This is a genomic window from Algoriphagus aquaeductus (assembly GCF_003253485.1).
GTDB classification, from domain to species: Bacteria; Bacteroidota; Bacteroidia; order Cytophagales; family Cyclobacteriaceae; genus Algoriphagus; species Algoriphagus aquaeductus.
Window position 1 is genome coordinate 173,015 of sequence record NZ_QKTX01000001.1, and the last position, 57,671, is coordinate 230,685.

At 43.6% G+C, this 57,671-nt stretch carries 54 protein-coding genes and 1 tRNA gene (2 of these 55 running past the window's edge); 39 read left to right on the forward strand and 16 right to left on the reverse strand.

Going from position 1 to position 57,671, the window contains the following annotated elements; all coding sequences use genetic code 11:
- Both CLV31_RS00755 and CLV31_RS00760 read left to right on the forward strand, forming a co-directional pair.
- Positions 1-2,462, forward strand: the 3' portion of a protein-coding gene (locus tag CLV31_RS00755) for a DEAD/DEAH box helicase (protein WP_111390968.1). Its footprint begins 148 nt before the window's first position; 2,462 of the gene's 2,610 nt are visible here — the last part of the coding sequence; its start codon lies beyond the left edge, outside the window; it ends in the stop codon at positions 2,460-2,462.
- A 50-nt stretch (positions 2,463-2,512) separates the two neighbouring features.
- The gene (locus CLV31_RS00760; RefSeq protein WP_111390969.1) at positions 2,513-3,487 is read left to right on the forward strand and encodes a lysozyme inhibitor LprI family protein; all 975 of its coding nucleotides are present in this window, start codon (positions 2,513-2,515) and stop codon (positions 3,485-3,487) included.
- 40 nt (positions 3,488-3,527) lie between these two features.
- Here CLV31_RS00760 and CLV31_RS00765 read toward each other — a convergent pair whose 3' ends face one another.
- Genes CLV31_RS00765 through CLV31_RS00775 form a run of 3 tightly spaced genes read right to left on the reverse strand, consistent with a single transcriptional unit; the run spans position 3,528 to position 4,965 of the window.
- Positions 3,528-4,376: a reverse transcriptase family protein gene (locus CLV31_RS00765; protein ID WP_111390970.1), complete on the reverse strand. Its 849-nt coding sequence runs from the start codon at positions 4,374-4,376 to the stop codon at positions 3,528-3,530.
- Entirely contained in the window at positions 4,373-4,678 is a 306-nt protein-coding gene (locus CLV31_RS00770) for a helix-turn-helix domain-containing protein (protein WP_111390971.1), read from the reverse strand. The genes CLV31_RS00765 and CLV31_RS00770 overlap by 4 nt, the downstream gene beginning before the upstream one ends.
- Positions 4,679-4,713: 35 nt before the next feature.
- On the reverse strand, positions 4,714-4,965 hold the full coding sequence (locus CLV31_RS00775) for a hypothetical protein (RefSeq protein WP_111390972.1): 252 nt from the start codon (positions 4,963-4,965) through the stop codon (positions 4,714-4,716).
- Positions 4,966-5,913: 948 nt separating this feature from the next.
- On the opposite strand from CLV31_RS00775, the gene CLV31_RS00785 reads away from it, so the two are divergent.
- The 15 genes from CLV31_RS00785 (at position 5,914) to CLV31_RS00865 (ending at position 22,189) form a co-directional block, all read left to right on the forward strand.
- Positions 5,914-7,098 carry a di-heme oxidoredictase family protein gene (locus CLV31_RS00785; protein WP_111390974.1) on the forward strand — a complete coding sequence of 395 codons (1,185 nt, stop codon included), beginning with the start codon at positions 5,914-5,916 and terminating at the stop codon, positions 7,096-7,098.
- A gap of 12 nt (positions 7,099-7,110) precedes the next feature.
- Complete coding sequence (locus CLV31_RS00790) at positions 7,111-7,551, forward strand: Rieske (2Fe-2S) protein (RefSeq protein WP_103923847.1); 441 nt, start codon at positions 7,111-7,113, stop codon at positions 7,549-7,551.
- Entirely contained in the window at positions 7,548-8,774 is a 1,227-nt protein-coding gene (locus CLV31_RS00795; protein ID WP_103923848.1) for a hypothetical protein, read from the forward strand. The genes CLV31_RS00790 and CLV31_RS00795 overlap by 4 nt, the downstream gene beginning before the upstream one ends.
- Before the next feature lie 98 nt (positions 8,775-8,872).
- On the forward strand, positions 8,873-9,241 hold the full coding sequence (locus CLV31_RS00800) for an ArsR/SmtB family transcription factor (RefSeq protein WP_200820543.1): 369 nt from the start codon (positions 8,873-8,875) through the stop codon (positions 9,239-9,241).
- The gene (merTP, locus tag CLV31_RS00805; RefSeq protein ID WP_077353374.1) at positions 9,238-9,837 is read left to right on the forward strand and encodes a mercuric transport protein MerTP; all 600 of its coding nucleotides are present in this window, start codon (positions 9,238-9,240) and stop codon (positions 9,835-9,837) included. Before CLV31_RS00800 ends, merTP begins: the two co-directional genes overlap by 4 nt.
- Entirely contained in the window at positions 9,838-10,047 is a 210-nt protein-coding gene (locus tag CLV31_RS22005) for a GDCCVxC domain-containing (seleno)protein (RefSeq protein ID WP_103923850.1), read from the forward strand.
- 57 nt (positions 10,048-10,104) lie between these two features.
- Positions 10,105-10,503: a hypothetical protein gene (locus CLV31_RS00815; protein ID WP_111390975.1), complete on the forward strand. Its 399-nt coding sequence runs from the start codon at positions 10,105-10,107 to the stop codon at positions 10,501-10,503.
- A gap of 148 nt (positions 10,504-10,651) precedes the next feature.
- On the forward strand, positions 10,652-15,028 hold the full coding sequence (locus tag CLV31_RS00820; protein ID WP_111390976.1) for a CusA/CzcA family heavy metal efflux RND transporter: 4,377 nt from the start codon (positions 10,652-10,654) through the stop codon (positions 15,026-15,028).
- A gap of 14 nt (positions 15,029-15,042) precedes the next feature.
- A complete protein-coding gene (locus CLV31_RS00825; protein WP_111390977.1) occupies positions 15,043-16,245 on the forward strand; it encodes an efflux RND transporter periplasmic adaptor subunit in 1,203 nt (400 codons plus the stop codon).
- A 14-nt stretch (positions 16,246-16,259) separates the two neighbouring features.
- A complete protein-coding gene (locus tag CLV31_RS00830) occupies positions 16,260-16,676 on the forward strand; it encodes a Fur family transcriptional regulator (RefSeq protein ID WP_111390978.1) in 417 nt (138 codons plus the stop codon).
- A 109-nt stretch (positions 16,677-16,785) separates the two neighbouring features.
- Complete coding sequence (locus tag CLV31_RS00835; RefSeq protein ID WP_111390979.1) at positions 16,786-17,154, forward strand: DUF3703 domain-containing protein; 369 nt, start codon at positions 16,786-16,788, stop codon at positions 17,152-17,154.
- Between the two features lie 14 nt (positions 17,155-17,168).
- Positions 17,169-17,786 carry a hypothetical protein gene (locus CLV31_RS00840; protein ID WP_146250844.1) on the forward strand — a complete coding sequence of 206 codons (618 nt, stop codon included), beginning with the start codon at positions 17,169-17,171 and terminating at the stop codon, positions 17,784-17,786.
- 13 nt (positions 17,787-17,799) lie between these two features.
- Positions 17,800-19,752, forward strand: a complete 1,953-nt coding sequence (locus tag CLV31_RS00845; RefSeq protein ID WP_111390981.1) for a heavy metal translocating P-type ATPase — start codon at positions 17,800-17,802, stop codon at positions 19,750-19,752.
- Positions 19,753-20,578: 826 nt separating this feature from the next.
- The gene (locus CLV31_RS00855) at positions 20,579-21,484 is read left to right on the forward strand and encodes an ArdC family protein (RefSeq protein ID WP_111390983.1); all 906 of its coding nucleotides are present in this window, start codon (positions 20,579-20,581) and stop codon (positions 21,482-21,484) included.
- Positions 21,485-21,937: 453 nt separating this feature from the next.
- Complete coding sequence (locus CLV31_RS00865; protein ID WP_111390985.1) at positions 21,938-22,189, forward strand: hypothetical protein; 252 nt, start codon at positions 21,938-21,940, stop codon at positions 22,187-22,189.
- A 14-nt stretch (positions 22,190-22,203) separates the two neighbouring features.
- Here the strand turns inward: CLV31_RS00865 and CLV31_RS00870 are convergent, their stop codons facing one another.
- Complete coding sequence (locus tag CLV31_RS00870; protein ID WP_111390986.1) at positions 22,204-22,404, reverse strand: hypothetical protein; 201 nt, start codon at positions 22,402-22,404, stop codon at positions 22,204-22,206.
- A 329-nt stretch (positions 22,405-22,733) separates the two neighbouring features.
- Here CLV31_RS00870 and CLV31_RS00880 point away from each other — a divergent pair, with 329 nt between their 5' ends.
- Complete coding sequence (locus CLV31_RS00880) at positions 22,734-23,411, forward strand: metallophosphoesterase (RefSeq protein ID WP_111390988.1); 678 nt, start codon at positions 22,734-22,736, stop codon at positions 23,409-23,411.
- Between the two features lie 704 nt (positions 23,412-24,115).
- Here the strand turns inward: CLV31_RS00880 and CLV31_RS00885 are convergent.
- Positions 24,116-24,204: transfer RNA gene (locus tag CLV31_RS00885), tRNA-Ser, on the reverse strand.
- A 564-nt stretch (positions 24,205-24,768) separates the two neighbouring features.
- Between CLV31_RS00885 and CLV31_RS00895 the strand changes: the two genes are divergently transcribed.
- Both CLV31_RS00895 and CLV31_RS00905 read left to right on the forward strand, forming a co-directional pair.
- Positions 24,769-25,023: a hypothetical protein gene (locus CLV31_RS00895; protein ID WP_111390990.1), complete on the forward strand. Its 255-nt coding sequence runs from the start codon at positions 24,769-24,771 to the stop codon at positions 25,021-25,023.
- Between the two features lie 242 nt (positions 25,024-25,265).
- Positions 25,266-26,567 (forward strand): nitrogen regulation protein NR(II), encoded by a 1,302-nt coding sequence (locus tag CLV31_RS00905; protein WP_111390992.1) that lies wholly within the window; start codon positions 25,266-25,268, stop codon positions 26,565-26,567.
- A 21-nt stretch (positions 26,568-26,588) separates the two neighbouring features.
- Here the strand turns inward: CLV31_RS00905 and CLV31_RS00910 are convergent, their stop codons facing one another.
- The 4 genes from CLV31_RS00910 to recQ all read right to left on the reverse strand — a co-directional run bounded on the left by CLV31_RS00910 (position 26,589) and on the right by recQ (position 32,028).
- Positions 26,589-27,047 carry a gliding motility lipoprotein GldH gene (locus tag CLV31_RS00910; RefSeq protein WP_111390993.1) on the reverse strand — a complete coding sequence of 153 codons (459 nt, stop codon included), beginning with the start codon at positions 27,045-27,047 and terminating at the stop codon, positions 26,589-26,591.
- Positions 27,040-28,413: a regulatory iron-sulfur-containing complex subunit RicT gene (ricT, locus tag CLV31_RS00915; protein WP_111391255.1), complete on the reverse strand. Its 1,374-nt coding sequence runs from the start codon at positions 28,411-28,413 to the stop codon at positions 27,040-27,042. The genes CLV31_RS00910 and ricT overlap by 8 nt, the downstream gene beginning before the upstream one ends.
- A 132-nt stretch (positions 28,414-28,545) precedes the next feature.
- On the reverse strand, positions 28,546-29,835 hold the full coding sequence (gene purD, locus CLV31_RS00920; RefSeq protein WP_111390994.1) for a phosphoribosylamine--glycine ligase: 1,290 nt from the start codon (positions 29,833-29,835) through the stop codon (positions 28,546-28,548).
- A 15-nt stretch (positions 29,836-29,850) separates the two neighbouring features.
- The gene (gene recQ, locus CLV31_RS00925) at positions 29,851-32,028 is read right to left on the reverse strand and encodes a DNA helicase RecQ (RefSeq protein WP_111390995.1); all 2,178 of its coding nucleotides are present in this window, start codon (positions 32,026-32,028) and stop codon (positions 29,851-29,853) included.
- Positions 32,029-32,125: 97 nt separating this feature from the next.
- On the opposite strand from recQ, the gene CLV31_RS00930 reads away from it, so the two are divergent.
- Positions 32,126-33,094: a KpsF/GutQ family sugar-phosphate isomerase gene (locus CLV31_RS00930; RefSeq protein ID WP_111390996.1), complete on the forward strand. Its 969-nt coding sequence runs from the start codon at positions 32,126-32,128 to the stop codon at positions 33,092-33,094.
- A gap of 6 nt (positions 33,095-33,100) precedes the next feature.
- Positions 33,101-34,177, forward strand: coding sequence for a mannose-1-phosphate guanylyltransferase (locus CLV31_RS00935; protein WP_111390997.1), 1,077 nt, complete (start codon positions 33,101-33,103; stop codon positions 34,175-34,177).
- Between the two features lie 123 nt (positions 34,178-34,300).
- Here the strand turns inward: CLV31_RS00935 and rlmB are convergent, their stop codons facing one another.
- Together rlmB and CLV31_RS00945 are read right to left on the reverse strand one after the other, a co-directional pair.
- The gene (gene rlmB / locus CLV31_RS00940; RefSeq protein ID WP_111390998.1) at positions 34,301-35,077 is read right to left on the reverse strand and encodes a 23S rRNA (guanosine(2251)-2'-O)-methyltransferase RlmB; all 777 of its coding nucleotides are present in this window, start codon (positions 35,075-35,077) and stop codon (positions 34,301-34,303) included.
- Positions 35,050-36,285 carry a GWxTD domain-containing protein gene (locus CLV31_RS00945; RefSeq protein ID WP_111390999.1) on the reverse strand — a complete coding sequence of 412 codons (1,236 nt, stop codon included), beginning with the start codon at positions 36,283-36,285 and terminating at the stop codon, positions 35,050-35,052. Before CLV31_RS00945 ends, rlmB begins: the two co-directional genes overlap by 28 nt.
- 60 nt (positions 36,286-36,345) lie before the next feature.
- On the opposite strand from CLV31_RS00945, the gene CLV31_RS00950 reads away from it, so the two are divergent.
- Positions 36,346-37,122 (forward strand): class I SAM-dependent methyltransferase, encoded by a 777-nt coding sequence (locus tag CLV31_RS00950; protein ID WP_111391000.1) that lies wholly within the window; start codon positions 36,346-36,348, stop codon positions 37,120-37,122.
- A gap of 60 nt (positions 37,123-37,182) precedes the next feature.
- Here CLV31_RS00950 and CLV31_RS00955 read toward each other — a convergent pair whose 3' ends face one another.
- Positions 37,183-40,167, reverse strand: a complete 2,985-nt coding sequence (locus CLV31_RS00955) for a glycosyltransferase family 117 protein (RefSeq protein ID WP_111391001.1) — start codon at positions 40,165-40,167, stop codon at positions 37,183-37,185.
- A gap of 171 nt (positions 40,168-40,338) precedes the next feature.
- Between CLV31_RS00955 and trxA the strand changes: the two genes are divergently transcribed.
- From trxA to CLV31_RS01020, 12 genes are all read left to right on the forward strand, one after another.
- Positions 40,339-40,659: a thioredoxin gene (gene trxA / locus CLV31_RS00960; RefSeq protein WP_111391002.1), complete on the forward strand. Its 321-nt coding sequence runs from the start codon at positions 40,339-40,341 to the stop codon at positions 40,657-40,659.
- Positions 40,660-40,748: 89 nt separating this feature from the next.
- Positions 40,749-42,170: an MBL fold metallo-hydrolase gene (locus tag CLV31_RS00965; protein ID WP_111391003.1), complete on the forward strand. Its 1,422-nt coding sequence runs from the start codon at positions 40,749-40,751 to the stop codon at positions 42,168-42,170.
- Between the two features lie 173 nt (positions 42,171-42,343).
- Positions 42,344-42,925 carry a YeeE/YedE family protein gene (locus CLV31_RS00970; protein ID WP_111391004.1) on the forward strand — a complete coding sequence of 194 codons (582 nt, stop codon included), beginning with the start codon at positions 42,344-42,346 and terminating at the stop codon, positions 42,923-42,925.
- A 46-nt stretch (positions 42,926-42,971) separates the two neighbouring features.
- Positions 42,972-43,433 carry a DUF6691 family protein gene (locus CLV31_RS00975; protein WP_111391256.1) on the forward strand — a complete coding sequence of 154 codons (462 nt, stop codon included), beginning with the start codon at positions 42,972-42,974 and terminating at the stop codon, positions 43,431-43,433.
- Between the two features lie 248 nt (positions 43,434-43,681).
- A complete protein-coding gene (locus tag CLV31_RS00980) occupies positions 43,682-44,848 on the forward strand; it encodes an MFS transporter (RefSeq protein WP_111391005.1) in 1,167 nt (388 codons plus the stop codon).
- On the forward strand, positions 44,845-45,561 hold the full coding sequence (locus CLV31_RS00985; RefSeq protein WP_111391006.1) for an acyl-[acyl-carrier-protein] thioesterase: 717 nt from the start codon (positions 44,845-44,847) through the stop codon (positions 45,559-45,561). The genes CLV31_RS00980 and CLV31_RS00985 overlap by 4 nt, the downstream gene beginning before the upstream one ends.
- A 91-nt stretch (positions 45,562-45,652) precedes the next feature.
- Positions 45,653-46,714, forward strand: coding sequence for a c-type cytochrome (locus CLV31_RS00990; protein ID WP_111391007.1), 1,062 nt, complete (start codon positions 45,653-45,655; stop codon positions 46,712-46,714).
- Positions 46,714-48,069: a hypothetical protein gene (locus CLV31_RS00995; protein ID WP_111391008.1), complete on the forward strand. Its 1,356-nt coding sequence runs from the start codon at positions 46,714-46,716 to the stop codon at positions 48,067-48,069. Before CLV31_RS00990 ends, CLV31_RS00995 begins: the two co-directional genes overlap by 1 nt.
- 420 nt (positions 48,070-48,489) lie before the next feature.
- Entirely contained in the window at positions 48,490-49,497 is a 1,008-nt protein-coding gene (locus CLV31_RS01005; protein WP_181452541.1) for a fatty acid desaturase family protein, read from the forward strand.
- The gene (locus CLV31_RS01010; protein WP_111391257.1) at positions 49,487-50,680 is read left to right on the forward strand and encodes a DEAD/DEAH box helicase; all 1,194 of its coding nucleotides are present in this window, start codon (positions 49,487-49,489) and stop codon (positions 50,678-50,680) included. The genes CLV31_RS01005 and CLV31_RS01010 overlap by 11 nt, the downstream gene beginning before the upstream one ends.
- Before the next feature lie 9 nt (positions 50,681-50,689).
- The gene (locus CLV31_RS01015; RefSeq protein ID WP_111391011.1) at positions 50,690-50,929 is read left to right on the forward strand and encodes a cold-shock protein; all 240 of its coding nucleotides are present in this window, start codon (positions 50,690-50,692) and stop codon (positions 50,927-50,929) included.
- A 13-nt stretch (positions 50,930-50,942) separates the two neighbouring features.
- Complete coding sequence (locus CLV31_RS01020; RefSeq protein WP_077348399.1) at positions 50,943-51,137, forward strand: cold-shock protein; 195 nt, start codon at positions 50,943-50,945, stop codon at positions 51,135-51,137.
- Positions 51,138-51,195: 58 nt separating this feature from the next.
- On the opposite strand, the gene CLV31_RS01025 is transcribed toward CLV31_RS01020, so the two are convergent.
- Entirely contained in the window at positions 51,196-52,191 is a 996-nt protein-coding gene (locus CLV31_RS01025; RefSeq protein WP_111391012.1) for a 2-hydroxyacid dehydrogenase, read from the reverse strand.
- Positions 52,192-52,418: 227 nt separating this feature from the next.
- Between CLV31_RS01025 and CLV31_RS01030 the strand changes: the two genes are divergently transcribed.
- Positions 52,419-52,766 carry a Dabb family protein gene (locus tag CLV31_RS01030; protein WP_245943302.1) on the forward strand — a complete coding sequence of 116 codons (348 nt, stop codon included), beginning with the start codon at positions 52,419-52,421 and terminating at the stop codon, positions 52,764-52,766.
- On the opposite strand, the gene CLV31_RS01035 is transcribed toward CLV31_RS01030, so the two are convergent.
- A complete protein-coding gene (locus CLV31_RS01035) occupies positions 52,767-53,171 on the reverse strand; it encodes a hypothetical protein (protein ID WP_111391013.1) in 405 nt (134 codons plus the stop codon). It abuts the gene before it with no gap.
- Between the two features lie 105 nt (positions 53,172-53,276).
- Here CLV31_RS01035 and CLV31_RS01040 point away from each other — a divergent pair, with 105 nt between their 5' ends.
- The gene (locus tag CLV31_RS01040; protein WP_111391014.1) at positions 53,277-53,882 is read left to right on the forward strand and encodes an alpha-ketoglutarate-dependent dioxygenase AlkB family protein; all 606 of its coding nucleotides are present in this window, start codon (positions 53,277-53,279) and stop codon (positions 53,880-53,882) included.
- A 6-nt stretch (positions 53,883-53,888) separates the two neighbouring features.
- On the opposite strand, the gene CLV31_RS01045 is transcribed toward CLV31_RS01040, so the two are convergent.
- On the reverse strand, positions 53,889-54,281 hold the full coding sequence (locus CLV31_RS01045) for a response regulator (protein ID WP_111391015.1): 393 nt from the start codon (positions 54,279-54,281) through the stop codon (positions 53,889-53,891).
- A 309-nt stretch (positions 54,282-54,590) separates the two neighbouring features.
- Positions 54,591-55,667, reverse strand: coding sequence for a peptide-methionine (S)-S-oxide reductase MsrA (msrA, locus tag CLV31_RS01050; RefSeq protein ID WP_111391016.1), 1,077 nt, complete (start codon positions 55,665-55,667; stop codon positions 54,591-54,593).
- A 256-nt stretch (positions 55,668-55,923) separates the two neighbouring features.
- Between msrA and CLV31_RS01055 the strand changes: the two genes are divergently transcribed.
- Both CLV31_RS01055 and CLV31_RS01060 read left to right on the forward strand, forming a co-directional pair.
- On the forward strand, positions 55,924-56,493 hold the full coding sequence (locus tag CLV31_RS01055; protein WP_181452542.1) for an outer membrane beta-barrel protein: 570 nt from the start codon (positions 55,924-55,926) through the stop codon (positions 56,491-56,493).
- 81 nt (positions 56,494-56,574) lie between these two features.
- A protein-coding gene (locus tag CLV31_RS01060; protein WP_111391018.1) for a PQQ-dependent sugar dehydrogenase crosses the window boundary here: on the forward strand, positions 56,575-57,671 show its 5' end (the start). Its footprint extends 1,576 nt past the window's final position; 1,097 of the gene's 2,673 nt are visible here — the first part of the coding sequence; its start codon is at positions 56,575-56,577; its stop codon lies beyond the right edge, outside the window.

Below are 57,671 nucleotides of genomic sequence, written 5' to 3' on the forward strand. Positions count from 1 at the left end.
CCATTGAGCCTTACAAAAACAATGTGCCTCGGGTACCCCATATTTGTCTGAAGGTACCCACAGCAGGAGGAAAGACTTTTATTGCCTGCAATGCCATCAAGACCATTTTTGATGCATTTAACTATGACAAGCCAAAAGCTGTGGTGTGGCTGGTTCCCTCCATTACCATTTTGGAACAGACCATCAAAAATCTTAAAGATCCATCTCACCCCTATAGACAAAAAATCAATTCTCACTTTGGAAACAAAGTTGAGGTTTTTGATAAATCCACCCTGCTTCAGGGTAGCGGATTCAATGCAACCTCGGTGAAGGAGCAATTGAACATCATGGTGTTTAGCTTTGATAGTTTAAAGGCCAAAAACAAAGAAGACAGAAAGGTTTTTCAAGAAAATGGAAACCTCCAATCCTTTGAGAGCTTACTGGATAAGAATGAAGAGATCACGCTGGGGGCGGTAATCAAATACCTGAATCCGGTGGTGGTGGTAGATGAAAGTCACAACGCAGAAAGTGATCTGAGTGTGGATATGCTGAAGGAAATCAATCCTTGCTTTATCCTGGACCTGACTGCTACACCACGAAAAAACAGCAATATCATCAGCTTCATAGATGCACTGGATCTGAAAAAGGAGAACATGGTGAAACTTCCGGTGATTGTGTACAATCACCAGGATAAGACTGAAGTGATCAACTCTTCCTTGCAACTACAAAGGCGACTTGAGAAACAGGCACTTGATGAAGAGAAAAACGGAGGGAAATACATTCGTCCGATTGTGCTTTTTCAAGCCCAACCCCGAAATGCGGATGATAATACAACTTTCGAAAAATTGAAGGAGAAGCTCATCGAGTTAAAAATTCCGGAGGAGCAAATCAAAATCAAGACTGCCAATCTAAATGAATTAAAGAATATCGACTTGATGAGTCGGGACTGTGAAGTACGATTCATCATAACGGTAAATGCACTTAAGGAAGGGTGGGACTGTCCCTTTGCCTATATTTTGGCTTCTCTGGCAGACAAGAGTTCGGCAGTGGACGTGGAGCAGATTTTGGGTCGTGTTTTGAGGCAGCCTTACGTTATGAAGCACAAATTCCCCTTGCTTAATGTAAGCTATGTTTTGACCGCTTCTTCCAGATTTTTAGAGACGCTGGACAACATTGTAAAGGGGCTGAACAAGGCGGGATTCAGTGACAAAGATTATAAGTTGGCTGATTCCACTGCCGTAGAACCTGCTAAACCGGCAGATCCTTTACAAGAGCTTACCTTAATTCCATCTCTGGGTGTGACTCAAAATCAGCCGGAATCAGATGAGGATATCACTTCAGATATTGATGTGTCAAGAATTTTAGTTTCGGACGATTCCCCGGAAGTGGAATCGGTATCTGAAATTGAAAACACGGCGATTGAACAAAACGAAGCTTTTGAAAAAGCAGTCACTGAAATGGAATCCAGTGGTGTTCCAGTATTGCCCAACGAAATCCAAAAATTGGTGAAAAGATATACGATAAAAGAGGTTTTTATAGAGGAGGCGGAGAAAGTAAATCTCCCCCAGTTCTATCTCAAGGTGCCTTCCAACGATTTATTCAGCTTAGGGGTAGAAGAACTTCCTTTAGAAAAGGAAAACTTATTGGAAGGCTTTGCTTTGAGTAAAGCCGATACCAACATCGCTTTTGACACCATCACTTCGGAGCTTTACAAGGTAGATTTGGACGAGACTAAAAAGGAACATACCCCTACTTTTGTTCGCTTAGATGGAGTAGTCAAAGAAAGTGTCATGACTTATCTACTTGATCCAGCCAGAAAAGAGAGTAGGATTAAGAATTTTACAAGGAGGATCATGGATTTGATTGGGAACATGTATCCTATCGCTGATAGGGAAATAGAGAAATACATCAATCGGATCTTAGAGGACTTCACTGATGAGCAGTTTTCTGCTTTCGCAAACAACGAATACACCTATAAGGATAAGATAAAGCAAAAAATTACCGCGCTTTCTGAATCTTACGCTGAACAAAAGTTCAAAGACTTTTTGGATACGGATAAGGTCTTCATCAAATCATCCTACTCACTGCCCAAAAGCATTTCCCCTGGGGATACGGCTAAGGACATCACCAAATCCCTTTATGAGAAAGAAGGGAAGATGAATGGATTTGAAGAGCAGGTAATTAATGAAATCGGGAACATGAGTAATATCGCATTTTGGTCACGCAATATTGACAGAAAAGGCTTCCGGATTAATGGCTTTATAAACCACTATCCTGATTTTATCATCCAAACGAAGAGCGGTAAGACTGTCCTTTTGGAGACAAAAGGAGACCATTTGGATGCTGAGCAAAAGATCCGATTGGGTGCGTTTTGGGCAAGTAAAGCGGGAAATAATTTCCGGTATTTTATGGTGTATGAAAGACGTACGGTAGATGGGGCCTACAAGCTTGAGGACTTTTTGAAGATCATTAAGGATATATAGTCTTCGGAAGTACAATTCTCAAAAACAGTCGGTAGCCTAAAATTAAATGCATGAAATCAAAACAGACAGTAAAGGTAGTTGTGACAATAGCAGCGTCTACGCTCGCTATTCTGCATCTTCTTTTTCCAAAGATCAATATTGATCTTATTACGGTTTCATTATTGGCTTTGGCTGTTATTCCATGGGTTGAGACACTTTTCAAATCTGTAGAGTTGCCCGGTGGCTTAAAACTTGAATTTCAAGAATTGCGAAAACTTGAAGAGGAAGCCCAAAAGGTAGGGTTAATTAGTTCTGAAGATGTAAAAAAAGAGCCGGGAGAAGAAGAGGCTGGGAAAAGGCTATTTGTTGAGCTAGCTGAACAAAATCAAGAACTGGCGTTGGTGAGCTTAAGACTTGATATTGAAAAGTGCCTACGAAGTATTGCTTTAAAATATGATCTAAAGACCCAGAAGTTGGGCATAAACAATCTTTTAAGGGAGCTTGCATCCCATCATATTATTCCGATTGAAGAGGAAAGTGTTTTAAGAGACATGATTGGGGTGTTGAATCAAGCTTCGCATGGAGTGGAATATGATCAGAGGACGGCAAAATGGATAATTGAAGTCGGACCCAAAATCATTGAATCTCTTGAGAGTAAAGTCGAACATAGGGGAGGTAATTTTTCCCATTCTAATCCTGAAGCAAAGGAGCACTGGATAGACAAATCATTCCAAGAATGTGAGTGGGTGACTAATGTTGAATGGGGAGAATGCATCAATAAACATCGAGATCTTTGGGAAAAAGAACTGAACAATGTTTTCAATACTTTATTGCGAAAACTAGATCCAAGCAAAAAAGCTATGCTCGAAGATTCTCAGAAACACTGGGAAAGTCAGCTCGAAATTGACAGGAATCTTGTTTTTTCTTTTGATGATTTGCAATTCAAAGTTGGACGCGAAGGAATGTTTATTGCCTCTATTTCTTTTATGAATAGGATTAGACAAAGAGCTTTAGAGCTTGAGGAGATATTGACGGCCTTGGTATAAGTACATTATTTATATAAATACTTCAAAGTAAAGGCCAAATTCAATCTTTTTTCTTGGATACTTTCTTAATATAGGCAATTCTGTTTTTATGGCCTGATCTAGAAGCTTCTGATTTGGTTTTGTCTCTTGAAGAACGATATGCATTGCTCGTTGCACAAATTCCATTGTTTTTGACAATAACTCCAGTTACCTCAGGATTTCTTGTTTTGTAGGAACATTTATCAAAGCTTATTTGAAATCCAGCTTCCCTTAATCCCTCTAGTATTTTAGAAGTTTGATCCTTAAAGTCGACTGGGGAAGAGATTGTAATGTCATCAACATAGACTGTAACCTTATATCCTAGGCCTATGTAGCTCTGAAAAATATTGCTAGATCTGTCTTCTAAAACCATAGCTGCTAAATAAGAAGAAGTCGGGCATCCCTGAGGGATACTTCCTTTTGTAGTGCAAATCCTGGTTATTAGTCTAGCCACATCGGGATAAAAGCCTCTTTTCCTCAAGGCGTTTTCTACCCATGAAAAATGTATGGATGTATAGAATCCTTTAAAATCTGCTTGGAAGAAGAATTTATTTCCCTGATGAAATCTACCATTCTTAACTGCATCCTTTCCTTTTACTCCTCCGAAAAAATAATCTGGTAAAGGGAAGTTTGTACTTAATAACTGCAAAATTTTTGATTGAACATGCTTTAATTTTTCAACAGGAGCATTTATCGGTCTTGTTTGAATCACCCCGCCTTTTATTTTCGGGTTTCCTGATTTGTCTTTTTTTACCTCATTCCATTGCTTGTAAAATCTAGAATCATCTTCCTCTATCGAATCAAATAGAGACTTGAGCTCATTTGGTGGAACTTTTAAGGCAAAGGCGAGATCTTTGATTCTACTTTTCAATTTTTTAAAGGATCAGATAGGAATGCTTTGGATATAACATCTTTCATTGTATCCTCTAAAAAATGGTAGACTTCCTTTTTAGAATCATCAACATCGTTAATATCTAAAGATAAAAAAACAAGAATTGGTGTTGGTATAGATAAATTTTGGGCGATATCCTTTAATAGCCCTAAGGTGGGTTCCTTCTTACCTTTTTCGATTAATGATAGATATGGTTGAGATAGTCCGCATTTATTTGCAAACTCCCCCTGATTAAACCCTTTCCTTAATCGAAGGTCTTTGATTGTTTTTCCAATATTCATAGTAGAATGTGTTAAAAAAGAAATGTGAAGTGGGATTAGAACAATTGATCAATGTCGTCGATTCCAAAGAGTTTCAAAAACCTCATTGCAATAAGGAGAAATTTTAAAGGGGCATCACGGCTATTACCATCAATTTCCCTTTTGGATAACTCCTCAAGTTCATTTAAAATTTCTTCCAAAAGAACTTTGTCTTCATCCGAGAACCCGTACCCGTTCTCATTTAGTAGCGACCTTAACTTTTCGCAAAGCAGGTCATTTTTGCGATTTTTTAATTTTTCTTTTTCCATATGGAGTTTGATTAAATTATTGACGGGATATCCGTCTGCTTAATTCAGACCCGTCAAAGCCATCCCATATTGGATACGGTAATTACACTTCACAATTTCTGCTTAAAGTCAGTAAACTGTTTTTTCTATTCTGTCAATAAGACTACATGTAATTAGACTGTTCTGGACCTATGGCTTTGTACCTGAGTGGCTTTCCGCTTTTCTGGGAAACCTTTCAGTACTGTGCTTTGGAGGAGGAACATGATTTAACTACAAAAACCCGCTGAAGGGTGGAGAGCAAGCTCTCTTCATTTGCCTCGATTATAAGGCACTTGGGATGGCAAATCGCAAACTTTCAAAGAACTACACTCAAATATACGGAGAAATATTACTCAGGGTTAAAAAAAAGTAATAAAAAGCTCATTTATTTTCTTTTACAGTAAAAGGGTGTGTCGATTTTTTTATGTTTTTGAGTCGGGTTTCCTTTTTCTTTAAAGGCAAGGCGGGGCTTTCCTTCGGCCAGACAATCCACTCCCAATCTTTCTCAGTTTCCAAGAGAAAGGATTTTCGCTTCTATCCTTAAGCCTTTTCCCCCGTTTCGCCCACTCCTTTCGTTTCGATTCATACGCCCCATTTTTCAAATGACGGCTCTTTTCTCTCCACTCTAGGAAAGGGCTTTCACTCCCCACGGCTACCGCTTCATTCCACTTACCCTTCTCCCGAGTCCCGGCAAGCCTGGGACTCGGGAAGGCCGTTTTGTGAAGCCGTAGCATGAGCCTCCTCCCCAAGTGCAAGCGATTAACCAATAAAGCCGTCAAGTTATCGGACAGATAACTGCGCACCATCAAAACAACTGACTGTCACACAAGAACCTGGGAAAAATTCTACTCAGAAAATAAAGTTTTTATCATAAAAGATATATGTTAGATAAGTCTAACTTATTACTTTTACCATTCTAATAATAAGAATGTGAAGAAGCTGATTCTGATACTACTAGGCTGTCTGGCCTTCGCCTGTGAAAATATCATTCCCGAGCCACCGGCAGTGGATGAAATTCTAGACGGCCCAATTGATGGGCTAAACTCAAGCGAGCAAGCCCGATTTCTGGCCGGGGATTTTGCCTTCAATGATGAGGTATTTTCCTCCGGAACAGGTCTGGGGCCTACATTTGTGGCTACTTCCTGTGGTAGTTGCCATGCTGGTGATGGAAAAGGCCATCCGTTTACTACACTGACACGCTTTGGTCAGACGGCTCCAAATACGCCTCCCAACCTGCTTATCGGAGGTCCTCAACTCCAAAATAGAGCTATACCAGGATACACACCGGAAATACTTCCGGAAGGAACACCATTTATGAAGCTAACCCCACCTGCCGTCACGGGCTTGGGTTTGCTGTCAGCCCTTACAGATGAGCAGATCCTGACTAATGCAGACCCTTATGATCTTGATGGAGACGGAATTTCCGGGGTGCCCAACTATGTAAATCCTCCCGCTTATTTTGTTCCTAAGTGGTTTCATCAAGATGCAAATGGGCGCTATATGGGGCGCTTTGGCAAAAAGGCAGCTACCATCGATCTGCTCCAGCAGACCGTATCAGCGTACAACCAGGACATGGGCATCACTTCTACATTTGAACCAGTTGACCCTTTTTCAGGATTGGAAGTGGATCAGGAAGTGAGCGACCAGACCGTCAGGGATGTGGTTTTTTACCTCCGTACACTAAAAGCACCTATCCAGCGCTCACAAAATGACCAACAAATAATTCAGGGTAAGACTTTGTTTTCCCAAATCCAATGTGGGGATTGCCACACCCCAGAATGGACCACCCCAACCTCTGATATTGTAGCTTTGTCCAATAAAACCTTTTTTCCCTATACAGACCTGTTGTTGCATGATATGGGGCCGGGATTGGATGACGGTGTAACCGAAGGCTCTGCTGAAACTTTCGAATGGCGGACACCTCCCCTTTGGGGTTTGGGTCTTTCTCCAAATTCCCAAGGAGGCAGCTACTTTCTCATGCACGATGGCCGGGCCAGCAGCATTGAGGAGGCAATTTTACTGCACGGAGGTGAGGCAAATAGCAGCCGTACCAAGTTTGAGTCGCTATCTGCCGAAGATAGAACTGCTTTGATCCGTTTTCTTGAATCCTTATAATCTTCCAAATCCATGAATAGAAATGAGTTTATCAAAACCTGTGGATGGGGGTGCTTTGGCATCATGACGGGAATTTCCGGCTTAACATCCTGTGCGGGCACCAGGTATTTTCAGGCTAGCCTTGAAGGGGATTATATGATTGTTCCGCTGGATGCATTCGTGAATTCGAAGGATGATCAATCCAGCTTCCGGCCAAGTGTGATAGCGCATCACGAATCACTTCAATATCCGATTGCGGTTTTCCGGCTGTCTGAAACAGAATACCAAGCCTTATGGATGCGGTGCACCCATCAAGGCACAGAACTTCAGGTTTTTGGCGACAGGCTCCAATGCCCGGCCCATGGTAGTGAATTCACCAATACCGGTATGGTGCAAAACGGCCCGGCAGACGACCCCTTGCGAACCTTTCCGGTTCGGATTGAAGCAAACACCTTGAAGATCGACTTGAAATGAAAAAATATTTATTCCTTCCAGTCTTCTTGTTTGCCTTGGTTGCAAATGCCCAGATTGACAGTACGCTGTTAAAAAGAGTACCAGTCGATACTTCATATACCAGAGCCATGAACATGGATGCAGTGTACAACCGTCCTTTTCTTCAGATAGGGAATTTACCGGCTTCCATTGGCGGGTACGTAGAGGCCGATTATCAATACATGGGCCAAGATGGGATCACTGAGGGCCACAGTTTTCGTATCCCCCGCTTTACGCTCTTTGTCGCCTCTTCGATTCACAGGAAAATCAAGTTCCTCTCTGAGATTGAGTTGGAGGAAGGTGGAAAACAAATATCCATCGAATTTGCTGCATTGGATTTAACTTTTCATCCACTACTAAACCTCCGAGGTGGAGTGGTAATGAATCCCATCGGGGCATTCAACCAAAATCATGACGGTCCAAAATGGGAATTTGTGGATCGGCCAATTGCCATGACAGAAATGCTGCCAGCCACCTGGAGCAATGTCGGATTTGGTCTGTATGGTAAATATTATTCAAAGGCCTGGGCTTTTGGGTATGAAGCTTACCTGACCAATGGCTTCGACAACAGTATCATCAGCAATAATCAAAACAAAACTTTCCTCCCGGCAGCAAAAGAAAATGCCCTGCGCTTTGAGGAAAGCAGTAATGGGCAACCCTTGTTTACGGGCAAAATAGCAGTCAGAAACAACAAGGTGGGAGAAATAGGACTTTCCTACATGGGGGGGATTTATAACCGATTTGAGGAAGATGGTCTCGTTTTGGATGCCAAAAGACGCCTGGACGTATTAGCGGTGGATTTCAATACTACCATTTCGGCAACAAAGACTTATTTGGTTGGCGAATGGGCCTGGGTACTGGTTGATGTACCGGAGACTTATAGTCAGCAATATGGTGAACGGCAAAAGGGAGGGTTCGTAGACATTGTACAACCTATCCTGAGAGGAAAACTGGCAGGTTTTGATAAAGCAGTGTTCAGTCTGGCCTGCCGACTGGAATATGTGGACTGGAACGTGGGAAGTTTCGAGGAAACCGGAGGAAATATTTCTGATGATTTGTGGGCAGTAGTTCCGGCAATCAGTTTCAGGCCGGTATCACAAACCGTCATCCGACTTAACTACCGGTACATGCAACAACAGGATATCTTGGGAAATCCACCGGCTAAAATCGGGGGAGTGCAATTTGGGTTATCAAGCTACTTTTAACTGCATTGTATTCCAAAGGGGTAATTTCAGTATTTAAGGCTTTGCTTAAATAAGTTCCACTCCATACCTTTGTTAAGCAAATGCTTAAATACAAAGTTATGAATACATGCATCCGTGTCTTTGCCGATAGCGACCAGATCAATAGGTGCAGGGAAGACTTGAAAAGCAAGGGGGAAGGTTTTTTAGAACTGGCAGATGTACTGAATCTTGCCGGTAATGCGGTTCGCCTCAAAATCCTGTACCTCCTGAATCAGGAAAATGAACTTTGTCCGTGCGACTTATCAGACATTTTGGGTATGACAGTTCCGGCCGTCTCCCAACATTTGAAAAAGCTGAAGGATGCAGGAGTCGTGACTACTAAAAAATCGGGGCAAACCATTTTTTATTCAGTAGAAGCGCAAAGTCAGCGAATCATTTCGTCAGTGCTCGATTTGTTTAACCTCCCAAATTCAATTGCTACGTTATGAAAAAATCCCTTTTAACCAGCGGCCTTATAGCCGCTTTAGTGAGTTCCCTTTGCTGTATCACCCCGGTGCTTGCTCTAGTGGCCGGTGCGAGCGGGATCGCGTCCACTTTCTCCTGGCTGGATCCAGCACGGCCTTTTTTTGTAAGTATCACCGTGATTGTGTTGGGATTTGCCTGGTACCAGAAGCTTAAAGCCAGGAAAGCAGAAGACATCGAATGTGCATGTGAAGATGATGAGAAACCAAGCTTTTGGCAGACAAAAAAGTTCTTATCAATAATCACGGTTTTTGCAGCCCTGATGTTAACATTTCCGCTCTATGCTCACATTTTCTACCCCAAAGCCGACAAGCAACTGGTCATCGTAGAGAAGTCCGATATACAGACCGTAAATTTTGAAATCAAAGGAATGACATGTCAGGGCTGTGCAACTCATGTCGAGCACGAGGTAAATAAGCTCGATGGTATACTAAGAGTAGCTGCTTCTTATGAATTGGGCAATGCCGTTGTAGAATTTGACAATACAAAAACAGGTATTCAGGAAATACAACAAGCCATCAACTCAACGGGATATTCCGTGACCAATAAAACAGAGAAATAAATGGAAATCATATTAGAATCAACCATCACCTGCCCTAATTGTGGCCATCAGAAGGAAGAAACCATGCCCACTGACGCCTGTCAGTATTTCTATGAATGTGAAAACTGCCACAAGGTGCTAAAACCAAAAGAAGGAGATTGTTGCGTGTATTGCAGTTATGGAACGGTCAAATGTCCGCCAATACAGGAAAATGGCGGTAGCTGTTGCTAAAATCTTGTTCGATTTGCAATACCCTTGCGTCCTATTATTGTGTTCCTTTGCAGGCAAATGAAATTCATTCTTTCCATATCGTTAGGTTTTCTGTTCCTGATCCAGGCATTGGGGCCTACTATGGATTTATGCTGTGAATTGCCAAAGCTTCCAGTACTTTTTGAACACTACGAGGAGCAGTCTGAACACGACGGAACTTCATTTCTGGAATTTCTTGATTTCCATTATGGAGACGGTCAAAATGAAGAAGACCACCACCATGATGACGAGCATGACAAGAACTTACCCTTCCATGACCAGCATCAGTGTTCCCATGGCTCCATTTTTATTACCCCTTTAATGGAAAAAGTGGAAATACCCACCCAATCCTTTTTCACACTTACTCAGACAGGTTTTTACAGCTTCTCACTCTGCTCTGAACACCCCGAATCCCCATTCCAGCCGCCCAAGGCCTGATTTTCCGGACATTTAAATTGAAGTAGTTATTACTTCCAAGCTGTTGCATGGAGGTGATCCTGCATTTTCAATTTACTCCCCCAGCTCAAAATTCAAGGGCTTTTTCTGCCCTGTCTATCCAAAAAATCAGATTCATAAATGCTAAAAAATGCTGGATAAAATCATTCAATTTTCAGTCAAAAACAAACTGATCATAGGCCTGCTCACGCTTGGTTTGATCATTTGGGGAGGCTACTCCCTTTCGAGACTTCCCATTGATGCCGTACCGGATATTACTAACAATCAGGTTCAGGTCATCACCTCCTCCCCATCTCTGGCAGCTGAGGAGGTAGAACGTTTAATTACATTCCCCATCGAAATTACCATGGCAACCATCCCGGAGTTGGAGGAGATTCGTTCCTTTTCCCGCTTTGGTTTGTCTGTGGTGACCATCGTGTTTAAAGAAGATGTGGATGTGTATTGGGCTCGTCAGCAGGTAAGTGAAAGGCTGACCGATGTACAAGCACAAATCCCTCCGGGTGTAGGTCAGCCGGGCATGGCTCCCATCACTACCGGACTCGGAGAAATCTATCAATATGTGGTGGGAACCGAGAAGGGTTATGAAGATCAATACGATGCCCGTGAACTTCGTACGATTCAGGACTGGATTGTCCGAAGGCAATTACTCGGTACTCCAGGGGTTGCGGATGTGAGCAGCTTTGGCGGTTACCTTAAACAATATGAAATCGCCATAGACCCGGATAGACTAAAGGCCATGAACGTTTCCATTGCCGATATTTTCCAGGCACTGGAAGAAAACAACGAGAATACCGGAGGGGCTTACATTGAAAAAAACCTCAGCGCCTATTTTATCCGAAGTGAAGGCCTGGTGAGCGACATGGACGACATCCGAAACATGCTCATCAAAAATAATCCGGATGGAATTCCGGTTCTCATAAAGGATGTGGCTGAGGTAAATCTTGGTAATTCAGTGCGGTATGGAGCCACTACCCGAGACGGTGAGGGTGAGGTGGTGAGTGCCATTGTGATGATGCTAAAGGGAGAAAACTCCGCGGAAGTAATTGAGAATGTAAAGAGTCGAATTGCTGAGATACAAAAAACATTGCCGGAGGGAGTAACCATCGAGCCCTTCCTGGACCGAACAAAATTGGTAAACACTGCCATTGGTACGGTGAGCAAAAACCTGGCTGAAGGTGCCTTGATCGTGATCTTTGTTTTGTTGCTGCTCTTGGGAAATCTCCGTGCAGGTTTGATTGTAGCCTCGGTCATTCCCCTTGCGCTCCTTTTTGCTTTTGGAATGATGAACTTCTTTGGCGTGTCGGGTAACCTGATGAGCTTGGGCGCTATTGATTTTGGGTTGATCGTGGATGGGGCGGTCATCATTGTAGAGGCCACGTTGCATCATTTGGGCTTGTTGAAACTGGGAAGAAAGCTGACCCAGAATGAAATGGACGAGGAAGTGTACCAGTCGGCCAGCAAAATCCGGAATTCCGCCGCATTCGGAGAAATCATCATTTTAATCGTGTACCTCCCCATTCTTGCTTTAGTGGGGATTGAGGGAAAAATGTTTGGCCCTATGGCACAGACGGTGAGTTTTGCCATTCTGGGAGCATTTATCCTTTCGCTAACCTATGTGCCGATGATGTCAGCACTGGTTCTGAGCAAGAACACTGATTACAAGCCCAATATTTCGGACAAGCTCATGGCTTTTTTCCACAGATTGTACGATCCGGCTATCCGTTGGTCAATGCACAAAAGGCCGCTGATCTTAATCCTGACTGCGGGCTTGTTTCTGGCTTCCTTTTGGGTCTTTTCCAATATGGGTGGGGAATTTATTCCAACCCTAGAGGAAGGAGACTTTGCTGTAGAAACGAGGGTGATGACTGGCAGCTCGCTTGAAAACACCATCCAGGCAACGACTCAGGCAGAAAAAATTCTACTAGAACAGTTCCCGGAAGTAAAGCAGGTAGTATCTAAAATTGGTGCAGGAGAAATCCCAACTGATCCCATGCCGGTAGAAGCTGCTGACATGATGGTGATTCTGGAAAACAAAGATGAATGGGTCTCTGCCTCTAACAGGGAAGAATTAGCCAACAAAATGGCCGAAGCTCTGGAGGTCATTCCGGGAGTTACTTTCGGATTTCAGCAACCCATCCAGATGCGCTTTAACGAACTCATGACTGGGGTTCGGCAGGATGTAGCGGTTAAGATATACGGAGAGGATCTCAATGAGCTTTCGGAATATGCCGAACAGATAGGACGGCTGGCTTCCGGTGTGGAAGGTGCTCAAGATTTGTATATAGAAGAGGTAACCGGTGTTCCGCAGATTGTCATTAATTACAAACGGGATCAATTGGCCAAATACGGCCTGACCATCCGGGATGTAAACCGCTCGGTCCAGGCTGCCTTTGCCGGAGCGTCTGCAGGGCTGGTTTACGAAAACGAAAGACGCTTTGACCTGGTGGTCCGATTGGATAAGACCAATCGGGAGGATGTAGAGTCCGTTCAGAACCTTTACATCGCTAGGAAGGATGGACACCAAATACCGCTCTATCAGGTGGCCGAAGTGGAAATCCAGGAAGGTCCTTACCAAATCCAACGAGACGACACCCGCAGACGGATCATTGTAGCATTCAATGTACGTAACCGGGATGTGGAAAGCATAGTAACAGAGCTTCAGCAGAAAATTGAAGAGACGGTCGTATTTGCACCCGGCTACACCGTGTCTTACGGTGGGCAGTTTGAAAACCTGGTTGAAGCCCGTGAACGACTCTCCTTAGCTGTGCCTCTAGCCCTGCTATTGATATTTGTGTTACTCTATTTCACTTTCGGTTCCATTAAGCAGGGCATCCTCATTTTCACAGCCATCCCACTTTCTGCCATTGGGGGAATCTTCGCTTTATGGCTCAGGGATATGCCATTCAGTATTTCTGCAGGCGTTGGTTTCATTGCTTTATTTGGGGTAGCAGTGCTGAATGGCATTGTCCTCATTGGTGAATTCAATCACCTGAAAAAAGAAGGTGTATCTGATATTTTCGAACGGATTTACAAAGGCACGAGTGTACGTCTGCGACCGGTAATCATGACGGCTGCCGTGGCTTCCATGGGCTTTCTGCCGATGGCTCTGTCCCAGTCCGGTGGTGCAGAAGTCCAGCGTCCACTGGCCACTGTAGTGATTGGCGGTTTGATCACGGCTACCTTTCTGACATTGGTTGTGCTGCCTATCCTGTACTATTATTTTGAAAGAGGGATAAAGATGAAACCAGGGGCAATTGTTCCACTTTTGGCTATCGGCTTGCTTTGTGTTCAGATGCCTAAAGCCAAGGCGCAGGATTCTCTGGTCAGCTATCAGTCATTGGATGAAGCCATTCAAGTTGCGATCCAAAACAATCCAACCCTGAAAGCAGCAGACTTGCAAACCCAGCAGGAAAGGGAGCTGAAAGGGACCAGCTGGAATATGGCTAAAACCAATTTTAGCCTCACTCACGGACAGTACAACAGCATTTACAACAATGACAATCAGTTCAACATCTCCCAATCCATGGAATTTCCCACGGTTTATGCCAATCAAAAGAAATTGGCCAAAGCACGGATTGAAGCGAGTGAATGGATGCATTCGGCTACCCAAAACGAACTGGTTCAGCAAGTAAAGGTTTCCTGGTATTTGTTGTGGCTGGAAAAAAGCAAACAACAATTACTGCAGGAGCAAGATGAAATTTACGAGAGATTTGTCCAAGTGGCCAGTCTCCGCTATCAAACCGGGGAAACCAATTTGCTTGAAAAAGCAACTGCGGAGTCCCAAGTAGCAGAACTCAAGGCCATGCTTCAGCAAAACCAGTCGGATATCGAAATCCACAGGACACAGCTGCAAACCTTGCTTAATCTGGATAGTATTGGGGATATCGCCATGGGCTATCTGGAAGCAAGGGAGAGCAATGTACTTCTCGATACGCAAGGAATTGCCAACAATCCTACACTTGCCTGGTTTCGCCAACAAATGGAAGTAGCCGAAAAAGAGAAATCGGTGGAGAAGGCAAAGTTCTTACCCGACCTTTCGGCAGGGTATTTCAACCAGTCCCTCAATGGACCTAATCAGGATTTGGATGGTAACCCCGTCACTTTTACCTCCAGCGACCGGTTCACCGGATTTCAAGTGGGAATGGCCATCCCCATTTTTGGGGCGAAGTCCCAAGCATCGGCCATCAAAGCGGCCGAATTGAAAAAGCAGGAAAGCGAAGCACGGCTGCAAGCGGTGACAAACCAACTGCAAGGCAGGCTAAACTCACTCATTCAGCAGTACCAAAAATTTCAGACCAGCCTTGAGTATTATGAGCAAAACGCACTGCCTCAGGCAGAGCTAATTCTTAAACAGGCTCAAAAAGGATTTGAAAGCGGGGAAATCGGCTACGTGGAATACATTCAGGGACTTAACCGGGCATTGGCTGTCCGGTTTAATTACCTGGACATTCTCAACCAGTACAATCAGACTGTTATCCAGATCGAGTTCATTTCAGGCGTTCAATAAAAAGACATTCAACAATGAAAAATATATTCAAATACATCAGCAAAACTTCAATGGCTCTTCTCCTGGGGTTGACCATTTCCTCCTGCGGACCACAAGATGAGGAAGTCATTGAGGTGAATCATACAGAAAGTGAGAATACAGTGGAACTTACCAAAGCGCAGTTTGAGCAGGCAGGCATCAAATTCGGAAGCCTTGAGAAGCGGGTTATTGGTTCGGAACTCCGGGTCAACGGGGTGATTGACGTGCCCCCGCAAAGCAATATTTCCATCCATATGCCCTATGGAGGCTTTGTGAAATACACTGAAATGCTGCCTGGCACAAAGGTTAAAAAAGGTCAGTTATTGGTGGTAATTGAAAATCCGGAGTTCATCCAGTTTCAACAAGAATACCTGGAGAGTCTGGCCAAACAGGAATTTCTGAAAGCCGAATTTGACCGTCAGAAGGAGCTGTTTGATGAAAAAGTAGCTTCTGGTAAAACATTTCAGCAAGCCAAAAGTGACTTTCTGGCTAATGAAGCCCGGATTAAAACTATGGAAGAACGATTGAAGCTCATTGGCTTCAATCCGGCAAAAATCCGCGAAGGATATATCTCGGCTTCTGTAAATATTTTCGCTCCGGTTAACGGTGCCGTTCGGGAGATTTATACCAATGTGGGCAAATACATCAACCCGCAAGATGTGATCATGGACATTACCAATGCCGAAGACCTGCATGTGGAACTTACCGTGTATGAAAACGACATCCCCAGAGTGCAGGAAGGACAACGGATCCGCTTTGCATTGGCGAATTCTCCTGAAGAATGGCGGGAAGCAGAAGTATTTCTGATAGGTAGCGGAGTGCGGGAAGACCGGTCGGTGACTGTACATGGCCACTTAGAAAAGATGCACGAAGATTTGAAGCCGGGAATGTATATAGCTGCAAGGATCGAAACCGACAGCAACGAAGTGTTGGCTATCCAAGAGGAAGGAATCGTTCGGTTTGGTGGAAAACAATATGTCTTTGCCTATACAGGAGAAAAAACAGAAAACGGTGCAACCGTTCATGATTTTGAAATGATGGAAGTCATCAAAGGATATACCGAAGATGGCTATACCCAGATTTCTTTGGCCGATTCAGAAAAGGACCTAAGTGCCCTTCAAGTGGTCACCAAAGGTGCTTTCACCTTGTTGGCTAAAGCCAAAAATACCGAAGAAGAAGGAGAAGGACACGCACATTAAAATGAATCATCCTTATGATCAAAGAACTCGAAGATAAACTCAAGCAGAAAGACATCCGACCAACAGCCATGAGGCTGTTGGTGTTGGAAGCACTGGCAGGTCAAGAGACGGCCATCAGCCTTTCCGACTTGGAAAAGGCCTTTGAAAAGTCAGACCGGGTGACACTATTCCGCACCCTGAAAACCTTTCAGGAAAATGGACTGGTGCACAGTATCGATGACGGTACCGGAGCGCCTAAATACGCCCTATGCGAAGAGGGATGCGAGTGTAATATCGAAAGGGACCTGCATGTGCATTTTCATTGTCGGGTGTGTAGCGAAACCTTCTGTTTGCCCAAGTATAAAATCCCGGAAATTGAACTGCCAAGCATGTTCAAAGGGGAAGAAGCCAACTTGGTAGTAAAGGGGATTTGCGGGAAATGTGCAGGATGAATATTGCAAGTACTATGCATTGGGTTTACTAGTAATTTTAAGTCAAACATCCAATGAAATGAAACCATGCATCATGGAAAACCTCACAACTTAGGATGATTAGGAGCATATGAAATTTAATACCACCATGCCGAAAGGCTTAAAGCCACATTATCAAAAAGAACTGGATGCATATCGGGATAAACTGGGGAAGTGGTTTTTACGGGAAGCTTGGCAGCATCTGGAAAGGGCCCACATCCTTGGTCAGCCCTATCCTTACCAGCACTCTGAAGTGCATTGGCTCATGCTTCGGTTTGGTTTTAAAATCAAAGACTGGAAGGAAATACGGGGTCAGATTCTCAGGCTCTTTGTAGGTGGAGTAAAATCCTTTGTAGGGAAAATACCTGTAGGTAATACTGGAGGCGCCAATGTTCCGCCTCTCTTGCCTATGGAAATACCAGCAGATCTGAAGGCAATAATAAATCAGTTCAAAAAATAAAATAGTCCTAAAGAATGACCGCTCTACTCACCGGTACCATTATGCTCAGTCTCCTTCATGGACTGATTCCCAGCCATTGGCTGCCGGTGCTGGCCCTGAAAGAAAAGTTTGGATGGGAGGGAATCAAGACGGTTCGCATTGCAGCGATGGCAGCTTTGGCTCACTCGCTGAGCACCTTTTTGTTAGGAGTGTTTTTGGGTTTGTTCAGCTTGTCACTTTCTGAAAACCTACACACTTACACCCGTTGGGTCATTCCTGGATTGCTTATAGCTATCGGCTTTTATTTTGTCATTCAACACCACCGTCACCACCACTTTCACATTGCTGAAAAACAAAAGCTGGAAAAAGCAGGAGCAGCGCAGGTTGTGACTTTGCTGGTATTTACCATGTTTCTTTCGCCCTGCCTGGAAATTGAAGCCTACTTCCTTATGGCAGGAACTCATGGCTTTCCAATGATCCTAGCTGTGGGACTACTCTACACCATTGTTTCTGTGTTCGGGATTACTTTTTGGGTTTACCTGGCCCAAAAAGGGCTGCACCGATTCAACTGGCACAAATTGGAACATAATGCAGGACTGATTTCCGGTGGCATACTTATTCTCACTGGCATCATTTCCTTTTTCACAGATTAAAACAGATTAGACGATGACAAATACAAATCACTTAGACGATAAAGCCTGCTGCAGCACTGACCAGCATCCAGGCAAACCAAAAAAGGAAGAGGAAAAAACCTCTCCAACTTTTCTGCAAACTTGGGGAAGTGGTATGGTGAGCTTTGTCATGCTACTTGCTGGAATTGCCGCTGACCAGTTGGGACAGCCTGCAATTTTCCAGGGATGGATTCGCATTGGCTGGTATGTGCTGGCCTATTTGCCCGTGGGATGGCCGGTGTTGGTCAAAGGCTGGAAGTCCATCTTAAAAGGTGATGTGTTCACTGAATTTTTCCTCATGGGCATAGCCACATTGGGGGCTTTTGCCATAGGGGAATATCCAGAGGCGGTTGCGGTGATGCTTTTCTATGCCATCGGTGAGTTGTTTCAGGATGCGGCCGTGAACCGGGCCAAGCGAAACATCAAAGCCCTGTTGGACATCCGCCCCGATTCGGCTTCGGTTTATAGAGGTGGGCAAACGGTGTCCGTACACCCCGAGGAAGTACAAATTGGGGAAACCATCCAGGTTAAACCCGGAGAAAAAGTACCCCTCGATGGGGAAATGATCAGTGAAAAAGGCAGCTTTAATACCTCGGCCCTAACTGGCGAAAGCAAACCTGCGACCTACAACAAAGGAGAAAATGTGCTTGCTGGGATGGTGAACCTCGATAGGCTGATTGAATTGAAAGTTATCAGACGGTTCAATGAAAGTTCAATTGCCCGCATCCTTGAGCTAGTCCAGAATGCCACCTCACGCAAGGCAAAAACTGAACAGTTCATCCGTAAGTTTGCACGGGTCTATACACCCATTGTCACCTTTCTGGCCATCGGCCTGGCCTTCTTGCCTTATTTCTTTTTGGAAGACTATATGTTTGAAGCATGGCTTTATCGGGCCTTGATCTTTTTGGTGATCTCATGCCCCTGTGCGTTGGTTGTTTCTATCCCACTTGGTTATTTCGGAGGGATTGGTGCAGCCTCCCGAAAAGGCATACTGTTTAAAGGTTCCAACTTTCTTGACCTCATGACCAGCGTTACTACCGTGGTGATGGACAAAACAGGCACACTTACAAAGGGAGTGTTTGAAGTTCAGAAAGCCGTGACCATGGAGGGAATTACACTTGATTGGCTTAGTCTGACAGCAGCAATGGAAAGCAAATCCACCCATCCCATCGCAAAAGCCATTACAGAGTATGCTAAAAAGCAAGGAAGAGAAATTTCAGAACCCGAACAACAGGAGGAAATTGCCGGGCACGGACTGAAAGGAATTGTAAATGGCAAGCATGTGCTGGTAGGCAATCAAAAACTGCTGGATAAGGAAGGGATTGTTACCCATACTGATGCAGCCAGGGAGGTCAATACCGTTATCCATGTAGCAGTAGACCAAAAATATGCGGGATATCTAGTGATCGCGGATGAACTGAAAGAAGATGCTGTTCAGTCCATCAATGAACTACACAAATTAGGAGTTCGGGAACTGATCATGCTGTCAGGAGATAAGAATGCAGTGACCCAACAGGTGGCAAAATCACTCGGAATAGATAAAGCCTTTGGTGATCTGCTGCCTGAGCAAAAGGTGGAAAAGGTAGAAGAACTGAAAAAAGATGCCAGCCGGGTCATTGCTTTTGTGGGGGACGGTATCAATGATGCTCCTGTCCTTGCTCTGGCCGATGTGGGAATTGCAATGGGTGGTTTGGGTAGTGATGCAGCCATTGAGACAGCTGATGTTGTGATTCAGACTGACCAGCCCTCAAAAATTGCTACTGCTATTCAGTTAGGCAAGCAGACAAAACGGATCGTATGGCAAAATATCAGCTTGGCTTTTGGAGTGAAGGTTATTGTACTGGCACTTGGAGCCGGAGGTATAGCCACCATGTGGGAAGCAGTCTTTGCCGACGTTGGAGTGGCATTGCTGGCAATTTTGAACGCTGTAAGAATACAGCGCTCTTAACCCAAAGTTCAATCAGGTGTACTTGCAATCCTCTTTTTCTTTAGCTGAAGGTTGGCATTCCTAAGGTTGGGTTACTTTTTCAACCGGTTGAAGTTAAAGACTCGTTTTCAAATGGATTTTCAATTCCATCCCTAAGTCATTTCCCCCGTTTCGCCCACTCCTTTCGTTTCGATCCATTCGCGCCATTTTTCAAATGACAGCTCTTTTCTTTCCACTTTAGGAAAGGGCTTTCACTCCCCACGGCTACCGCTTCACTCCACTTACCCTTCTCCTAAGTCCCGGCAAGCCTTGGACTCGGGAAGGCCGTATCGTGAAGCAGTAGCCCGAACCTCCTTTAGGGGGGCAAGCCTTTTTTGATTTTTCTTCCGAGTACATCGAGATTTTTGTCCGTTTCGGTCGGTGAGCGCTCCATTCCATTTTTTTCTACTCGATCCCCCGGTCTTCGGTGTATGACACGACGATGCAAAGGTTGAGTGCGAACCTGCAACAGTCAAAAGTGCGCTCCGCCCTGATCTAAAAAACAGGGTCTCCTACGGACTGCCTCCCAGTTTTTTATCCCAAGCTTTTGCCCTATGCAGAGCCACACTCCTTGGGTTGCATGTCGGTCAGAACCTCAATACCAGTGGATAAAAAAAATGTCACTTCACGCCCACATATCGCCCTTCACTTCCAAAAAATTACCCCTTGAACTCGGGAAAAATCTCGGTATAAGTGTCGGGTCGAACTTCCTAATATCCTTGGATATAACTGGGCTTTATGTGGCTGATAGACAAATCAATAATCACTTTATCAATCCTTTTCTGTCACAATTTAAAACATTATCACTATGAAAGCTTGGGAAAATTTCAACCAATTAGCGGAAACTGTCACCAATGAAATTATCGAAGGTATCCAAAATGAAAATCTTACTTGGGAACAGGTATGGAGTCCTAAAAACTCTCCGAAGAATTATGCTTCCAACCGTCCTTATTTGGGATTCAATGCACTTTGGCTTGCCTGGGTGACTATTTCTAAGAAATTCAAAAGTCCCTATTTCCTGACCTATAATCAGGCAAAACACCTTGGCGGTAATGTCAAGAAGGATGAAAAAGGCTCTAAAGTCGTATTCTGGAAGATTTCCAAGTTTGTAAAAGGAAAGGCTATCAATGAAGAAGGAGAAAGCGAGGACCTGTTTGGAAGGAAATTTACCCCCTTTATCTGGACGGTTTTCAATATCGATCAAATAGAAGGAATCGATTTTTCCATTGACGGTGCTGAAGAAAGGGTTTTTTCCCCAATCGAAACTTGCGAATCAATCATTTCAGGCTACACCACCTGTCCGGATATTTTTCATGAAGGAGACGAGGCATTTTACAGCCCATCCAAAGATTTAATCAATATGCCGGAAAAGGAATCCTTCAAAGGAGACGAGCAATATTATTCTGTTCTTTTTCATGAAATGATCCATAGCACAGGCCATTCGATCAGATTAGGAAGATTTGTCGAAAGACCGGCTTTGGTTGGTTTTGGTTCGGTGGAATATTCAAAAGAGGAATTGATTGCCGAAATGGGAGCCAGTTTTTTGAATGCTTTTGCCGGAATCAAGGATGCCAATTTCAAAAACTCCTTGGCCTACCTGAAAGGATGGTTTAAACCACTTCAGGAAGATCCAAAAATGCTGATTTATGCAGCCCAAAAAGCACATCAAGCAGCCAATTACATCCTTGGAATTGACCAAGAAGGGGAGGAGTAATTCTCCTTTTTTTTGTCAATTTTTTCTTTCCATCCACCAAAAAAAATCGACCCCCTTCGGTGGTACTTCTGAATAGGAGAGAAATTCTTGCAGGAAGTTTATCGCTCCACTAAATCAAAAAAGACCATGAATGATGGAGCTAAAAAACGGAAGAAATCAGGTTGCAGAATCCCTACTATAGATCAAATCAGGGATTATTTCTTAACCAACAGGTTTGGAATAGAAGAAGGGGAGCTTTTCTTTTTCTTCCACCGATCAACTTATTGGCGTTCGCAGTCTGGGGATCCAATTGGAGATTGGATGAAAGCAGCAGACAGGTGGATGTGGAATTTGGAAAACTGACAGGTTTTTGGATTAGTTAGGAATCTTCAATCTTCTAATCTTGGAGAAATAGGCATTATCAAAAAGTGATTGGTTCTTGCAAGATTTTTTTCTAGTGTTTAAAATGTTGACATGGATTTGTCAAGAAAATTAACACTCGAAGAGGAAAGTCTCCGGGAAGAATTGGTGACCTTGGAGGAGCGTATCAGATTGAAGATTCGAAGGATCTGTGAAACCAATTTGAAGTTGCCTTATGAGCGACTCGCAGCGGGTCGGCACCTAAAGGAATTGTGCTTGTTGGCGATTGCATCAATAGACAATGGAGATGAAATCACGTTAGCGGCCAGTTTGAGGGAATTAAGAGAAAAGGGGATAAATATTTGAAATTTCGGATACGTTTAAAGCTTATCCAAAATTTCCCGAATCAACCGCTCCCTGTCCAGTTCCTTTTTTCTTTTTGTCCGTAGGCTTAAGATGTAAAGTATCCAAATCCCCCACGCAACTGCAAAAAGCAGAAAAGGATTTTCTGCTCCCAATGCTCCAATCATTGCAATGAAGCTGATGAAAATAGTTCCTAAAAATTTGATGGTTGGCCACATGATTGAACGGTTTGATAATCAATATACTATTTTACGGTTTTGGATCAAAGCGTGTTGGGTTTTACATATAAATAAATAAAAAAGTATTTATATAAATATGTGTTCAAATCTGTTTCGAATTTTCAAAGTCTGATCAATCGAGACGTGAACGCAAAAGCTGGTATTAGAATGGTACTAATAAAGGCCTTGGATAAAGTTTTGGTTAGTAGGGAATTAGTGGCTGTGTTTATGATTACACTTCTGAATGAAATACTCTGGACTGTGCCTTGTTTGGAAAACTAGTTTCAAAAATAATGACATGCCCATAACTATCCTTTAATCTCGACCAAATGGAAAATAACTTAATCATTGCCTTCGGAGACATCCACGGCTGCTATCAAGCCGCTGCCAAAGCCGTCAGGCTCAGCGAAGAATTGGATGCAAAAGCAATATTCCTCGGTGATTATGTAGATCGAGGTCCATCGGCAGTCAAAACACTTCAGATCCTAATCGAAGCCCAAAAGAAACATCCTGATTGGATCTTTATCAGGGGAAATCATGATCAGATGCTTTTGGACTTGATTGAGGAAAAAGCGAGTCCCATGGATATCGGTACCGTTCTCAATGGTGAATTTGACTATTGGCAAGCAGCTAAGTCTTTCTTCGAGTGGAAGGAATTAGATGCTGAGGGAAGGAAAGCAATTTATGATTTCTTAAATGGAACCATCCTATTTCACGAAACCCGAGATTTTATCTTTTGCCATGCTGTCTTGCGAGATACGGGTGAGGAACTTGGAAAAAAGTCAATGGATGAATTGATGTGGAATTATGATTATGAGCCACATTGGACCGGGAAGCGCTTTATTCATGGCCACTTACCGATAAGGAGTGTAAGTGAAACAGGGCAGGGCATCAATATCAATACCTGCTGTGGATATGGTGGGCTGCTTACTGGGTTGATATTTGATGAAATCAATCCAATCGATTATTCCACGATTCAAATCTCTGAAAATGGGGGTTTAGCTTAGGCCTAATTGGAAAAATCAAAAAAATGGAATCTCATAGTAAAGCAGCAATGTTTATATTTGAAAAATAGTCACCTACATATTTGGCCCAGAAAAAAGTGTGATCCAATTTCACATTTCGCCACTAGCTGGAATGCAAGAGATTGAAGTTCTTTATTGGGATTAGTTTTTCGTAAGTTCAATCCAACCTAATCCATTTATCTGAATTCATGCTGGAGCCACTCCTTATCGTCACGTTATTTCTCGGATCTGGATTTGTACTTTCCTTGGTCCAAGATTCACATTTGAAGAGGCCATTCCTTTCGAAGGTGGGATTTAGGCTAGTTAGCTTTGGTTCCTTCAGCTTTTTCATTTTGGGATCTTTTGCGGCATTGAAGTTTCTTTTTGGTTTCTAAAATTTTTTGCAATTCGTACAGCTCGTACGCATCGTACACCTCGCACCGTACGAAGTGTTCGAGGATCGATATTTGAAAAGATTCAATTGAAGTTCCAGGTAGATAGATCCCAGGATTTGATCAATTACAGGTTGAAGGGAAGTCCCTGAAAACTTTTCAAAAAAACAGCGGACAAGTTCTATTGGGGAAACGTTGGGACGAAACGTGGAAGTATCAATTCAAAAATCAGACAGATTCGCTACTGAATTAGCTACTGACTCCAAAAAATAAACCCTAACTACCAATATTTCAGGCAGTTAGGGTGTTTGTTTGCAGAGAGTGGGGGATTCGAACCCCCGGTACAGTTTAACCCGTACGACAGTTTAGCAAACTGTTGGTTTCAGCCACTCACCCAACTCTCTATTCCACTTTGAGCTTGTCGGGAAATCACTTCCCTTTTTCAAAGTGATGCAAATATAAGCCAATTGAGAATACTTATACAAGTAACCCATCCCAAACAAATTACCTGGAAGCAAATTCGTATTAATTGTCTGAAAATCAATTTGAATATTTTAGGACACTTTTTAAGGAAAATGAAATTATGACAAGTAGAACTTTATTGATCCCCAAAAATTAAGCTCGGGTAACTTGGGAACTGGCAATTTTTTATCCTTTCGATCTTCATTTCCTTCTTGCTTCCGATTGAGTGAACAGGATTGACTTCTATCCTTATACCATAGGGTGCCCAAAAATCAATGATTTCGCCCAAAACCAAAATAAAGATCAATCGGCTGATAAGCAGATTGCGAGATTGTACCAATAAGCTTCATTTGGAAATCCTATTCTGTTTCAGAATATCATTAGGAATATTCTGAGTTTAACTGAATTTTCTGGAAAAAATTTCGGGTAAAAACAGAAAATACCCACTAGTGGGTATTTTTATTCTTTGAATGAAGCTTTAATTTTGACCAAACGTCTAATGGATTATGATTATTCAAACTTTAAAATGTGATTTTTTGATAGAGGGAAGTGGAGAAATGGATGGGACCTTGTTTATCTACTCTGATTCAATTGATGAACTCCAAAGATTATTTGGATCTTCTGCCGTAGAGTACTCCTCAAAACCGGAATGGAAATATCGGGCGCTCACATGCAAACAGGATTTTGCCAATGCATTGATTCTGATCGTGAAAGAGATCGATTACAATAATTTTTCCCTGCCCCGTATGGTGATGGCCTAGGTGCCGTTGATTTACATACCTGCGGGTTTCATTAAATCTCGAAAAAAATACTTGAAATGCTTTTTGAACCGATTTCGGGACGAAAAGCATTTTTTGTTAGAGGTTCAACTTTTTTGCGTTTCTCTAAGAATAAAATATGGAAATGGCTCATTTTCAAGCATTATATTCTTTAAAATCGCTGTTTTTTTTAATAAAATTTTTTATCCATTTTTCGAAAAATTAAACCTTACCCCAATAATCCTGTGATAAGTACCGCTGATATTGAGAGCCTTGTGCCGGACTTCCTGATGGAGTCGGGGCACTTCTATCTGGTCATCACGGATGTGGAAGGCCGGATATTGAAATTCAACCACAACTATGAACGAATAAGCGCAAAGCCTCTTCAGAAAGAGTTTTGGAAATACCTTTCTGTCGATTCTGCTGAGGAGTTTTGTTATTCATTGGAATTGATGCTTGGGGCACCCAAGATCACGCGCCATTTGTTGTTGGAGCATCCGATTCATTCAGATAATAGCTTTTCCCAAGTTTGGTGGGAATTCTCAGTGATTACTACTCCCGACATGGATATCTCTGCCATTATTGGAATTGGGGTAGGCATTCAGTTTCTGGAGCAGGAAATGCCTTGGAATAACTTGGTGGATGTTTTGGGTTTTGGGAAAATATCCTTGAACTCAGAATTTAAAATTCAAGAATGGGATAGTAAAATCCAATCTTGGTTTTCTCCTAAGAAGTCTGAGTGGCTTCAGGCAGAACTTACCTCAACGCTTGCCTTTTCGGGATTTCAAAAAATGAACTATCTGGTGGATAATTTGTCCAATGAGTCTAAACCAAAGTGTTTCTTGATTCAGACGAATGAAGGCAAATTTTCAACCTATGCCTCTTTGCTGGTATCCTGTGGCGAGGGCTTTCAACTTTTCTTGGTGCCAAAAGAACAAAATATGACCATCAATTCGCCTGCAAAAGTGATCAGTCAGGAGATTCTGGAGACTTTCCCCAATGCAGTATTTGTATTGGATACCCAAGGTAAGCTAGTCCAACAAAATGAACTTGGCAAAGTGGTGGGGAGAAACTGGAAAGGACGCGCCTACTCCGAGGGACAATCGTTATCCTTTCCCAGTCAATCCAATCGTTTTTCAAGGTTGGTAAAGGCCATTGAAGAGGCAAAAATGGGAATGACGGGTGAGTTGGAATTGAAGATGTTGAATCCAACCAAAGACTTCTCTTATTGGAACGTGACCGTAAATCCAACGTACTCTGAAAGTGGTCTTTTTGAAGGAATTTGGATTCATGTAAAGGATATTTCGTTTCATAAAAAGCAATTGGCGCAATTGCATAAAGAAAATGAAACGCTTAGAGAATTTGCCCTTTATCCTTCCCATATCCTGAGGGGGCCTTTGTCTACCATGATGGGATTGCTTGAATTGATTGACAGAAAACAATTGGATCAAGAAAATCACAAGCTTTTTGAGTACCTCAAGCCCCTGACTAAGGAAATGGATCAATTGATCCGACAGCATGCAAAAAAAATGAGTGCCTTTGATTAAGGCACTCATTTTTTTTTGGTCTTAGGGTTTGAGGATTTTCAATCCGACTGCCTCAATCCCTTCCAATTCAGCCTTTCTCATGTATTGAACAAGTAAGATTTCTTTGGTCTCTTTTGGGAAATCGAATGGGAGCGTATCGTATTTAGTAAAGGTATTTCCAAAACCTGTACCCAGTGGCTGTCCTGATTTAGAGTCAAAAATGGGAACATTAAGCAGTAGATTGTTGAGATCCACATGGCTAGAATCCCGGCTGATGATCCTGATATAGCAATTGGAAAAGGGATAATTTTCATTAAACCTTACGCCAATCAATCCTTTGCCTTCCAAGGTCTTCAAATGATTCAAATCAAAAACCACTGAATCCGTTTCTATCCAAACAGAAGAGTCGAAAGAATGAAACTCTTCGTAAAGCCGGTCTCCTTCACATGAAAACAGTCCACTGAGGAGAATTACACCAAGTAATTGCTTCCAATTATTCATTACCACCGTTGTTTGGACCTTCGTTTCGTCTTGGAGGAAACCGACGCTTTCCTTCGGGTTTTGGACCCTCAGGTTTGGTCTCGTTTCGTTCTGGCTTAGGTACAGGACGCTCTGATTTTTCTCCTCTTTGGGCGTTGGGATTGGTTGGTTGTCCGGGATTAGGACGGTTTCTGTTTTTCTTTTTGCGGCGATTGTCTCCACCCTGTTTTGGCTCCTGAGATCCTGGACCAGGGATTTCCGATGCCCTGGGAGGTCTGGATGGTGCACTTTTCGGATCTTGGGCTCTTGGATTTTGACGCTCCGGTTGATTAGTTGCAGGCTTGTTTGCCGCTTCTATGGGCTGACCGTCTCTTGTCTTTTTCTTTTTCTTCTTTTTCTTTTTGGCAAATTTCTTATCCAGCAATTCTAGTTCGCGGGTCGATTGCGCAGCCAAGTCCTCCACATCCGTCGACTTGTCTACTTGGAGGTTAAATACCTTGATTCCCTGTTCGTTCAATTCCTGAATTTCCTTTACGCGATCACAGGTGATACTATGCCAGTCGTTGTCATTGTTGTAGCTGAACCACATGAGTTTTCGGAAAATATCCGTTTTCTGTAGCTTGGCAGGACCTTGCTCGGTTTGGAGCGGTTTTTCGACCTGAGGGATGTCTTTGATAGCATCCATATAGGTGTCCAATTCATAGTTGAGGCAGCATTTGAGCCGTCCGCACTGTCCGCTTAGCTTTCCGGGATTGAGCGAAAGATTTTGGTAGCGGGCAGCCGAAGTGGTGACGTTTTTGAAATCCACCAACCAGGTAGAGCAGCAAAGCTCTCTTCCACAAACTCCAATTCCTCCCAATCTTCCGGCCTCTTGCCTCAGGCTGATTTGACGCATTTCTACTCTGATCTTAAATTCTCCAGCTAGAATTTTGATCAATTCTCTAAAATCAACCCGATCTTCTGCGGAATAGTAAAATGTCGCCTTCGAATTATCAGCTTGAAATTCCACATCAGACATTTTCATCTGTAGGCCAAGCTCGTCGACAATCTGCTTGCATCGATACAGGGTAGGTATCTCCCGGTTTCGGGCTTCCGCCCACTTTTCCATGTCTTTCTGGTTGGCAATGCGGTAAATTCGGGTGATGTTGTCATCATCTCGAACCTTTCTTTTTTGCATCTGTAGTCTGACCAGTTCGCCCTGAAGGGAAACGTATCCGATATGATGTCCACTGGGTACATCTACTACCACCGGGTCACCGGTGTTGAGAGATAAGTAATCTACGTTTCTGAAATATTCTTTTCTTCCGCCCTTAAATTTGATCTCAACAATGTCAAAATTGTCCACTTGAGGGATTCCCATATGGGAAAGCCAGTCGAAAGAATTCATTTTATTGCAATCGCTCGTTCCGCAGGTGCCATTGTTTTGACAGCCTCCGGTACCACCTCCGGTGGTGGAGCAGGTACTACATCCAGCCATAATTGATATATACAGGGCTTTCGCCTCGGTTAGATATTGGGTTTATTTTGTCAAGTTTAAGATATCTTGTCCGATATCTTTTCTAAAATAGGCTTTTTCCCAAGAGATTTGGTTTACTGTAGAAAAAGCATGATCCAAAGCTTCCTGCAGTTCTGAGCCTACTCCTGTGATAGCCAAGACTCTGCCGCCTTGATTGACCAGATGTCCTTCTGGATTTGTGGCTGTTCCGGCATGGAATATCACACTTCCTTCAGTCTTTTCTGGTAAGGATATCGGAAAGCCCTTTTCATAGGATCCGGGGTACCCACCGCTGACCATCACTACCGTTGTAGAGTAGTTTGGAGAAATTTTGAGCTCATATTGATCTAGCTTACCCGTAGCAATTGCGGTCAGCAAGCCTACAAAATCACTTTCAATTCTGGGTAAAACGGCTTCCGTCTCCGGATCTCCCATTCTTACATTGTATTCGATGACAAAGGGATTTCCATTGTTATTCATCAAGCCGATAAAGACAAATCCTTTGTAATCAATCTGCTCTTTTTCCAAGCCTGCAATAGTAGGTTTGACGATTCGATCTTCTACTTTTTGCATAAAGTCGCTGTCTGCAAAGATTACCGGGCTTACCGCACCCATTCCTCCGGTGTTCAGGCCGGTATCACCCTCACCGATTCTTTTGTAATCTTTGGCTTCTGGCAGGATTTTATAACTTTTTCCATCAGTAGCTACAAAAACAGACAACTCAATGCCGCTTAAAAATTCTTCCACAACCACTTTGGAAGAGGCGTCTCCAAACTTGGCGTCCAAAAGCATTTCTTTCAGGGAAGACTTGGCTTCTTCCAGATTTTCACAGATCAATACGCCTTTGCCGGCTGCCAGACCATCTGCCTTGAGCACGATCGGGAGGGACTGTTTTTCCAAATAGGCCAATCCGGCCTCGATTTGATCCGCCGTAAAGGTTTCATAAGCGGCGGTGGGGACCCCGTTTCGTTGCATAAACCGCTTGGAGAAGTCCTTGCTTCCTTCCAATGTCGCCCCTAGTTTGGATGGGCCCACGATGGGTAGATTCACGGTATCGGGCTGGGATTGAAGAAAATCAACCAAACCTTTTACCAAAGGTTCTTCCGGACCCACCACGACCAGATCTATGGATTCACGAAGTATGAATTGATGGATACCGGGAAAGTCTGTGGCGGCGAGCTTCACATTTTGAGCAATTTCGGCGGTACCGGCATTACCCGGGGCCACAAAAAGACGGGAGCACGCTGGACTTTGTACGATTTTCCAGGCAAAGGCATGCTCTCTGCCTCCGCTTCCCAATAAGAGTATGTTCATTGACTCGTTTCTAGTTTAATTGGCATGCTCTGAAATGAACTTGATTCGGTACACTCGCAGTTCGTCTTCCGCGAAGTCCTCACCGTCCAATTCATCCAATGCCGATTTGATATGATCGGTTTCTGCATTCATGAAATAGTCATGGAGGATTTCTTCCCGCTCCTCATCCATGATGTGATGAATGTAGTAATCGATGTTTAGTTTGGTTCCGCTATAAATGATCTGTTCAATTTCTTGAAGAAGCTCATTCATGGTAATGTTGAGATTGTCTGCAATCTCATCCAGGTCAGTTTTGCGGTCAATCTGTTGGATGATCGAAATCTTAACTTTGGATCGGGTTCCTGAAGTTTTAACAACCACTTCGGCAGCTGTCTCGATTTCGTTTTCTTCTACATAAGCTGCAATGAGCTTAAGAAAAGGTGCGCCAAACTTGGCGACTTTGCCCATGCCCACACCGTTGATTTGCGCCAGTTCTTCCTTGGTGGTAGGGTAGACGGTGGCCATTTCCTCCAGGGAAGGGTCTTGGAAAATCACATATGGAGGCAATCCTTTGGTTTTTGCTACCCGCTTACGCTCTGCTTTCAGCAACTCAAAAAGCTTTTCGTCATAAGCCGGTCCGGTATTTACCTGCACCTCCTGTGTTTCGGATTCGGTCAGTTTTTCAAAATCATGATCCTGATACAAATCCACCGAATAAGGAGCATCCAGAAACTCATGGCCTTTTTTGGTGATTTTCAGGTGCCCGTAGTTCTCAATATCCTTTTCCAGCAAGGCAGCAATCATCGTCTGACGGATCACGGAAGTCCAATGCTTATCGCTTGCCTCTTTACCTTTACCAAAAACAGGAAGTAAGTCGTGTTTGTAGCTGACTACATAATCATCCATTTCACCACGGATCACCCGTACCAAATGCTCCAAAGTAAATCGCTCATTGGTCTGCTTGACAGCTTCCAGTGCCGTGGTCACATCGTCCATCCCCTCGAAAGTCACTCTTTCTCTTTTACAGTTGTCACAGAATCCACAGTCCTCCTCCAAAGTCTCTCCGAAATAATTTAGTATAAACTTCCTTCGGCAAACTCCGGTTTCGGCATAGGCAGACATCTCCTGTAGTAGGATTTTGGCATTTTCACGCTCGGTTACCGCTTTATCCTTGTTGAATTTGTCCAGTTTGATGATGTCCTCATACCGGTAAAACATCAGACAGTGACCTTCCAATCCATCCCTTCCGGCACGTCCGGTTTCTTGGTAGTATCCTTCCAAAGATTTTGGGACATCATAGTGGATGACATACCTAACATCCGGTTTGTCGATCCCCATGCCAAAGGCAATGGTCGCAACAATCACATCCAGTTCTTCATTGAGGAAATCATCCTGAGTTTTGATTCTGACCGAAGAATCCAGACCTGCATGATATGGAGCGGCATTGATTTGATTGACCTTTAGAAGCTCTGCGATCTCTTCTACTTTTTTTCTGCTGAGGCAATAGATAATTCCTGATTTACCCTTGTGCTGTTTGATAAACTTGATAAGGGCTTTTTTAGACTCATTTTTCACCTTTGGCCGTACTTCGTAAAAGAGGTTGGTCCGGTTGAAAGAAGATTTGAACAGGTCAGCTTCTTCCATCTGAAGGTTTCGCTGAATGTCCTGCTGCACCTTCGGAGTGGCCGTAGCTGTCAACGCGATAATCGGCAGATGAGGAGCAATCTGACCTACTATAGATTTGATTTTGCGGTATTCCGGACGAAAATCATGGCCCCATTCTGAAATACAATGCGCCTCATCAATGGCCACAAAACTCAATTGGGCTTCCTTCAGAAAGGCAATGTTTTCCTCTTTTGTCAAAGACTCAGGCGCAACGTAAAGCAATTTGGTCCTCTTTTTCAAAACCTCATTTTTCACTTTGGTCGCTTCCGACTTGGTCAATGTGGAATTGAGAAAATGTGCATTGATTCCGATGGCATTGAGCTGATCTACCTGATTTTTCATCAAGGCTATAAGCGGCGAAATCACAATTGCCGTACCTTCCTTGACCACTGCGGGTAGTTGGTAGCAAAGTGATTTCCCTGCCCCGGTAGGCATGATGACAAAAGTATTTCGCTGCTTGAGCAGGTTGTCCACAATCAGTTCCTGATTGCCCCGGAACTGGCTGAATCCGAAGATTTTTTTGAGATCTGATTTAACATTTTCTTCCACGCGAAGAAAGGGCTTAGTGGGTGAATACTACCTGTAAACAGGATTGAACGATTACTTTTATACCTTTGTACAAAATTAGTGATTAACGCAGGTAAAATTGAAATTAGCTAAAAATATTAGAAATACCGCCGTTCGGGTCCTGCAAAATGAGTCCGAAGCCATTCTAAACCTAATTGATTTTTTAGATGGTGATTTTGAAGCCTGTGTGGAAAAAATCCTTGGTTCCAAAGGACGGGTGGTGGTCACCGGAGTCGGCAAAAGCGCTTTGATTGCCAATAAAATAGTGGCTACTTTAAATTCAACCGGTACCCCTTCGGTCTTTATGCATGCGGCTGACGCGATCCACGGAGACTTGGGCATGGTGCAGTCGGATGATATCGTTATTTGTATTTCCAAATCCGGCAATACACCGGAGATCAAAGTTTTGGTTCCTTTACTCAAAAAATTAGGGTCCGTCTTGGTAGCGATGGTCTCCAATACCAATTCCTACCTTGCCGAACAGGCTGATTTTGTGCTTAATGCCACTATTGGGGAAGAAGCTTGTCCGCATAATCTGGCGCCCACTACCAGTACCACAGCACACTTGGCGTTAGGGGATGCCTTGGCGGTCTGTTTGCTGGAAGGGCGTGGATTTACTTCGGATGATTTTGCCAAATATCATCCGGGAGGATCTCTGGGGAAACAATTGTATCTCAAAGTCGGAGATGTTCTTTCCAAAAATCAGGTTCCAGTGGTCTTGGAAGATGCTGACTTGGCTCAGGTAATTGTAGAAATCTCCGGAAAGAGATTAGGTGCTACGGCAGTAGAAGATTCATCCGGAGTTCTAAAAGGAATTATAACTGATGGGGATTTGAGAAGGATGCTTCAAAAAACGCTGAATATTCAGCAAATGAAGGCCAAGGATATCATGACCGTAAGTCCCAAAACCATTTCTGTCGACGAATTTGCCATTCGTGCGCTTAATTTGATGCGAAATCACAATATCACCCAGTTGGTGGCTATGGATGGCGAAAAAATCGCAGGATTTGTTCATATTCATGACCTAATGAAAGAAGGTATCGTCTAATCCAGCATGCAAGACAAACCCTATATTGTAATTATGGCAGGAGGAATCGGTTCACGATTCTGGCCTTACAGCCGAAATAATAAGCCCAAGCAATTTTTGGATATTCTGGGTACCGGAAGAAGTCTCTTACAGATGACTTATGACCGGTTTCGAGAAATTGCCGAGCCGGAGCAATTTATTGTAGTGACAAATCAGGGATATTTTGATTTGGTCAAAGAACAGCTTCCCGAATTGGCGGATAATCAGATCCTGACCGAGCCGCTGAGAAAAAATACTGCCACTTGTATTGCCTACGCAGCTTTTAAAATCAGGACAGTAGATCCAAATGCCATGCTGGTGGTGACTCCGGCGGATCATTTGATTCTTCAGGAAAACCGCTTTATCAAAACCATCCAATCTGCTTTGGAAGCTGCCAAAAAGCCAGGTCGATTAATTACCATCGGGATCAAGCCCAATCGTCCTGAGACAGGCTACGGATATATTCAATACCTGGAAAGCGATAATCATCACCCTTCCCTGAAAGTCAAAACATTTACTGAAAAGCCCAATGCAAAATTGGCCAAGACTTTTCTGGAAAGTGGGGATTTTGTCTGGAACTCAGGGATGTTTGTGTGGAATGTGGAGAGTCTGATTGAAGCTTTTCACAAATACATGCCGGATGTAGCGGATGTTTTCGAAGAAGGAAAGGCTCATTATGGAAAATCTGATGAGCAGGATTTCATCAATCGAGCTTATTCTCAGGTGAAAAACATTTCCATTGACTACGGAATCATGGAAAAATCAGATGAAGTCTATGTTATTTTAGGAGATTTCGGCTGGTCAGATTTAGGGTCTTGGCATAGCCTTCACGAGTTGAGAGAAAAAGATGAGCACAACAATGTGATCGAAGCAAATGCCTTGGTCTTTGAAACTGAAAACTGTTTCATCAAAACCGACTCAGACAAATTGGTGGTGGTGCAGGGACTTGATCATTACCTGATCAATGAGGCGGATAATGTGCTTCTGATTTGTAAGTTGGATGCAGAGAAAAAGTTTCGGGATTTTGTCTCTAGTGCCAGAAAAAAAGGAGAGGATTTTGTCTAAAACCCTCTCCAAATAAGTGGCTGTTTCACCTACACCTCGAATTCAAATTTCAAAATCCTTCATTTCAACTTTGAGAATTGATCATTGAGAATTGATCATTGAGAATTGATCATTGAGAATTGATCATTTTTTCCGTTGTCTGATCGCCTCATAGATAGCCACTCCGGCTGAGACCGATACGTTTAAGCTTTCAATATTTCCGGCCATGGGGATTTTCACCTTGACATCTGCGATACCCATGATTTCCTGAGAAATTCCATCCTCCTCTGATCCCAGGATCATGGCTACTGGTGCTGAAAAATCTGCCTCGTACATGACTTGGTCTGTTTTTTCAGTGACCGCAATCAAGGATAGCCCCATTTTTTGAAGATCTCTACAGGTATAAAAAAGGTTTTTAACTCGTGCCACCGGGATAAAATTCAAGGCTCCTGCAGAGGTTTTGACCGCATCCGAATTGATTTGAGCACTTCCTTTTTCGGGAATCACAATAGCATCCACCCCCGCACACTCAGCAGTCCGTGCAATTGCCCCGAAATTCCTGACATCCGTGATGTGATCCAATACCAAAATTAGGGGAGATTTACCCACAGCATAACAGTTGTCGATCACGTGGTCCAAAGACGCATAGGCGATGGAGGAAACCTGGGCAATGACTCCTTGGTGATTTTTTCGGGTAATCCGGTTGAGTTTAGCATCCGGAACCCGAACCACCGGAATATTTTCAGATTTGCAAAGTTGAAGCAGTTCCTTGATCAGGTCGTTGTTCAGTTCCTTTTGAACCAATACTTTGTCAATTTCTTTTCCGGCATGGATGGATTCCATCACTGCCCTAGTACCAAAAATAAAATCTTTTTCGTTGGCTCCTTTTTCGATTAGAAAGCCATCCTTCCGCTTCTCCATTGGGAAATGTTTTTGAACCAGACAGGCTGATATGCTCTCGATCGGTTCAGGGTGTAGAAATGTGGGGTCAATAATGTTTTAACCCGGGCAAAGGTAAACCGAATTTTGGAGTTATCGTCCATGCCTACATATGACCAGACTTCACGGTCCTGATAAAAATTGACCTCTTGCGGAGGCCCCATGACGATATAGACCATACCCCGGTCAGTCTTCCATCCCTCTTTGAAATCTGTAAACAGGATATTGGCAAACTCCACCATCCGGAAATAATTGCGGATCAGATCTTTGGCAATTTCGGGGTTTCGGGTGAGGTTGATCCAATATTCGTCCAATGCTCTTTTTTTATCGGGTGCCTGAAGAAGGGTTTCGTGTTCTTTTCGGGTGGAAATATAAGTGACCATTTGAACCATTTCATCCCAGTCTTTTACCTTGGGAAAAGACTCGTGGACGGTTTTCAACAGCAATCCGGCTTGGGAGGAAGTGTCTGTCTGGAAAAAATAGTATCCTTCATCCTCTAATTTTTTGGGAACATTGGAAAGGAAATCTCCCTGATTGACTACTTCAATTTCTTTCGGGATCTCTGTTGGACGGGTTTCCATAGGAGGAAAGGGAACGTCGAATTTGGTTGGGTAAAAGAAAGTATAAATCGAAGGTTTGGTTCCTGTTTTGAAAAGCAAAGCTTCCTCCTTGGTGAGGTAGTTTTGATCAAAAGGAATTTCGTTGGAGTAATAATATCCAAAGTCGGGCTGATCAAATACAAAAGAACTCTTCAGGTCGATATGGTAGACATATTCGTCCTGTTGCCTGGTGTCCAATACGGTCAAAAGTGCAATGGCTGTAGCTTGACTTTCGGGGATTTCTACAGTTTTTTCAAACAACCAGTGACGGTCAGTATCGGCTATCAAATCCATTGCGGTGAGCAAATTGACCCGGTCGGAAGATATTTCTTCCTCGTAAGATGAGAGGATGGAATAACTAAAACTGAATGTTTCAAATACTGGTTTTTCCTCGATTTTCTCGACTACCATTTGGAGTTTGTATCGAGTAGGGGAGAGCTTGACGGGAAGAATTTTCAAGCCAAGTCTGGAATAGAGCGAATACCTTAGGGATTGATCAATAGAGCTAAGGGATTTTTGGGCAAATAAGCTCGGGGAAAAGGAAAGAAACAGGCTGAGGAAAGACAGGAGAAGGATGCGTTTTTGATTCATTGGGTGTTCGTCTCGGTTTTAAAAATTAGCCTTACTTTTGCCAAAATACTAAAATTTCGAATGGCTACCTATACAACGGAAATCGCTTCTGACAAGTTGATCAGCGACAATCCAATCCATCAACGCTTACTCAAAGCCTATATTGCAGCAAAGCCCTGGGTATCAGGTAAGCTACTTGAGGTGGGCTGTGGGGAAGGGAGAGGAGTGGAGGAGCTGCTACCCTTGGCAGAAAGTTACATCGGACTGGATAAGATTGGCGAGGTGATCCAGATGCTTCAAGCCAAATTCCCCGGAGTGGACTTCAGACAGGCGGTCATTCCACCGTTTCAGGATTTCCAGTCAGCTACCTTTGATACCATTGTGAGTTTCCAGGTAATAGAGCACATTCCAAATGACCGCCTTTTTCTTCAGGAAATCTACCGGATGCTGAAACCCGGAGGGAAGGCCATAATTTCAACTCCCAACATTACCCATACCCTTTCCCGAAATCCCTGGCACGAACGGGAGTATACCCCCCAGCAGCTGATAGACCTGGCCGGGGAGATATTTGATCGGGTTGAGGCCAAGGGAATAGGGGGCAATGACAAGGTCTGGGCTTACCACGAAGCCAATCGTCAGTCAGTTCAAAGAATCATGCGCTTTGATATTTTCGATTTGCAGCACAAGCTCCCGGCCTCGCTGTTGAGGATGCCTTATGAAATCCTTAATCGCCTCAACCGCAACAAACTGCACAAGCAGCAAGGCAAATCAGTGGTGGAAATTTCCCATGCAGATTATCCGTTGGTGGAGGATCCTGCCAAGGGACTGGATCTGTTTTACATTTTATGGAAAAAATAAAATATGCCATCAACTAGTGGTAGTAAAAAAAAGCGAGCCAATCTGACTCGCTTTCCTTATTTATCTTCTCTCTAACATTCCCGGTTGGGCACTTTCACTTCCAATCAGACTTTCAAGCCGGAGTTTGAGCTTTTGGGCTTCTTCCTGATAGCCTCTTTCTTCCAATAGTGGAATGAAATACTTCACCATTTCGATGGATATCATCATGTCCCGGTCGTAGGACCGATTTTCCTTGGTGTAAAACTCAATCATATCCAAAGACCGCTTGGAGATTTTGTCAATGATGTCCAAGGCTTTTTCATCTTCTCCCACTTCAAAGAAAAGCGGAACAGACTGTCCACTGCTGAGGTCGTAGGGTATGGCCTTATGTGGCATGATTTCCAGTCCATAATTTAGCATTTGGGCCGCTTGTTCCATTTTGTCTTCATCCAGCAAAGCCATCACGATGGTGTTGAGCGCACTTCTGTGATTGGAGGCGAATCTCCGGTATTCCTCATCCAGATAGGCATTGGGGTCATTCATTCCACGGAAAGCAAAGTTTTCCATGTAGTTTTTGAATGCCAAATCGGTATTGACCAATTCCTCTCTCAGGTATTCCGGCTTGCGGATCGGAAGCAGACGATAGGTCATGCCCTCCATGACCACGTGCTCACTGATGTTGAGTCCTATGGAAGACAATGAAGTATTGTTGAAATAGATCGGTCTGTCCCAATTATTACTTACAATGAGGTCAATCAACATCAGGTTGCCTTTGGTTACATAGTTTCCTTTGACCTGAAGGTTGATCTGAGGTACAAATAAGTCCTTAAACTGTGGAGGGACGATTTCATCGTTTTGGATGAAACTGCTATCCACTTCCAGAATCAAGTTGCGGGATGGCACCATATTGACCACGCTCTTACCTCCGGTTTTCATTTTCAGGAGATCAGAACCCGAATTAATCAACTTCAGGTATTCTCTGGCCGAGATGGCATTCATACCTTCTCTTTCCATAATATACAGCACATCGTTGGTGCCTTTTTGATAGCGTTCCTTTGTCAGAGAGAATGGAAGCGGGTCAGATTGGTCTGCTTGGCGCGTCATCTGGTCTACATACCAGTCCGTGTCAAAATAACTCAATACGATCACCCGAACGTCCGTTCGGAAGTTTTCTACCTCCTGTACATACCAAAGCGGGAAGGTGTCATTGTCTCCTCCTGTGAAAAGAATGGCATTTGGGGCGCAGGAAGCCAGGAAGTTACGTGCCGAGTCAACGGAGAAATAGCGTCCTTTACGATTGTGGTCATCCCAATTTTGGGATCCCATCAGCCCTGCTACTGGGAGTGTGAGCAAAGTGGCGATGATCCCGCCGGTACCCAGGTTTTTAGTGGCTTTTCCCAATCCGTGGGCGATAGCCAGTGTACCTAGCCCTGCCCAAATCGCAAAGGCATAAAAGCTACCCACATAAATATAATCCCGCTCCCTTGGTTCTACGGGAGGAGAGTTGAGGTACAGGACCAATACCACTCCCATCATCAGGAAAAGCATGAGGTTCACGTAGAAATACTTGGGGTCTTTTTTGGCTTGGAAAAAAACACCAATTAAGCCCAAGATCAACGGCAACATAAAATAGTTGTTGTGCCCTTTGTTCTCCTTGATGTAGTCCGGGTACTTGTCAGAAAGGGCATCGCTGATGCTCATCCAAGGGGCATCCGTGAAATCACTTTCCCTTCCGGAGAAATTCCACATAAAATATCTCCAATACATGTGCCCCAGCTGATGACTGAGCATAAAGTAAATGTTGTCTCCGAAGGTCGGGTCCTGCCCCTCGCGCAATCCCAGCTTAGAGCGGTAAATCCGCTTATGGTTTTCTTGAGTGGAATATATTCGGGGAAGGATCGTGGTTTTGGCTGGATCGTAGGTGTTTTTCAGCTCATAATCCACGATTTCATATTTTTCTTTACCCTTCATGTAGATCGGAGCTCCTTCGGTTTGATCCACCAACTGGGCCGTGAAATATTGTCCATGAAGAAGTGGTCTGTAGCCATACTGCTCCCGTTTCAGGTAAGATACATAGCTGACAATATCTTTGGGGGCATTTTCATTGATGATAGGATCTTGATTGGATCGTACGATGATCAAGGCGTAAGAACCGTATCCGATCAAAATAAAAGTCAGAGATAACAGGATCGTGTTGAGTAGTGATTTCTCCTTTTGGATAGAATAGCGGATCCCATAGACCAGTGCCCCCAAAAACAAAACAATAAAGACCACGATGCCGGTGCCAAAAGGCAATCCTATGCTATTCACAAAGAATATCTCCATGGAACCCGCCAAACTGGGCAATCCTGGAATAATCAGGTTGTTGATGATGACAAGGGCTACCCCACCCAGAAACATGGCATAAATGGCCCCTTTTAAGCTTGGATTTTCATACTTTTTGAAATAATAGATCAATGCCAACGCCGGTAGAGTCACCAGATTAAGCAAGTGAACTCCAATAGAGAGGCCTACCAGGTAAGCAATAAAAATCATCCAACGGTTTTCTTCTTTTGGATCTTTAATGACCTCCCACTTCAAAAAGGCCCAAATCACGATGGCGGTAAAAAAGGAGGACATAGCATACACCTCGGCCTCCACAGCTGAAAACCAAAAGCTGTCTGAAAAAGCATAAATCAGTGAACCGACGATTCCGGAACCCATCAATGCGATGGTTTGGCCTTTACTTTCCTGACCTTCTTCGATTGAGAAAATTCTTTTTCCAAAAAGGGTAATGGACCAAAACAGGAAAAGAATAGTAAAACCGGAGAACAGCGCACTGCCGATATTCATCCAATACGCTACTTGGAGAGGATCACCAAAGGCCAAAAAGCCGAACATCCGATACACCAAAAGCATAAATGGGGCACCTGGAGGATGGGGAACCTGCAGCTTGTAAGAAACGGCAATAAACTCTCCCGGATCCCAAAAACTGGCAGTTTGTTCGACAGTCAGAATGTAAACCAGCGTGGAAACGGCAAAAATTATCCACCCGGTAAGGTTGTTGATCTGCTTATAATTGAGCATTAAAACGGTATTTTAGCGCGACGAAAATATAAAATTTTACTCCAAGTCGTGGGAATTTAGCACTTTTTAAAACTTGGAAGGCTTCTTAAATCAGATTGTCCTGTGACAAAAATTACTGTTTGGAGGGATTTCATCAACGTATTATTGCATCATCATTCAAACACTTCAGCCATGAGTGCACAACCAAAAACATTTCAGGAACTCATAGACGGGGATACACCGGTGCTCGTAGATTTCTTCGCAGTATGGTGTGGCCCTTGCAAAATGATGCAGCCCATCTTGGAGGATACCGCCCGTCACATGGGAGAAAAAGTCAAAATTGTCAAAGTAGACGTAGATCGCAATCCCTTGGCAGCCAGTAAATTTCAGGTGAGAGGGGTTCCTACGTTAATTCTCTTTCACAAGGGGAAAGTGGTATGGAGACAATCCGGGGTGGTGCCGGCACATCAGTTGATTCAATCGCTGGAATCAAACCTAATGGCAAGCGCTTGACCCATCATGTGACAAAAGTCATTTTAGCAGTTAAGAGAGGATTCTAATTTTGTTGAAATTCAAAACCGAAAGAGCAACCAACATAAACTATGAAAATCGAACAAATCTATACCGGATGTTTGGCGCAGGGAGCTTATTACATCGAGTCAGAAGGTGAAGCTGCTGTAATCGATCCTTTGAGAGAAGTACAGCCCTACATTGAAAAGGCTGAGCGCCGAAATGCAAAAATCAAGTATGTATTCGAGACGCACTTCCATGCTGATTTTGTATCCGGTCATAAAGACTTGGCGGCTAAGACAGGCGCTAAAATCGTCTATGGGCCGACCGGTATGAAGATGGGTTTTGATGCCGTCATCGCAGAAGACAATCAGGAGTTTACCTTGGGTAAAGCCAGGATCAAAGTGATCCATACTCCGGGTCATACCATGGAGTCTGTCTGCTATCTGTTGATCAATGAAGAAGGAAAAGAAGAAGCCATTTTCACCGGCGACACTTTGTTTATAGGTGACGTAGGACGTCCTGACTTGGCACAAAAAGTGGTCAAGGATTTGACTCAGGAAATTCTTGCGGGACACTTATACGATTCTTTGAGAAATAAGCTGATGCCTCTGCCGGACCATTTGATCGTTTATCCTGCCCACGGGGCCGGTTCTGCCTGTGGGAAGAACATGAGTAAGGAAACTTCTGACACACTGGGCAATCAAAAAAAGACCAATTATGCGCTTCAGCCCATGACTAAAGAAGAGTTTATCCGGGAGGTTTTGTCTGGATTGACGCCTCCACCGGCTTATTTCCCTCAAAATGTCATGATGAATATCCAAGGGTATGACAGCATCGATGAAGTATTGGAAAGAGGAGTGAGGCCTTTGAGTCCGGCAGAATTTGAAGCAGCGGCAAATGAAACCGGCGCTTTGATATTGGATACTCGGGAGGCACAGGTGTTTGCCAAAGGATTTATCCCCAACTCTATCAATATCGGAATTGATGGAAGCTTTGCGGTCTGGGTAGGAGCCATGATTCCAGACCTAAAGCAGGAAATCCTGGTAGTAGCCGAAGAAGGAAGAGAAGAGGAAGTAATCACCCGATTGGCAAGAGTGGGCTATGACTATTCCATCGGATTCTTGGCAGGGGGATTCAAATCCTGGAAAGAAGCCGGCTTTGAGGTAGATAGCATTCCTTCCATTACCGCTGAGGAACTCGCAAGTATCAGAGAAAATAGTCCTCAGATTTCCATTCTGGATGTAAGGAAAAACTCCGAATTCCTTTCCGAGCATGTGCTGGATGCCGAAAATACCCCCTTGGACTACATTAATGACAGCATGTTGAAAGTGGACAAAAACAAGACCTATTACGTCCACTGCGCAGGAGGTTATCGATCCATGGTTTTCGCTTCGATTCTGAAAGCCAGAGGATATGATAAATTGATCGATATAGCAGGGGGCTTCAAAGCCATTAAAGAATCGGGCAAATTTCCGATTACGGACTATGTTTGCCCTACCACGCTTCTATAATTCTCTTCTGAAATGAGAAAATGCGGAAACCGATTTTGGCTTCCGCATTTTTTTTGACTTTTGGTGATCCAAGTCACCTAATTTGGTGTTTGTATCTCAGACTTTTGTATTCTTCCGGAGTATGAGTCTGGAATGATCACCCCTAAAATCAAACACATAACAAGTAAAAACTTATGAATCAATTTATGGAATGGATTACCCAGCCTTGGCCCTGGTATGTGGCCGGGCCAATTATTGGGCTGACGGTCCCGGCATTGCTGATTTTAGGCAATAAAACCTTCGGGATTTCGTCCTCGCTTCGGCACATCTGCGCGGCCTGTATCCCCGCAGGGATACCTTTTTTTACCTACAACTGGAAAAAAGAAATCTGGAACTTACTCTTTGTTTTGGGAACTGCGATTGGCGGATTTATAGCGATGAATTTCCTGGCAAATCCCGATACCATTGTCATTTCGGAAGCTACACAAGCAGATTTGGCAGCTTTGGGTATTACGGATTTCACAGATTTGATGCCTTCTGACATTTTCTCCTGGGAAACAGTATTCTCTGCCAAAGGCCTTTTGTTTTTTGTGATCGGAGGATTTTTGGTGGGATTTGGTACCCGCTATGCCGGAGGATGTACTTCAGGGCATGCCATCATGGGAATCAGTTCCCTTCAGTGGCCCTCTTTGGTCGCCACTATTTTCTTTATGATTGGAGGCTTCTTGATGACCCATGTACTCATGGGGCCATTGATGAAATGGGTTGGATTCTAAAAAATTGAAAGACATGTCAAACGTAATAGAAAAGAAAAATCAGGCGATGGACGAACACGGTGCTGCACCCAACCTGAGAGAAGACCATGATAGAGGGCTTGAACTCCTGAAATACCTGATCATTGGGGTCATTTTCGGGATAGTCTTCGTCAAAGCAGAAATCATCTCCTGGTTTCGCATCCAAGAAATGTTTCGGCTCCAGTCCTTTCATATGTATGGAGTCATTGGTTCGGCAGTGGTCACGGGAATGATCTCTGTGCAACTGATCAAGCGACTGAACATCAAGACCATTCACGGAGAAAAAATCCTGATTCCGGATAAGGTCTTCAAAAAGGGTCAGATTATCGGAGGGTTTATCTTCGGTTTGGGCTGGGCGATCACCGGTGCTTGTCCGGGGCCGTTGTTTGCCCAGATTGGTAGTGGTTACACGGTGGTTTTGGTGACGCTGATTTCAGCTTTGGCCGGCACTTGGGTGTATGGCAAATTCGCGGATAAGCTTCCAAATTAAGTGCGGATAAAAAATGGGGAAAGGCTGCTTTGCAAAAAGTGGCCTTTTTTAATTAAATACCTTTTTGATGATAAATCGGATGAGAAAAATAATGGTAATGAGGATACCGCCGACAATGACAAATTCCATGGATAGAGTTTTGACTCAAAACTAGCCTAATGGCGGAATAGTTTTTCTGATTCGGGATTCTTTCACCAAATCGCCTGCTTTATTTTTACCTTTGCCCCATCTCAAACCAACCGTTTCTCATGAATTACCTTTCCAAAAGAAGGACTGCCCTTGGAGCCATGTTTTTTTTCATGGGGCTCTGTTTTGCCAGTTGGGCGGCACGTATTCCGGACATTCAGGCCAAATTTCAACTTTCCGAAGGCCAATTGGGTACGATTCTTCTATGCCTTCCTATTGGATCCATGTTGGGTCTTCCCATTGCCGGCTGGTCCGTGCATCAATATGGCAGCCGCATTGTGATTTTGCTGGGCAGTTTTGCTTATGCCATGACGCTACCCTTGATAGGCTTGGCCACTACGACTTGGATGATTGTGCCCGTGCTGGTGGTCTTTGGCCTTTTGGGCAATATCATGAACATCTCCCTCAATACCCAAGCCCTGGGACTGGAGGATCAGATGGGGAAAAGTATTTTGGCTTCATTTCATGGTTTATGGAGCATGGCCGGATTTACAGGGGCCGGAATTGGTGCTGGAATGATTTTTTTAAAGTTTTCTCCTGCAGCCCACTATGCCGTGGTCATGGGAATTTCGTTTGTAATCATCCTGTTTTCGCAAAAATTTGTTCTCAATGATAGGCGAGACGCAGGGGAAAGTGGAGGATTGGTGCTGAAAAAACCTGACGATTTGCTCCTTCGGGTGGGGCTGATATCCTTTTTGGGTATGATGACTGAGGGTTGCATGTTTGACTGGAGTGGAGTGTATTTCAAAAAAATCGTCATGGCAGAGCCGGAATACGTGGCCTTGGGTTATGTCTGTTTTATGGGAGCAATGGCATCGGGCCGATTTATCACTGACAAAGCGACCAATCGATTTGGAAGGATTCCGGTCCTTCAGGCAAGTGGAATATCGATTTTTGCAGGCTTGGTGTTATCAGTTTTGGTTCCCACTTTGATTACAGCTGCCATTGGATTTTTGTTGGTAGGGTTGGGCGTGGCTTCCATTGTACCAGTTGCCTATGGGATTGCCGGTAGATCCAAGTTGTATTCTCCCAGTGTGGCATTGGCCTTGGTGTCCACCATTTCTTTCTTCGGATTTTTGTTGGGACCTCCATTGATCGGGTTCATTGCGGACTTATTTGATCTCCAGATTTCCTTGGCCCTGATTTCGATCAATGGACTCGGGATTTTATTGCTGAGTAGTATCAGAAAACAAGTGTTTTTCACCCAAGAAACCATCTCCACTCCGTGAGCCATCCAGAAAATTTTCAATTCACCAAAGACTTCGAGGTGGGCTCTTTCCAGGTTCATCCCAATGGGAAAATCAGATTGGCCTGCTTGGCAGATTTGCTGCAGGAAATTGCGTGGAGGCATGCCGATTCAGCAGATTTTGGCAGAAATCTGTTAGAGTCGAATCAAATGTGGGTGCTGTCCCGACTGGAAATCAAAGTGGAGAAATTTCCTAAATGGGGAGATCACTTACAGCTTTTTACCGGAGGAAGGGGGGCAGAAAAGCTGTTCGCCTTTCGTGAATTTATGGTTTGGGATCAAAATCAGCACGTGGTGGCTCGTGCCATGTCTTCATGGCTTTTACTTCATACCGAGACCAAGCGAATTCAGAAACCCGAATCGGTTTTGCCTGCGGCCCTATTTGATCCTGCCAAAGCCCCTGCCTGGCAACCCGAAAAATTGATGGCTAAGGGTGAATTTTCGACCAAGGATGAAATCCAAGTCAGACAGTCAGATCTGGATCTTTATCACCATGTGAACAATACCAGCTACATCCGTTGGGTTGAGAATTTTCTGGCTGAGGTGAGCTTTTTACCCAATCAAATTTCCATTAATTACCTTTCAGAATGTCATTTAGGGGATCGGGTGATTCTTTCCCTTTTTGAAAGTGGTTTAGAAAAATTTGTGGAAGGAAAGGTTGGCGAAAAGGCGGTTTTTGTAGCGCGAGTGTTGTAAGCTTTTCTAGCTTAATTTTTTTGATCTAGGTGACGATAGTCACAGCCTTGCAGGTGATCCTTGAGCCAACTTTGTATATTACCGCAAGACAATGAATCAGATGATCCAGCCCTTTGTCAAACTTATTACGCTCTTAGTGGCCCTTTTGGGCCTGGCAGTCGCCTTGGTGGGCGTGGTGGGGTTCGTCCTTTTTCTTTCTTATTCGGGGGTACAGCTCCCCAGTCTCACTGAAAAGGATCAGCCTGTCCCAGAGTCCATCGTCGAAATTCCCGTAGTCAAAGCTTTAGCCGAGGCAGCCAGTCTGTGGAAAGCACCTGATTGGGCGACAGTAGATGGCGAACCCAATTCGGATGAAATCAAATATGGTCGCGAGCTGGTGGCCAATACGTCGGAGTTTCTCGGGCCAAAAGGAAAAGTCAAGGCCATTTCAAATGGGATGAACTGTCAAAACTGCCATTTGCATGCCGGAACAGCCCCTTTGGGAAATAATTACGGAGCAGTGGCTGCCACTTATCCAAAATTCAGGGCTAGATCCGGTACTGAAGAGACAATTGAAAAGCGGATCAATGACTGTTTTGAAAGAAGTCTTAATGGGGAGGCTTTGGAAAACAATTCCAAAGAAATGCGAGCGATGGTCGCTTACATCAAATGGGTGGGAAAAGATGTCCCAAAAGGGGAAGTACCAAAAGGCTCTGGTCTCTACGAAGTGCCGCTGCTTGACCGTGCTGCCGATCCGATCAAAGGCAAATTAGTCTATGACAATCAATGTGCTTCCTGCCACCAAGCAGACGGTAAGGGAATGCCCAAACCGGATGGAACGGGTTATCTATATCCCCCGCTTTGGGGAGAAAACAGTTATAATCATGGGGCGGGACTTTATCGCCTTTCCAGATTTGCCGGCTATGTAAAAGCGAATATGCCGCTGGGGGCTTCCTTTGAAAATCCGATGCTGAGTGATGAGGAAGCTTGGGATCTGGCAGCTTATGTGAACAGCATGGAAAGACCTGCCAAAGACCTTTCCAAAGACTGGCCGGATATCTCAAAAAAGCCAATGGATCATCCGTTCGGGCCATTTTCGGATGAGTTTACCGAAGAGCAACACAAATTCGGACCTTTCAAGCCCATCCAAGCGGCCAAAGCCCAAACCAAGTAATGCTTCGATTTATTTTGCTTTCAATTTTCGCTTTGGGGTTTCACTTTCTACTGAAAGCCCAAACGGAAGAGAAGAAAATTGACATACTTCCAGAGGTTCATTTCAGGACTTTTTGGATGAATACTTCCTATTCAGATGCCGAGTTCAAGTCTGATTATGCCTTGGGAATGAGCTTAAACCTCGGAGCAAAAATCAACTACGCCAACTACTGGAGTTTCCACCTGGGCTATCGGTCTTTTGCCAATTTGAGGAGTTCGGATATTTGGTCTCCTGACCCGGGTACGGGTCAGGCTAATCGTTATGAGATTGGACTTTTTGACGTGTTGGATCCTCGAGATCGGTTTTTTGGTAAGTGGGAGACGTTTTCTTTAAGTTATTCAAAAGATCGGTATGGGATAAAGGCTGGTCGGACGGGAATCAATACAGACTGGGTCAATGCACAGGATGGAAGGCTTTCTCCTACCGCGGTGGAGGGTGTTCATGCTTGGTTTTCACCTGTTAATAATTGGAAAATCGGCTTTTGGGCAATCGGAAGAATGAGTGTCAGAGGAAGCAGCGAATGGCTGAGAGTGGGGGAGACGGTGGGGCTGTATCCCCAAGGCAGAAACGTCTCAGGAAATCCCGGTAACTATTTTGGGAATACAGATAGCAAGTGGCTGAGTATTGTCGAGGTAGATCGGGAATTTAGTAAGGGTAGTAAGCTCCATTTTTCCCACACGTTGACGCAAAACCTTTTTTCTACCACTTGGGGGGCTTTCGAGAAAAGCAAAAAATTAAATCAAGGTACGCTGAACCTAGGTGTCCAATCTGGGATACAGCATACGGTGGGTAAGGGTGGGAATTCTGATCTTAGCCTTGCTTACAAAGCGCAAGGAGATTTGAATTATGCACTATCCGGTAGAATAGGCTGGAGAAATGGGCGGTGGATTACTCATCTCAATTATACTCATGTGGGAGGAAGAGGGCGTTGGCTCAGCCCTCGGGAATGGGGAAAAGATGCTTGGTATACTTTTATGCCCAGGGAACGAAATGAGGGATATGAATCTTTGAATGCTTTGGTTGGATATGTAGCGTATCGACTGGAGAAAATACCTTTGCAGCTCTATGCCCATGGAGGAATTCACCGGCTTTCGGAAGTAGCTGATGCTTCGGCTAATAAGTACAATTTCCCCAGCTATCGACAGCTCAATGTGGGATTGATCTATCAACCTGAAAAAATAAAAAATCTGGATGTTCATCTGCTATTGGTCAGCAAAGAACCTCTTTCTTCCGAAAAATTGACTCCCAATCAGACCTACAACAAAGTGGAGCTGCTTCATTTGAATGGGATCGTCAATTGGAGGTGGAATAAATAAAATACAAAATGACCAAAGGTAAAAAATGGTGAAACCAAGGCATTTTCTGAAAAAATTAGGAATTACCGATTCCTCTTCTCACCTTTGACTTGTCGAAGAAATGTTTTCGATACTTGTCACCAAGTTTAGCATCGGCGATTCACCTGCCACAAGTAGCAAATCAAGAGTTCTCCAAACACAGGTTTTACTTCTTCTTCTTCTACTTTTTTGATTCCACTAAGATTTCGGTCTTTTCGAATTGAAACCTGCAGTTTACAATCCTTACGAGAACCCAGATTTCCTATTTTCCAATAAAATTCCCAAGTTATTAAGACCATTCGTTTCTCAGAATCAGCACTGTCTGAATTCTCCCTCACGCTCAGAAGTCGAGTCAACGACTACTTCAAGTCCACTCAGCAATCCAAATTTGCCAACAATGAAATGATCTTCAAGACAGTAGTCATGATGTTGGTCTATTTTGTGCCGGTAATTTTAATAATTACAGGAGTTGCAAATCAGACTTGGCAATTGTTCGCCTGTTTTATTTTAAGTGGTTTTGGAATGGCAGGAATAGGCATGGGAGTAATGCATGATGCCATCCATGGGACATATTCACAGAATTCCAAAATCAACAAGCTTCTTGGATATACCCTCAACATGGTTGGCGCGAATGCTACGGTCTGGAGGATACAGCACAATGTTCTTCATCATTCCTATACCAATATCCATGAAGGGGATGATGATATCAATGCTCCGTTTTTTCTACGGTTCTCACCCAACATGGAAAAAAATGCCTTGCATCCCTATCAACATTGGTATACCTGGTTTTTTTACGGCCTTTCTACCGTTTCTTGGGTGACGACTAAGGATTTTATCAGACTCAACCGCTATTACAAAATGGGTTTGTTAAAAGGTAAAAACGTATACCGAAATACCATATTTAAGATTCTTGCGTGGAAAATCGTTTACTACGCCTTTACTCTTGGACTTCCAATCGCCTTTTCTCCTTTTGGAGTGGGAGAGATTCTGTTGGCCTACCTCGCCTTACATTTCGTGACCGGGCTCAGTATTTCGCTGGTTTTCCAAACAGCCCATGTCATGCCTGAAATGGCATTTCCTGAACCTGATGAGCACGGTATGGTGGAAGGGGAGCGGATGCTTCATCAACTGGCCACTACCTCAAATTATTCCGAAAAGAGTAAAATCTTCTCTTGGATGATAGGAGGACTCAATTACCAAGTGGAGCATCATTTGTTTCCGGATATCTGCCATGTGCACTATCGAAAGATAGCCCCGATTGTCAAGGCCACCGCGGCCGAATACAATATTCCTTATTATTCAAAAAAGACATTTTTTGATGCTTTAAAGGCTCATTTTCATATGCTATACCTTTTGGGAAATGCAGAAATGGAGCCCGTAAAAGCTTATGCAAACAACCATGAACATTAATAAAAAACATACAAAACCTGCTCCATCTATCCGTGGAGGAAACCCGGACAGAAGACAGGTCAAAAAGAAAAAAGAGTCTACGTTGGATCCTCGGCTTTTTGTAAAGAAAGCCCAGCCAAGTGGACAAGAAGGTTTTCGAACTGAAAAATCCTTTGAAAATCTTGGGCTAAGCGCCAGGTTGCTTCAAAATATTCAGGCCAAAGGGTATTTGACCCTGACCAATATACAGGAGCAATCGATTTTGCCTCTTCTTGAGGGAAAAGATATGATGGCCATTTCAAAGACTGGATCTGGAAAAACAGCTGCGTTTTTGATTCCCATCATTGAGCATGCGCTGAAAGACCCCAGGAATTTCACTGCATTGGTGGTGACTCCTACGAGAGAACTTGCTCTACAGATTGAAGAAGAATTCAAGAGCTTGACTCAGGGGATGCAGTTGTATTCGGCCACCTTTATCGGAGGGACAAATATCAACTCGGATCATGCCAAACTGGAACGAAAGCTTCAAGTCATTGTCGGTACTCCCGGAAGATTACTTGATCTCAGCGATCGTAAAGTATTGGATTTGAGAAAGGTAAATACCTTGGTTTTGGACGAGTTTGACAGGATGTTGGACATGGGCTTTGTGCTTGATGTCAACAAGCTGGTCAATAGGATCGGAAAACGTGATCAGACGTTGCTTTTTTCGGCCACGCTTGAACCCGCCCAAAAGAAACTCATCGACGGCTTGCTCAGCAATCCTGTCGAAGTGAAAGTGAATAGTGGGTCCGGAACCAATGAAAATATCGAACAACAAACCATTCGAGTGCCCGAGGGACAGGATAAGTTTGATGTTTTGGCAGATCTGTTTGGGAGTTCAGAATTGGAAAAAGTAATCCTATTCACAGAAACCAAAAGATTGGCCGATAGACTGGCCAAAAAACTGATTCAGTCCGGAATTCCTGCCGGGCAGATTCATGGAGATAAGTCTCAGAATTTTAGAAATCGAATGATTGAGGAATTCAAAAATGGGACAATCCGGGTACTGGTGGCCACTGACGTGGCAGCCAGAGGGATCGATGTAGCTGATGTGAGTCATGTGATCAACTATCAGCTACCGATGACCATGGATGCTTACATCCATCGTATCGGAAGGACAGGCAGAGCCGGCAAGGTCGGTCATGCCATCACGTTTGTTAACTAACCCATTTGCATGTCAAAAAATCAAAACACATTCATCAAAAAACAAAAGGCTGAGCTAAAGAAGCGTAAGCAGAAAGAAAAACTCGAAAAGAAACTTGAGCGAAAAGGTCAACCCAAAGACGGTAGCCTTGATAATATGATCGCTTATGTGGATGAATTCGGTAATATTTCTGATACTCCTCCGCCACCTCCAGTCGAGAGAAAAACAAATTCAAATCAATCCAATCAAAACAGAGTAAAAACAAATTAAAATTTCAGAAATCATGAATGAAGGAACAGTAAAATTCTTTAACACTACCAAAGGCTTTGGATTCATCACACCAGCAGACAACAGCGAGGACGTATTCGTTCATCACAGCGGTCTGGTTCACGAAATCCGTGAAAACGACAAGGTGAAGTATGATCTGGTACAAGGTAAGAAGGGCATCAATGCCGTAAATGTGAAAGTGGTTAGATAATCCATTTCACCTTGGTGTACTAATCCCCGGTTAACCTCTGGTTTGCCGGGGATTTTTTTTAGTCCGCTTTGATTTCATTTGATAATACATCCCCACGTTGGTAGGAGCTGATATTCTCGAGTGTAGTGGTGGCGATCTGCTCCAAGGCCTCATGAGTCAAAAATGCCTGATGTCCGGTAATCAGTACATTGGGGAACGTCATGAGTCTGGAGATCTGCTCATCTTCCAAAATCTCCTCAGATAGATTTTTGAAGAAAATATGCTCTTCCTGCTCATAGACATCAATGCCGAGAAATCCGATTTTTTTAGATTTCAATGCTTTGATGACAGCTTTGGTGTCGACCAATGCCCCACGGCTGGTATTGATCAGGATGACTCCATTTGGCATTATGCCCAGGGAATGTCCATTGATCAAATGTCTGGTTTCGGGTGTAAGGGGGCAATGAAGGGATAAGATTTGACTTTTTTTCAAGACCTCATTCAATTCGAGGTATTGCACTCCGAGTTCCTTCATTTCCTGACTTTGGTGAAGATCATAGGCCAAAATGGAACATCCAAAGCCTTTCGAAATCCTACAGAATGCCTTCCCGATAGCACCGGTACCGATGACCCCGATGGTTTTCCCATGGATATTTGACCCGGTAAGCCCCTCTAAGGAGAAATTATTTTCTCTGACTCGATTGTAGGCTTTATGTGTCTTTCTCATCAGCGTGAGTAGAATGGCAAAAGCATGCTCCGCTACCGCTTCAGGGCTGTAAGCAGGTACTCTTACTACCCTAACTCCATATTTCTTGGCAGATTGAAGATCTACCTGGTTGTACCCGGCACATCGGAGTGCAATCAGCTTGATTCCGATTTGACTGAGTTTTTTTAGAATGTACTCATCAATCCGATCATTGACGAAGGAGCAAATGACCTCATGACCCTCTGCCAAAGTCACTGTTTTATAATCTAACTGTGCATCAAAAAAACTGAATTCATGTTCAGATTTTCTGCCATAGGTTAGAAAGCTTTCCTTGTCATAGGTTTTGGTGCTAAAAAAGGCAATTTTCATACAAAGGTAGGGTTGGGGTTTGGTTCGAAATAGGGGAGAGGGTCTAAGGAGAGTAGGGATTATTGTAGGAGGTATTCCATTTTTCATTTGGAATTTGACCACATCCGCTTAATATTGCTTCTGTAACTTAATCTAAAACCATGAAAAAATCTATCCTTGGCGTATTGTCCTTTTGGTTTGTATTTGCCTGCAATCCATCCCAAAATCAATCAGTGATAGAAGATTCCATGCCTCCCGAAACACAAATAAAAGAAGTAGCTATGCCAGACTCGGTTCTCCGTCACGTTGTATTGTTTGGCTTTAAGGAAACTTCCAGCCCGGAAGATATCCAAAAAGTCATCGATTCTTTTAAAGCCCTTCCTTCGCAGATTTCAGAAATCAAAGATTTTGAGTGGGGAACCAACTCCAGTCCTGAGGGGCTCAACCAGGGCCTGACCCATGCTTTTACGCTTACCTTTCATTCGGATAAGGATCGGGATGCCTACTTGCCACATCCCGCCCACAAAGAGTTTGGGGCCGTATTGGGGCCGCATTTGGCCAAGGTGACAGTATTGGATTATTGGACCAAACCCTGATTATTTATCGTAAGGGAGGGATCCGTCGGTTTGGCTGGTTGAAGTGGCGTTGATCACCTCGGTGACGACAAAAACGCTTGTGCCTCTCCATGGAAGCATGCCATTGTATTCTTGGTAGCGCAATTCTAGGTGTTTTCCTGAATTGCGCTCCAAAATGGCCGCTACTTCAGGATCGGTGACGCTAAACCGGAATTCATTGCTTTGTAAGGCACCGGAAGTGGGACTTTGAAATCCTTCTTGCACCATTCTCCCTTCCCAAGTCTTGAAAATGACTCCTTTCTTAACAAAATAATTGAGACTTCCCGCCTTGACGCCTTCTCCAAAAACAAAGTAAAATTTCCACCAAAAGAAGATTCCCAAGACGGCTATCAAAATCAATCCCGTGATCCATGCAAACTTTTTCATAATTTGAAACAATTGAGGTTTCACTAAATATAGGCAGTTGAAAATTCAAAAAAATCACCTTTCCAATTTTTTTAAACCTCCTGCCTAATCAGATGTTCTGATGCTATGCAACAATCTATTTTTGGAACAAATTCTCAAAATCTCTTGCCCTTTGAGGGGGAATCCTACCTGTATTCCGGATTTTTTACCAAAACTCAATCCGATCGATTTTTAAAGGTCCTTGTAAAGGAATTGGCATGGCAACAGGAACCTATCTGGATGTTTGGAAAGCAGGTTATGCAGCCAAGACTTACGGCTTTATATGGTGATGCTGACAAGCCGTACGGGTATTCTGGGATTTCCATGAAGCCTCTGGATTGGACAGATGAGCTTCTGGAAATCCGTGATCTTGTAAGGCAACATATCGGGGTAGAGTTTACGCATGTGCTTTGCAATTATTATCGGGATGGAAATGACAGCATGGGCTGGCATAGAGATAATGAGGCTGTTTTGGGTAAAAACCCGAGTATCGCATCAGTAACCTTTGGGGCGACGCGGATTTTTCAGATGAGACATCATGCTACTAAAAACCATAAAATTGAAATTCCGCTCACCCATGGCAGTTTGTTGCTGATGACCGGCCAAAGTCAGCACTTTTGGGAGCATCAACTTCCAAAAACCAAAAAAGTAAATTCTCCCCGAATCAATCTGACATTCAGAAAGTTGATTTAACCGGCTCTAAATAAAAATTGGCTGATCCTTTAGATTGATCAGGTAGTTCATCATGAGAGGTTTTTCGATGTATTCGATGACAGAAGGGTACTTGATGGCTTTTTTCTTATCATCCATACTTACGGAGGAGGTGATCAGGATGACTTTGATTTTCTCCGGGCGATTGAGCGTTTGCAGATAATCCAATACTCCCCAACCGTCAATGTCAGTCATATAGATGTCCAGAAAAATCAAAAGATTTGAAATTTCCTTGTCTTTTAGCTCGGACAGGTAATTGATGATTTCTTGCCCACCGGCAAAAGTCAAAGGGGTCTCTGAAATTCCGGATTTTTTTGCTAGTAGCTTATGAAAAAAAATGTATTCTGGATCGTCATCTACGATAATCAAATCAAAATTCATAAAACAGGTAAAGATTGATAGCTGGATTTTTCTTTTCTTCTGTTACAAATCTATTTTAAAATTTGAGAATCCATTATTCCGTCCATCATTAAAACCACAACATTTTGTTAGGGACTTAAATTGATACACAAACCATCTGTCTTTAATCCGGAAAGGAATTTATTTTACAGGTCTGACTTTTTCAAAATAAAATTTAAGTGAAGAAAGGCGTTTATCCACTACAATGGAAGCAAAAAAAAACCTGTCAAGTTTTCAAAACCTGACAGGAAAAAACTCATTATGTTTTTGTAGACATTCAGCCAGTTGAAATCAATCCACCAACCAAAGGTATTCTTTATATCCTTTAGCTTCCATTTCTTCTTTTGGAATAAACTTCATCGCCGCAGAATTCATGCAATAACGTAATCCAGTGGGAGTCGGTCCATCATAAAAGACATGGCCTACGTGGCTTTTCCCATATTTCGACCTGACCTCGACTCTGGTCATTCCCAATGTTTTGTCGATTGGCTTTTCCAGGGCTCGGGCATCGATCGGCTTGGTGAAGCTTGGCCAGCCTGAGCCTGATTCATACTTGTCCTTTGAGCTGAAAAGCGGAGCGCCGGAGACGATACAAACATAAATTCCGTCTTTTTTATTGCCGTTGTATTCGTTTTGAAAGGCATATTCTGTGGCATCCTCCATGGTGACCTCATACTGAAGGGAAGTCAGTGTTTTCTTGAGTTCGGTCTTGGATGGAGCAGGATATTTTTTTTCATCAATGGCAGGCCAATGAGTTTTGATAAATGCATCTCGCCCCGAGCCTGTTCGATAAGAATAATAATCTTGGGGGTTCTTTTTGTAATAATCCTGATGATAGTCTTCTGCAGGATAGAAATTGCTGTATTTGATTATTGGCGTAGCGATGGGTTTTGAAAATTTGCGCGATTTGTCCAGCCTGGCTTTGCTTTCCTCGGCTACCTTTTTTTGAAGGTCATTATGAAAGAAAATTGCCGATTCATATTGGGTGCCCCGGTCATAAAACGAACCGCCCACATCGGTAGGGTCATAGGTTTGCCAGAAGATGTCCACTAATTCCGAATAGCTGATCACTTCAGGGTCGAAAGTGATTTGGACGGCTTCTCGATGACTGGTTTTGCCGGAGGAAACCTCGGAATAAGTCGGATTTTTTTCTTTTCCCCCCGAATAACCGGAAACTACGGATATAACTCCATCAAGCCCTTCAAAGGGAGCCTCGACGCACCAGAAGCACCCGCCTGCAAAAGTGGCTAACTCAGTTTTGGAGGAAAATACTTCTGCTGGCTTCTCGGGTTCGGTAATAAAATCGCCGGTTTTTTCGGTTGCACCGGGATTACAAGCCATCAACAGGCCTATGAGGAAACTAAACATAACTATTGGTCTTTTTTGAAAGGTTAGCATGGAAGGAAAGTTCTTGCTTTTTAGGTAAAGATTTGGTCAGCTTTTTGACAAGTGGAAAACAAGGCAAATCCGACTAGTGTTCGATAAGTTTTCTTAATTCATTTTAAATCCTTGCAATGAAGCTACGAAACTCCATGAAAATCGGATTTCTGCCGGGTTACAATCTTGGCTTGGAAAGCAACTAAACGAAAAAAAAATGATGCCAAATTTCAAGAAAATTGCCTTAATGCTATTGCTCAGTGCTTGCGTGTTGCCATTCGTTCAAGCACAGCAAGGAAGTGGTTTTGGATTCAAAGGAGGACTGAATTACAATACGAGCGGAAAATATTTTAGAGATGCCGGAGAAATTTTTTCTCGTCCAGGAGAAAATATGGGTTACCATGTCGGGGTGTTTTATCAACTGAATTCCTATGATATCGCTTTGAGACCGGAATTGATTTTTACCCAAAATCAGTTTGAAACAGATCTCGGCAGGGTGCAGTATCAAAAGATTGATCTTCCGGTTTTGGTCAAAATACGCTTCTTCCGTGTCATTGGATTTTCTATTGGTCCCTCTTTTCATTACACCCTGGATGAAAAATTTTCCCGCCCTGACCTTTTTGAACAGGCAGACCCTTTTGGACTTGGCTTTCAGATGGGACTCGGTGTAAATTTTGGACCGGTGGGTTTGGATCTTCGATTTGAGCGGGAGCTTAATGAGCGAAAGTACACCTTTGAAAATGTATTAGGCAAAGAGGATTACAAGCGCCAACAACTCATTTTGGGAATGTCTTTTAAGATCCCCACCAAAAAATAAGCTTACCATTTCAAAAGGAGCTTTTTCCCTTTGATGAAATTTCTAACTTCAGGCATCCAAAATTAACCTGTTGCCTGTTGTATGAATTTAAAATCTTTGTTGGCTTTGGCCATCCTGATTGCTTTTTATGGATGCCAAGAAAAAGAAGTTGACCCATTTGCCACTGTGCGACCTGAGGAAAGCCGATTCACGAAAATCACGCTGGTAGAAAAGCTCAATGAACCGATGGAGCTCGAAGTGCTGGATAATTTCGATGTACTTTTTATCGAGCGGGGAGGCAAAGTAAGGAAATACGTCGCAGAAACAGGTCAGGTGGAGGAAATCGGTTTTCTCGATGTCTATGCTCAAAACGAAGACGGTCTGCTCGGACTGGCAAAAGATCCAAAGTTCAACGTAAATCAGTGGATCTATCTCTATTACGCCCCAGCAGGACCGGACTCGATCAATAGGCTTTCCCGATTTACCTTGGTAGATGGATTACTGCAAAAAACATCTGAGAAAATCATGCTGGAGGTACCCGTATTTCGGGGATGCTGCCATTCGGGAGGATCTTTGGAGTTTGATTCCAAGGGAAATCTATTCATTAGTCTCGGAGACGATACCACCCCTTTTGAATCAGATAACTATAATCCCATCGACGAGCGGGCGGGTCGACCGGGTAACGTGGACGCACAAAAAACCTCCGGAAATTCAAATGATTTGAGAGGGTCAATCTTACGGATCACTCCACAGGCAGATGGTACTTACACCATCCCCGAAGGCAATCTTTTTCCTCCCGGTACCCCCAATACCAGACCTGAAATCTATGTCAAAGGCAATCGAAACCCCTTCCGCATCGGAGTGGATCAGCGTAACGGAAATCTCTTTTGGGGTGAGGTAGGGCCGGATGCATCGGTGGATAGCCTGAAGCGAGGGCCCAAAGGACATGATGAATTTAATTTGGCGACAAAGCCGGGATATTTTGGATGGCCGTATTTCGTGGGCAACAACAAGCCGTATTGGAAATATGACTTCGAAAAGAAAGAGAGCCTTTTCGAATTTGATCCGGAAGCTCCCCAAAACACTTCTCCCAACTCCACTGGAATCGAGATTCTACCTCCTGCGACTCCGGCTTTGATTTGGTACCCTTACAATGAATCCGTTGAATTTCCCATGCTGGGAACAGGAGGTAGGAATGC

What these genes read in the sequence shown, in the direction of transcription:
- CLV31_RS00760 (WP_111390969.1), top strand. Translation starts at nt 2,513, where the DNA reads ATGAAATCAAAACAGACAGTAAAGGTAGTTGTGACAATAGCAGCGTCT.
- CLV31_RS00770 (WP_111390971.1), bottom strand. Translation starts at nt 4,678, where the DNA reads ATGAATATTGGAAAAACAATCAAAGACCTTCGATTAAGGAAAGGGTTT.
- CLV31_RS00775 (WP_111390972.1), bottom strand. Translation starts at nt 4,965, where the DNA reads ATGGAAAAAGAAAAATTAAAAAATCGCAAAAATGACCTGCTTTGCGAA.
- CLV31_RS00790 (WP_103923847.1), top strand. Translation starts at nt 7,111, where the DNA reads ATGAATAGAAATGAGTTTATCAAAACCTGTGGATGGGGGTGCTTTGGC.
- CLV31_RS00795 (WP_103923848.1), top strand. Translation starts at nt 7,548, where the DNA reads ATGAAAAAATATTTATTCCTTCCAGTCTTCTTGTTTGCCTTGGTTGCA.
- CLV31_RS00800 (WP_200820543.1), top strand. Translation starts at nt 8,873, where the DNA reads ATGAATACATGCATCCGTGTCTTTGCCGATAGCGACCAGATCAATAGG.
- merTP (WP_077353374.1), top strand. Translation starts at nt 9,238, where the DNA reads ATGAAAAAATCCCTTTTAACCAGCGGCCTTATAGCCGCTTTAGTGAGT.
- CLV31_RS22005 (WP_103923850.1), top strand. Translation starts at nt 9,838, where the DNA reads ATGGAAATCATATTAGAATCAACCATCACCTGCCCTAATTGTGGCCAT.
- CLV31_RS00815 (WP_111390975.1), top strand. Translation starts at nt 10,105, where the DNA reads ATGAAATTCATTCTTTCCATATCGTTAGGTTTTCTGTTCCTGATCCAG.
- CLV31_RS00820 (WP_111390976.1), top strand. Translation starts at nt 10,652, where the DNA reads ATGCTGGATAAAATCATTCAATTTTCAGTCAAAAACAAACTGATCATA.
- CLV31_RS00825 (WP_111390977.1), top strand. Translation starts at nt 15,043, where the DNA reads ATGAAAAATATATTCAAATACATCAGCAAAACTTCAATGGCTCTTCTC.
- CLV31_RS00830 (WP_111390978.1), top strand. Translation starts at nt 16,260, where the DNA reads ATGATCAAAGAACTCGAAGATAAACTCAAGCAGAAAGACATCCGACCA.
- CLV31_RS00835 (WP_111390979.1), top strand. Translation starts at nt 16,786, where the DNA reads ATGAAATTTAATACCACCATGCCGAAAGGCTTAAAGCCACATTATCAA.
- CLV31_RS00840 (WP_146250844.1), top strand. Translation starts at nt 17,169, where the DNA reads ATGACCGCTCTACTCACCGGTACCATTATGCTCAGTCTCCTTCATGGA.
- CLV31_RS00845 (WP_111390981.1), top strand. Translation starts at nt 17,800, where the DNA reads ATGACAAATACAAATCACTTAGACGATAAAGCCTGCTGCAGCACTGAC.
- CLV31_RS00855 (WP_111390983.1), top strand. Translation starts at nt 20,579, where the DNA reads ATGAAAGCTTGGGAAAATTTCAACCAATTAGCGGAAACTGTCACCAAT.
- CLV31_RS00865 (WP_111390985.1), top strand. Translation starts at nt 21,938, where the DNA reads ATGGATTTGTCAAGAAAATTAACACTCGAAGAGGAAAGTCTCCGGGAA.
- CLV31_RS00870 (WP_111390986.1), bottom strand. Translation starts at nt 22,404, where the DNA reads ATGTGGCCAACCATCAAATTTTTAGGAACTATTTTCATCAGCTTCATT.
- CLV31_RS00880 (WP_111390988.1), top strand. Translation starts at nt 22,734, where the DNA reads ATGGAAAATAACTTAATCATTGCCTTCGGAGACATCCACGGCTGCTAT.
- CLV31_RS00895 (WP_111390990.1), top strand. Translation starts at nt 24,769, where the DNA reads ATGATTATTCAAACTTTAAAATGTGATTTTTTGATAGAGGGAAGTGGA.
- CLV31_RS00910 (WP_111390993.1), bottom strand. Translation starts at nt 27,047, where the DNA reads ATGAATAATTGGAAGCAATTACTTGGTGTAATTCTCCTCAGTGGACTG.
- ricT (WP_111391255.1), bottom strand. Translation starts at nt 28,413, where the DNA reads ATGAATTCTTTCGACTGGCTTTCCCATATGGGAATCCCTCAAGTGGAC.
- purD (WP_111390994.1), bottom strand. Translation starts at nt 29,835, where the DNA reads ATGAACATACTCTTATTGGGAAGCGGAGGCAGAGAGCATGCCTTTGCC.
- CLV31_RS00935 (WP_111390997.1), top strand. Translation starts at nt 33,101, where the DNA reads ATGCAAGACAAACCCTATATTGTAATTATGGCAGGAGGAATCGGTTCA.
- rlmB (WP_111390998.1), bottom strand. Translation starts at nt 35,077, where the DNA reads ATGGAGAAGCGGAAGGATGGCTTTCTAATCGAAAAAGGAGCCAACGAA.
- CLV31_RS00945 (WP_111390999.1), bottom strand. Translation starts at nt 36,285, where the DNA reads ATGAATCAAAAACGCATCCTTCTCCTGTCTTTCCTCAGCCTGTTTCTT.
- CLV31_RS00950 (WP_111391000.1), top strand. Translation starts at nt 36,346, where the DNA reads ATGGCTACCTATACAACGGAAATCGCTTCTGACAAGTTGATCAGCGAC.
- CLV31_RS00955 (WP_111391001.1), bottom strand. Translation starts at nt 40,167, where the DNA reads ATGCTCAATTATAAGCAGATCAACAACCTTACCGGGTGGATAATTTTT.
- trxA (WP_111391002.1), top strand. Translation starts at nt 40,339, where the DNA reads ATGAGTGCACAACCAAAAACATTTCAGGAACTCATAGACGGGGATACA.
- CLV31_RS00965 (WP_111391003.1), top strand. Translation starts at nt 40,749, where the DNA reads ATGAAAATCGAACAAATCTATACCGGATGTTTGGCGCAGGGAGCTTAT.
- CLV31_RS00970 (WP_111391004.1), top strand. Translation starts at nt 42,344, where the DNA reads ATGAATCAATTTATGGAATGGATTACCCAGCCTTGGCCCTGGTATGTG.
- CLV31_RS00975 (WP_111391256.1), top strand. Translation starts at nt 42,972, where the DNA reads ATGGACGAACACGGTGCTGCACCCAACCTGAGAGAAGACCATGATAGA.
- CLV31_RS00980 (WP_111391005.1), top strand. Translation starts at nt 43,682, where the DNA reads ATGAATTACCTTTCCAAAAGAAGGACTGCCCTTGGAGCCATGTTTTTT.
- CLV31_RS00990 (WP_111391007.1), top strand. Translation starts at nt 45,653, where the DNA reads ATGAATCAGATGATCCAGCCCTTTGTCAAACTTATTACGCTCTTAGTG.
- CLV31_RS00995 (WP_111391008.1), top strand. Translation starts at nt 46,714, where the DNA reads ATGCTTCGATTTATTTTGCTTTCAATTTTCGCTTTGGGGTTTCACTTT.
- CLV31_RS01005 (WP_181452541.1), top strand. Translation starts at nt 48,490, where the DNA reads ATGATCTTCAAGACAGTAGTCATGATGTTGGTCTATTTTGTGCCGGTA.
- CLV31_RS01010 (WP_111391257.1), top strand. Translation starts at nt 49,487, where the DNA reads ATGAACATTAATAAAAAACATACAAAACCTGCTCCATCTATCCGTGGA.
- CLV31_RS01015 (WP_111391011.1), top strand. Translation starts at nt 50,690, where the DNA reads ATGTCAAAAAATCAAAACACATTCATCAAAAAACAAAAGGCTGAGCTA.
- CLV31_RS01020 (WP_077348399.1), top strand. Translation starts at nt 50,943, where the DNA reads ATGAATGAAGGAACAGTAAAATTCTTTAACACTACCAAAGGCTTTGGA.
- CLV31_RS01025 (WP_111391012.1), bottom strand. Translation starts at nt 52,191, where the DNA reads ATGAAAATTGCCTTTTTTAGCACCAAAACCTATGACAAGGAAAGCTTT.
- CLV31_RS01030 (WP_245943302.1), top strand. Translation starts at nt 52,419, where the DNA reads ATGCCTCCCGAAACACAAATAAAAGAAGTAGCTATGCCAGACTCGGTT.
- CLV31_RS01035 (WP_111391013.1), bottom strand. Translation starts at nt 53,171, where the DNA reads ATGAAAAAGTTTGCATGGATCACGGGATTGATTTTGATAGCCGTCTTG.
- CLV31_RS01040 (WP_111391014.1), top strand. Translation starts at nt 53,277, where the DNA reads ATGCAACAATCTATTTTTGGAACAAATTCTCAAAATCTCTTGCCCTTT.
- CLV31_RS01045 (WP_111391015.1), bottom strand. Translation starts at nt 54,281, where the DNA reads ATGAATTTTGATTTGATTATCGTAGATGACGATCCAGAATACATTTTT.
- msrA (WP_111391016.1), bottom strand. Translation starts at nt 55,667, where the DNA reads ATGTTTAGTTTCCTCATAGGCCTGTTGATGGCTTGTAATCCCGGTGCA.
- CLV31_RS01055 (WP_181452542.1), top strand. Translation starts at nt 55,924, where the DNA reads ATGCTATTGCTCAGTGCTTGCGTGTTGCCATTCGTTCAAGCACAGCAA.